Below are 56,446 nucleotides of genomic sequence, written 5' to 3' on the forward strand. Positions count from 1 at the left end.
TCCGTCCAGCGGGCGCCTCGACGCATGTCGGATTCCGCGGTGTCAGGGATCACCCCGTGATCGACGAGGTGACGCAGGACGGCCTGGTACGACAGTGGTTGCGCCATTTGCGTGCTCCTAGCAGTCGCACCGCTCCCGGTGCTACACGGGCTCGGCCCAGACGACGACGTCGCTGCTGACCGGGCTGACCGGGCCGGCGATGGCGGTGCCGGTGACCTCGACAGTGTATCCGCCCTGGCCAGGCAGATCGGAGGTCACGCCCGGCGGGTGAGACATCCGCACCGTCCGCCCGCCAGCGGCGGGCGCGGCGGCCCGTCCGTTCGTGACCCACCACAAAGCGCGGACGAGGGTATCGGCATCGACCGATTCATCGCCCTGCTCACCGACTCGCCGAACCTGCGCGATGTGGTGCTGTTCCCGTCGATGCGCCGGGACGCCGGCGGAGCGGCCGCTCAGTCCTGATGCCGGCGGCGCCGGGACGGCCCGGCTATACTTGCCCACCGCGAGGCGCTGATGGGGACACGCTCCGCCGCACGCAGCCACGAGAGACCCGGGGACGGTGGAAGCCCGGGGGTGTGCGCGACGTGGGCATCACCCCGGAGCCGCCGGAGGAAAGGCCGCAAGGCCGAGTAGAACCGGCCGCACACCGAATGAGGGGGCCGCACTGCGGCCAAGGAGGGTGGTACCGCGGGGCTCTGTGCCTCGTCCCTCCGTTACGACGAATTGATTCGCGTACGGAGGTCCGATGTACCGCCCAGTGCCCGCGCAGGTCGACCTGCCCGACCTCGAGCGCCGCGTGCTCGCGTTCTGGCGCGACGAGGACGTTTTCCACCGCAGCCTGCGGCAGTCGGCCGGACGCCCGGAGTGGGTGTTCTACGAGGGGCCACCGACGGCCAACGGGATGCCCGGCGCGCATCACATCGAGGCGCGCGTGTTCAAGGACGTTTTCCCGCGGTACCGCACGATGAAGGGCTTCCACGTGGCCCGCAAGGCCGGCTGGGACTGCCACGGCCTGCCGGTCGAGCTGGCCGTCGAGAAGGAGCTCGGCTTCTCCGGCAAGCCGGACATCGAGGCGTATGGGATCGCCGCCTTCAACGAGAAGTGCCGCGAGTCGGTGACCCGGCACACGGACGCGTTCGCCCGGCTCACCGAGCGCATGGGCTATTGGGTCGACATGGACGACGCCTACCGCACCATGGACCCGCAGTACATCGAGTCGGTGTGGTGGTCGCTGCGGCAGATCTTCGACAAGGGCCTGCTGGTCGAGGACTTCCGGGTGGCGCCGTGGTGCCCGCGGTGCGGCACCGGCCTGTCCGATCACGAGCTGGCCCAGGGCTACGAGACGGTCGTCGATCCGTCGGTGTACGTCCGGTTCCCGCTGCGCTCCGGCCCGCTCGCCGGCAACGCGTCGCTGCTGGTCTGGACGACCACGCCGTGGACGCTGGTGTCCAACCTCGCCGTCGCCGCGCACCCCGACGTCACCTACGTGGTGGCCACCGACGGCGAGGAGCGCCTCGTGGTCGCCGAACCGCTGCTCGCCAAGGCGCTCGGCGAGGGCTGGACGCCGACCGGCGAGACGTTCTCCGGCAAGGAGATGGAGCGGTGGGCCTACGAGCCGCCGTTCGACCTGGTCCGCACCGAGGGCGCGCACTTCGTGGTCAACGCCGGGTACGTCACCACCGAGGACGGCACCGGCCTGGTGCACCAGGCACCGGCGTTCGGCGCCGACGACCTCGCCACCTGCCGGGCGTACGACCTGCCGATGGTCAACCCCGTGCGGCCGGACGGCACGTTCGAGCCGGACCTGCCGCTGGTCGGCGGGGTGTTCTTCAAGACCGCCGACCAGCGCCTGGTCGCCGACCTGCGGGAGCGCGGCCTGCTGTTCCGGCACGTGCCGTATCAGCACTCGTATCCGCACTGCTGGCGCTGCCACACCGCGCTGCTGTACTACGCGCAGCCGTCCTGGTACATCCGCACGACGGCGGTCAAGGACGCGATGCTGCGCGAGAACGCGGCGACGAACTGGCAGCCGGCCTCGGTGCAGGACGGCCGCTACGGTGACTGGCTCAAGAACAACGTCGACTGGGCGCTGTCGCGCAACCGGTACTGGGGCACGCCGCTGCCGATCTGGCGGTGCGCGGAGGGCCACGCGGTCTGCGTCGGCTCGCTCGCGGAGCTCGGCAAGCTGGCCGGCCGTGACCTCGCCGGCCTCGACCCGCACCGGCCGTTCATCGACGAGGTGACGTTCCCGTGCCACTGCGGCGCGGAGGCGACCCGCGTTGCGGAGGTCATCGACGCCTGGTACGACTCGGGCGCGATGCCGTTCGCGCAGTACGGCTACCCGCACCGCAACCAGGAGCTGTTCGCCGAGCGCTACCCGGCGCAGTTCATCTCCGAGGCGATCGACCAGACCCGCGGCTGGTTCTACACGCTGATGGCCGTGGGCACGCTGGTCTTCGACCGCTCGGCGTACGAGAACGTGGTCTGCCTCGGCCACATCCTCGCCGAGGACGGCCGCAAGATGTCCAAGCACCTGGGCAACATCCTGGAGCCCATGGCGCTCATGGAGCAGCACGGCGCCGACGCGGTGCGCTGGTTCATGGCCGCCGTCGGCTCGCCGTGGTCGGCCCGGCGCGTCGGGCACGTCGCGATCCAGGAGGTCGTACGCAAGACGCTGCTGACCTACTGGAACACGGTGGCGTTCCAGTCGCTGTACGCGCGGACCGCCGGATGGTCGCCGTCGGCCGCCGACCCCGCCGCGGCCGATCGGCCGCTGCTGGACCGGTGGCTGCTGTCGGAGCTCAACATGCTGGTCGCCGAGGTCGATGCGGCGCTGTCCGCCTTCGACACGCAGCGGGCCGGCCGACTGCTGGCCGGCTTCGTCGACGACCTGTCCAACTGGTACGTGCGCCGCAGCCGCCGCCGGTTCTGGCGCGGCGACCCCGAGGCGCTCGCCACGCTGCACGAGGCGATCACCACGGTCACCACGCTCATGGCGCCGATCACGCCCTTCGTCACCGAGCGGGTCTGGCAGGACCTCGTGGTGCCGGTGCGCCCGGACGCCCCCGCCTCGGTCCATCTGGCGGAGTATCCGGTGCCGGACGAGGACCTGATCGACCGGTCGCTGTCGGCCCGCATGGCGCTGGTGCGCAGGCTCGCCGAGCTGGGCCGCTCGGCGCGCCAGGACGCCAACGTGAAGACCCGCCAGCCGCTGTCGCGCGTGCTCGTCGCCGGCCCGGGCGTCGACCGGCTGGGTGCGGAGCTGGTCGAGGTGCTGTCGGACGAGCTGAACGTGACGATGGTCGAGGCGCTGCAGCGCGCCGACGCCTCGCTGATCGACACCACGGCGAAGGCCAACTTCCGGGCGCTGGGCAAGCGCTTCGGCAAGGCGGTGCAGCAGGTCGCGGCCGCGATCGCGGCGGCCGACGCCGCGGCCCTGGCCGCCGCGCTGCGCGAGTCGGGCGAGGCCACCGTCATTGTCGGCGGCGAGCCGGTGCTCCTGGCTCCCGACGAGGTGTTCATCACCGAGAAGCCGCGCGAGGGCTGGTCCGTCGCCAGTGACAGCGGCCTCACCCTCGCCCTGGACCTGCACATCACGGAGGAGCTGCGCCGGGCCGGCCTCGCCCGCGAGCTGATCCGGCAGGTGCAGGAGGCCCGCAAGTCCAGCGGCCTGGAGGTGGCCGACCGCATCGCGCTGCACTACGAGGCGCCGGACGAGCAGGTCCGGGCGGCGCTTGCGGAGCACGCCGCCCTCATCGCCGACGAGGTGCTCGCGGTGCGGTTCGCGGCGGGCCGGCCGGCCTGGCCGGACCCGGTGGCCGAGACCGACGACGCGATCGGCGTGACCTTCTGGCTGCGCAAGGCCTGAGCCCCGGCACCACGAGCGGCCGGCCGCCCCGCACGGGACGGCCGGCCGTCGCGGTCATTTGCTGGATGATCAGGAGTCTGCGGGCGGCGGCATCCGGCGACTACCCTTGGTTGCAGGAGGTGATCTCCATGTCCAGATATCTCATCGAGGCGACCTACACGCTCGACGGACTCCGCGGTCTGCTCGCCGAGGGCGGCAGCGGTCGGGTCGACGCGGTCCGGAAGATGGCCGAGAGTGTCGGCGGACACCTTGAGTCCTTCGACTTCTCATTCGGCGAGCAAGACACGCATGTGATTTGCGAACTGCCCGACAACAGGGCCGCCGCCGCCGTCGCGTTCACGATTGGCACATCCGGCGGAGCCACCACCAGGACCGTGCCGCTGATGACGCCGGCGGAGGTGGACCAGGCCGTTCGGCAGAAGGTCGACTACCGCGCCCCCGGTGGCTGACCGGGGCCGTCGCGCGTGCTGATCGACCCACTCGGCACAGGGTTGGCGGCGCCGGGTGGCGCCGCCAACCCGCTCAGCCGATCCTGGTGAACTTCTCCCAGTCGCCGATCGTGGTGCGGTTGGCGATCAGGGGCAGTGCGCCGCCGTTCTCCGCGGTGACATACAAGCCGTTGACGTTCGCGCGCAGGCTGATGCTGCCGTCGTCGTTCTTGACGATGCTGAACCGCTCCCAGGCGCCGGCCGCGGGGCGGTTAGCCACCAGGGACGACTTGCCGGCGTTCTCGGCGGTGACATACAAGCCGTTGGCGTGCGAGCGCAGGGCCACGTTGCCGTCGCCGAGGTCGACCAGATCGTACTGCTCCCAGGCGCCGACCGCGGTGCGGTTGGCCGCCAGCGGGGACTTGCCGCCGTTGTCGGCGGTGACATACCGGCCGTTGGTGTTGGCGCGCAGGCTCACGACGGCCGGGACCGGCACCTTGGCGAACTTCTCCCACGGGCCGACCGCGGTGCGGTTGGCGATGAGGGGCTTGTTCCCGCCGCTCTCCGCGGTGACGTACCGGTGATTGATGTTGGCATACAGGCTGATGCTGCCGTCGTCGTTCTCGGCGAGGGTGAACTTCTCCCACGCGCCGACCGCGGTGCGGTTGGCCACCAGCGGGGCATTGCCGGCGTTCTCGGCGGTGACGTAGAGGCCGTTGGCGTGCGAGCGCAGGGCGACGTCGCCGTTGCCGGCGTCGACCAGGTCGTAGGTCTCCCAGACGCCGATCGACGTGCGGTTGGGGATCAGGGGCGCCTTGCCGGCGTTGTCGGCGCTGACGTAGTGGTCGTTGGCGTAGGCGCGCAGCTCGAACGGCTCGTCGGTGGCGGGTGAGCCGCCGGCCAGCCGGGTGAGGGCGGCGTAGTCGCCGTTGAACGCGTTCTTGTCGTAGTTGCCCGCGAGGGAGTTGTTGCCGCCGGCGTACTGCCAGATGGCGAACGTGCTCCACCCGCTGGGCAGGTTGGTGGTGGGTGGGTTGCCCGACCAGTTCGCGATGTCGAGCGGGTTGCTGGCGAACGAGGTGTCATTGCCCGTGCACGGGTTCCACCAGTTCAAGTTCGTGTAGATCATCATGGCCCGGCCGGTGCGGGCCCGGACCCGGTCGGCGTAGGCGTGGATCCAGGCGACCATCTCGGCCGGGGTCAGGCCGTAGCAGTCGGGGAGTTTCAGCGACGAATACGGCCATTCCAGATCGAGGAACGGGACGAGTGTCTGCGCGTCGTTGCGCCACTCCGCGTGGTCGATGAAGAAGTTGGCCTCCCCCACCGGGTCGCGCAGATCCGGCCGGCCGAACGCATAGGCACCGGTCAGCAGGCCCGCGGCCTTTGCCGCGACGTTGTCGTCGTGGAAGTACGGATTCGTGTAGAACTGCCCCTCGCTCGCCTTCACGTAGGCGAACTTGACGCCGCTCGCGGCGACGCCGGGCCAGTCGATCGGGAATTGCGAATGGTCGTGGCTGGACACATCGACGCCGAGCACCGAATACCCGGCCGGCGCGCCGGGCACGCCCGGGGCGACGGCGCTCGCGCGGAGGCCGGACGAGCGCGAGCCGGCCTGGGCGTGCCCGCCGGTGTCGTCGGGCGACTGGGCCGACGCCGTGCCGATCGCGGCGACCGCGCACAAACCACTGACGATCGCGACAATACGGACCAACCTGCGAGACGGCGTCTGTTTCAGCCGGCCGGGCCGGACATGGCGACCACGCCGAGAATCGGCGCCGTCACGCAGCGGCATTTTCACATCAACCCCCATGATTGCGTTGACTATGAGCCGTCGGACAACACAATGTACGCAACGGCCGCGCATTCATGGGACCCCCACCCCGGCTTTTATTCAGTGCCATTTCGCATAGGCGCCGGCGGCAACCCCCGGGCCGGGGTCGCCGCCGGCGCGACGCGCGTGGAGAGCTAGCAGCTGAGCGAGCCGCCGCCGACGCCCACGCCGAGGATCGACACGAACCGCTGGTAGGCCGACACGCGGCTCTGGACCTGGGCCGGGTTGCGGCCGCCGCACTCCAGGCTGCCGTTGATGCTGCGGATCGTCTCGCCGAAGCCGGCGCCGTTGACCATCGCGTTGTGCGGGGTCATTGTGCCGGGGCCGCTCTGGGTGTTCCAGTACCACAGCGCGGTCTTCCAGGCGACGGCCGGATCGGTCTGCACCAGGTTCGGGTTGTGCAGCAGGTCGATGCCCAGCGCGTCACCCGCGGCCTTGTAGTTGAAGTTCCAGCTCAGCTGGATCGGGCCGCGGCCGTAGTAGGCGGCCTGGCCGGCCGGGCAGCCGTAGGACTGGCTCGCATCGCAGTACGCCGGGTAGTTGGCCGTGTTCTGCTCGACGACGTAGACCAGGCCGCCGGTCTCGTGGTTGACGTTGGCCAGGAAGGCGGCGGCCTCCTGCTTGCGCTGCTCGTCGGAGCCGGTACCGGCGAAGGCGGGGTAGGCGGAGAGCGCGGCGACCAGGCCCGAGTACGTGTAGAAGGAGTTCCGGCTCGGGAACATCTGGTTGAACTGCGCTTCGCTGACGACGAAGGACCCACCGGACGAAGGCGGGGCCGTGGAGCCGCCGCCGGAGCCGGAGCCGCCGCCGGAGCCCGAGCAGGAGTACGGGTCCCAGTACCAGGTCGAGATGACCGGGCTGTACCCCGGATTGTCGTGCTCGGCGATGTAGAACTGCCCGTCGGTGAACTTCACGATGTCACCGGCGGCGTAGTTCTGGCCCTGCGCCCAGGCCGGGAAGCTGCACCCGCCCGCCGTGCCGGTCTGCGCCGGCGGGTTCGGCTGCTGGCCGCCGCCGCCGCACGCGCCCTGGTCCTGCCACACGCCGCTGCTACCGGGCGGCGCCTCGTTCTGCGTCCACCACTTCGCCTGATAGTTGTGGCCGTCGTGGGACACCGTGGCGCCGTTGGTGTAGACCGCCGTCGCCTGCCACGCGGCGGCGCACGAGGCGGCCGAGGCGGGCATGATGTTGAACACCGCGACGATGCCGCTCACCACGGCCATGACGGCGATCATCGCCAGCCCGTGCACTCTCGACACGCTTGATCACTCCCTTGGATCCGTTTGTGACAAACACATCCGACCAGGAGTTGGCGATAAAGGCAGTGAACATCATCGGTTTATGAAGAAGATTTACGGAAGGCTTGAACCGGCCCGGCGGGAGCGCAGGTAGGACGGGATCGCGATGCCGAGGCCGACGCCCAGCGTCACCAGCAGCTCGGGCCAGGCCAGACCGTCGGAGGAGAACAGCCTCCAGTAGGGCATGGTCAGCGTGTAGATCGTCCCGGGGCGGAGGATCTCGAGGAGCATCAGCAGCAGCGCGAGCGCACCGGCCGCGACCGCCAGCGCCCGGGCGGCCAGGCGCAGGCGGGCCCGGCCGGCCACCCAGCCGCGCAGCGCGGCGCCGGCGAGCAGCCACGGGCCGACCGACAGCAGCAGGCCCAGGGTGAAGGCGGCGTACCACGACATCGCCCCGCCGTAGAAGGCGACGCCGCTGATCGGGCTCACCAGATAGATACGGTCGTGGATGAAGTCGTGCTGGCGGTAGATCTGCCTCGTGTCCGTGGCGAGCAGGAGCGCGGCGCCGGCCGCCGCCCACAGCACCGCCCAGATCCAGCGAGGCCGTCCGGCCGGCGGGTCGATGGCGTCGCGCCGGGGCGGGCGCACCAGGAGCACGGCGGCGCCGGCGACGAGCGCGACCGCGAAGACGACGAAGGTCCACGCCACGCCCTCCGAAAAGAGGACGTAGGAGTCCGCCAGCCGGAAGGGGGTGCCGTCGGCGAACCGCAGCGCGGGGCCGGGAAGGGTCACCGTCCCCCCGGCGACCAGGACGGCCAGCCCGCCGCCGATGGCGATCAGGGCCGGGATCAGCGCGCGGTAGGCGGGCAGCGCCGAGCGGCCGGCCGCCGCCACCGTGAGCGTCATGGCGAGCAGCACCAGCAGCGGCTTCGGGGTGAAGGGCGCGAAGAAACCCGTCTGGATGGGCGGGTAGTTGATGTGGTCGAGGACCCGGGTGCCGAGCAGCCCCAGGACGACGATCGCGCCGATCACGGCGAGCAGCCAGTTCACCCTGCGCCGCCGCGGCGCGACCGGCGCTTCCGCGACAACGACGACGGGTTCGTCCGCTACGACAACGGGCTCTTCCGCGACAACAACGGGCGCTGCCGCGACGACAACGGGCGCTTCCGCGACGACAACGACGGGCGCTTCGGCAACAACGTCGGCGACGACAACGGGAGCAGTAGGGGCGGCCAGCAGGCTGCCCAGGGCCACCACCAGCTCGGGCTGCTCCAGGACCACCGGCGCCACGCCGAGCGCGCGGTGCAGCAGCGTGGCCACGAGCGGCACCCGGCTGGCCCCGCCGACCAGGAACACGCCGGCCAGCCGGTCCGCGCTCACGCCGCTGGTGAACATCGTCGCGGTGGTGAGCGTGACCGTGCGGTCCAGCCAGGGGCGGGCCAGGATCTCGAACTCCGTGCGGGTCAGGTGCAGGTCGACGTCGAACAGCGGCACCGCGATCCCGCCCGCGGTGGCCCGGCTGAGCAGCTCCTTCACCGCGCGGGCGTCCTCCCACAGGGCCCGGCGGTGGCGGCGGTCGGGGGTGCTCTGCGGCGCCTCCAGGCGCTTCCAGAGCTCCGCGTCGCCACCCGTGACCTGCCGGCCGACCCAGTCCACGATCGTCGCGTCGAGGTCGACGCCGCCGACGTCGTCCAGGCCCTGGGCGGCCACGACCTCCCAGTCCGTGCCCGAGCGGCGGACCACGCTGATGTCGAAGGTGCCGCCGCCGAAGTCGTACACCACGATGGCGTGGCCGTCCGGCACGTGGTGACCGAGGACGGTCGTGAAGTACATCGCGGCGGCGACCGGCTCGGCGACCAGCGCGACGGCGGGCAGGCCGGCCCGTGCGGCCGCGTCGAGCAGCAGCGAGCGCCGCTGCGGGCCCCAGCCGGTGGGGTGGGTCAGCACGGTGGCCTCGATCGGGCGGCCGGCGGCGCGCGTGGCCTCGTCGGCGACCCGGCGCAGCACCGCCGCGACGAGCTCGACCACCCGCACGTCGCGGCCGCCGAGGAAGAGCGCGACGTCGTCGATGCGGCGCTTCGGGTGCGGCTCATAGGCGGCCGGGTCGAGCCGGGCGCTGCGCTCGGCGTCACGCCCCGTGAGCAGCGCGCCACCCGGGTCCGCGAAGACGGCCGAGGGCAGCAGCGGGGAGGCGTCGAACAGCAGCGCGTCGCTGCGGCCGTCGGGCCGTGACAGAACCGCGACGGTGTGCGAGGTACCGAAGTCGACGCCCAGCCTCATGGCCGTGGACGTTACGGCGCACGGAAGCGCAGCAGCAGCGACCGTTCGGACGTGATGTGAGTCACTATCGGCGACCACCGGCGAGGTTGCGGGAATGTCCGCCCAAACGGTGCGGTGCGCAATTTCGATGCCCTGGGTACAGTGACGGACGGTCACGTCCATGCGGGCACCGCCCCCGGTGCCGGGCGTGGCTGCCGCCTAATCGCCGCACCGTGGCGAGCCGGGGACCCACCGTAATGTTGGGGTGAATCTACCCTCCTCGCGAGGGTGGTAGGGGTCGTTCCGTCCCGAACCCGTCAGCTAACTCGGTCGGCGGCCGACGGAAGGAACAACGACCCAGATGTCATCGCGACATCCCTACCGGCGCGTCATCGTCGCGCTGCTGGCCGCTTGTGTGCTCGCGGGGCTGACCGCCACGCCCGCCTCCGCCGAGCCGGGCGGCGACACCGGGGACGAGGGCGCCGGCGCCAATCCGACGCTGGGCTCCGTCCTGGAGGACACCACCCGCGCCTGGACCGACGCCAAGGCCCGCTTCGACGCCTCCGTGCAGCACCAGGCGCAGCTCACCCAGCAGCTGCAGGCGACCGAGGCCCAGCTGGCGAACATCCAGGAGCAGGTGTCCGCGATCGCCGTCGCGGCCTACCGCACCGGTCCCCTGTCCACGTTCGCCGCGCTGATGGACTCCGGCAGCCCGGACAGCTTCGCCGAGCGGGCCGGCTCCATCAACGAGATCGCCCACCACAACGACAACCTGCTGCACCAGCTCAAGCTGCTCAAGGAGAACCAGGCGGCGCAGAAGCAGGCCCTCGACGACGAGGTCGCCACGCAGCAGCAACAGGTCCAGACCATGGAGCAGCAGAAGAAGGAGGCGGAGAAGGCGCTCGCCCTGGCCGGCGGCCCGAGTAAGGGCTTCGTCAGCGCCAACCTACCGCTCGCCGAGCCGACGCCGCGCAACGCCAACGGCTCGCTGCCCAAGGAGTCGTGCAGCGTCAACGACCCCACCACCACCGGCTGCATCACGCCGCGCATGCTGCACGCCATGCAGCAGGCACAGGCGGCGGGCTTCAAGCGGTTCGTGTCGTGCTTCCGCCCCAGCGGGCCGTATGAGCACCCGAAGGGCCGCGCGTGCGACTTCTCGGTGCAGACCAAGTCCGGCTTCGGCGGGGTCGCCTCGGGCGACGACTTCGTCTACGGCAGCACGCTCGCGGCCTACTTCGTGAAGAACGCCGACCGCCTCGGCGTCATGTACGTCATCTGGTTCAAACAGATCTGGACCCCGGCGGCCGGCTGGCACCACTACAGCGGCGTGGCCGGCGACCCGTCCAGCGATCACACGAACCACGTTCACCTGTCGATCCTGTAATCCTCACGTAGTCGGGCGGCCGGTCGATAAGGCTCTTGTCGACCGGCCGTCGCGCGCTTGGGGGATTCACCGTGAAGTACCGTCTCGTGACCCGCAGCGACTTCGACGGACTGGTCTGCGCCGTGCTGCTGCGCCACCTGGGCCTCATCGGCGACATCACGTTCGTGCACCCCAAGGACGTTCAGGACGGCGCCGTCGACGTGGGCCCGACGGACATCCTGACGAACCTGCCGTATGCCCCCGGCGCGCACCTGGTCTTCGACCACCACCACTCGGAGACCCTGCGGACCGGCGGCACCGCCACCAACCACGTGATCGACCCGGCGGCCCCGTCGGCGGCCCGGGTGATCTACGACCACTTCGGCGGCGGGGAGCGCTTCCCGCACGTCTCGGACGAGCTGATGGAGGCGGTGGACCAGGCCGACTCGGCGCAGTACCACATCGACGACATCCTGCACCCGAAGGGCTGGACGCTGCTGAACTTCCTGATGGACAGCCGCACCGGGCTGGGCCGGTTCCGTCAGTTCCGCATCTCCAACTACCAGCTGATGATGCAGCTCATCGACGCGTGCATCGACCACCAGGACGTGCAGGAGATCCTGGCGCTGCCCGACGTGGCCGAGCGGGCGGAGCTCTTCCGCGAGCAGCAGGAGCTCTTCGTCGACCAGGTGCGCCGGGTGTCCCGTATGCACGGCGACGTGGTCGTGGTCGACCTGCGCGCGGAGGAGGTCATCTTCGCCGGCAACCGGTTCATGGTCTACGCCCTGTTCCCCGAGGCCCGGGTGTCGATCCACGTGATCTGGGGCAAGCAGAAGCTCAACACCGTCTTCGCGGTGGGCAGATCCATCCTGGACCGCAGCTCGCCCACCGATATCGGGTCGGTGATGCTGCGGTACGGCGGGGGCGGCCACCTCGCGGCCGGCACCTGCCAGGTCTCGCACGACGCCGCCGAGCGCGTGCTGGCCGAGCTCATCGACCAGGTCGGCGCCCCGATGACCTCCGCCGCCCGCCGCGGCGGGGCGTGATCGAGGCGGCGACCACACCCCACCGCGGAGCGGTGGTTACGGCAGAGTCCAGCGCTGGTTGGCGCCGGCGAAGCAGTCCCAGATCTGCAGGCGCGCGCCGTCGGCCGAGCTGTTGTCGGTGACGTCGAGGCACTTGTTCGACACGGGGTTGCGCAAGGTGCTGTTCGAGGTGTTGTACTGCCAGACCTGCGCACCGGAGCCGTTGCAGTCCCAGAGCTGGATCTTCGTGCCGTTCGCCGTGCCGGCGGAGGTCACGTCCATGCACTTGCCCAGGGCGCGCAGCGTGCCGTCGGCGGCCACCGTCCAGTTCTGCGCGGTGGTGCCGTTGCAGGTGTAGAGCTGGATCGCCGTGCCGTTGGCGGTCGACGCGGCGGCCACGTCGGCGCACTTGCCGGCCAGGCCGGTGATCCGGCCCGTGCGGCCCGACGGCGGGGTGGTCGGCGGGGTGCCGCCGCCGGTGGCCGTCTCGTAGATCGCGTTCACCAGCGAGTTGGCGCCGGTGGCGTCCTGGGACATCTCCCAGAACATGATCCCGCCGCCGTTGGCCATGGCCCACTGCGTCTTGCGCTTGACCGTCGGGATGCCGTTGTAGCACTCGTTGGAGCCGTTGACCGTGGTGCAGTCCCGGTTGGCGTTGGCCGGGTCGCGGGAGACGAGGTCAGCGAAGGTGTAGTACCCGGGCCGGGAGTAGAACGGCACGCCGATGACGGCCTTGCCGGCCGGCAGGCCGCGGCTCTTCCAGCCGTTGACCGCGTTGACCGACCAGTCGTAGTTCGCGTGCGGGCTGCCGCCGTCGTAGGTCATGATGTTGAGCCAGTCGACGTAGCCGAACACGGCCGGCTGCACGCCGCCGGTGGTGCCGCCCTCCGACACCACGGCCGCGGTCAGCAGCTTGCCCCGGCTGTGCATGGCGGTGCTGAGCTGGGACATGAGCGCGGTGTAGTTGTTGGCGGAGGTACCCGGGTCCGGGTACTCCCAGTCGATGTCAACGCCGTCGAGGCTGTACTGGTTGACGAAGTTGACGACGTTGTTGACGAACGCGGTCCGCGCGGTGGCGTTGCCGGCGAGGGCCTCGAAGGCGGAGTCGTTGCCGTCGTTCCAGCCGCCGATCGAGATCGACACCTTCACCCCGGCGGCGTGGCCCTGGGACACGATCGACTGCAGTTTCGACGGGTTGTCCAGCCCCTGCAGGCTGCCGTTGCTGTTGGGCAGGATGAACGCGTAGTTGATGTGGGTCAGCTTGGTGTACTGGATGGCGTTGGCGCTGCCGGCCCAGGACGGCATGTAGCCGATGCTCTTGAAGCCGTTGGGCAGCGTGGCCGCGTTCGCGGCGGGCTGGGCGGCGAGGACGACCGCCACGCCGGCCGCGGCGGTGGCGGCGGCGACGGCCGCCGCGGTGAAGGCCGATCGGCGCGTCCGGCGAGGTCCGGAGCGGGCGGTCCCGGACTCCGAGTGGGAGGACATCGGTGCTCCTTCGGGTGGTGGACCGGCGCGGAGCACGGTGGGACGGCTCGTGGTCGGCCCGGCGCACGTCCGGTGGGATCGGACGGGGTGGGGGTGCCGGGGTCGTCCAGGTGCGCCGGTACAGTGACAGGTGCCGATACAATAGGAAAGTTAACTATTAGTTGTCAATATTTCGGCACCGGTCCGTACACACGAAGAGGCCGCCACCCCCGGGCGGGGATGGCGGCCTCGTGAAGCCGTCGGGTCAGCTGGAGACCGCGGAGATGCCGGCGGCACCGCCCTCGCCGTGGAACTCGGTGCCCGAGGCGAAGTCGCTGTCGAACCGCTCGCGCAGGGCGTCGAGGTCGGAGAACTCGGCCTGGTGCGACGACTCGCTGCCCTCGGCGGCGAAGACGTGGTCGTCGACCTCGGCGTTGTGGCTGTAGTTGGTGAAGTCGTCCGACTCGTAGTGGACCGCGGCGGGCTGGTCGTACTCCACGTGGTGGCCCTGCGAGAAGGCGGTGGACTCGGCCGCGTGGTGGTCCTGCTCGAAGGTGTTGAACTGGCTGTCGTGGTCCGCCTCGCTGCCGGCGGCGTGGTGGAGCTGGTCGAGCGAGCCGTGCTCCTGACCGGCCTCGTACTGGCCGTAGTCCACGTCGTGGCCACCGTACACGTCGGGCTGGTCGTTGCCGGTGTAGCCCGGGTCGAGCGTCTCCGGCTGGTCGTTGCCGGTGTAGCCCGGGTCCAGCTGCTCGCCGCCGTCGTAGTCGCTCATTGCGTTTCGGCCCCTTGAGAAGTCGTTGTGGTTGCCGAGAAGAACGGTAAGCGACCCGTCAAACCCGGCAATCCCCGAAACGTGCCACCACTCAGCGGGCCGGGCGGGACGGCGGCGTGCAGGGCACCCAGAAGACGTAGTCGGCGGTGTATGCGACCGACCGGGGCGCGTCGGTGCTCGGCGTGCAGGCGCCGGTCGGGCCCACGCCGCCGGTGGTGTTGACCCGGCTGATGAACGCCACCTTGTCCAGCTCGCCCGGCGTGGTGTTCTCGTGGGCGACCACGTGCAGCAGCAGCCACGGGATGGTGCCGTCCTTCGGCGTGGTCTGGTCGACCGCGCCGAGGATGATCGAGTGGTCCACATTGGATTCCCAGCGCGGCCCGGCGTAGTGGTGGATCGTGGTCGCCGGCCGGCCGTAGCGCTTGAGCTGGGCCTCGGGCGTGGATTTCGTCGCCCACGTGCCGGTGCCGTCGGCGTTGGCGGTGCAGGCGTAGGTCTGCGTCCCGGCCGTGACGTGGTAGGCCGAGCCGATGCGGAATCCGCTGCCCGGCGTCGGCGCCCCGGCCGGCAGCCGGAAGTGGCTGCCCGCGGTCGCGTCGAGGGTCGTGTCGGTCGCCTGGGCGGCGTCGGTCGCGGCCGATGCCGTGCCGGTGCCGACGGCGACCAGCGCCGCCGCGGCGATCGCGGTCGTCGCCAGCTTGTGCCGGCCGACCCACTTTCCGAGTGCTGAGCGCATGGCGGATCGTTCCCCCTTTACGGATTTCGGACTGAGTTTTCCGCCCTATTGACGCACTCACCCATTCCGGGGGATACACCGATCGGCGGTGACAAATATCAACGAGATCCGTTTGATCCGGGCGTACCAGGAATTCCGTACACCAAAGACAGACCTACGGCTGAACGGTTGGCGGGGTTCGCCAGAGGAAGACGGACATCGCGATGAGCCACAGGCACCAGGCGACGTATCCGGCGAAGTTGCTGAGGCCGGCGGCGGCGAGGCCGAGCGGGATGAGCACGCCGGTGGCGATCAGCGCCGCCGACAGGTAGCCGAGGTAGCTCATCCAGCGCGGGGCGACGGCCCGGGTCACGGCGCGCACCACCAGGACGGTGAAGGCCGCGGTGAGGGCGTAGCCGATGGTCTCGCCGACGATCTCGCCGAGCCAGGTGTGCAGCCGCTCGAACGTCCGGAAGGCGCCGGCGGTCCGCGCCGGGTCGGCGGCGTCGGCGCTGATGCCCGGCACGAACAGGACCCAGCGGGACAGGCCGGCGACCTGCACGGCCGCGGCGGCGATGCCGGCACCGGCGGTCCACCGGCCGAGCCGGGCGGCGCCGATCCGCCCGAGCAGGACGCCGACCGGGGCGAGCAGCGCGGCGCCGACGACCAGGACGGCGAACCAGCCGGTGACGGCGCCCTGGTGCGCGCGGTAGCGGGCCAGGATGTCGGCGGTCGGGGCCTTCAGAATCTGGGGGTAGTCGAAGACGGAGCCGAGCGCGGTGAAGCCGGCGATGGCGAGCACGGCCGCCCCGGCCATCAGCACGGCGGCGAGGCGGCGGGTCGTGCGGGCGTTCACGAGGGTCGTCTGCGCGGTCATGGGATGTCCTTCCGGGTGCGGTACCAGGCGAGCGTCGCGGCCAGGGCGTCGTCGAGCGGGGTGGAGAGGTCGCCGAAGGCGGCGCGGAACTTGCCGTCGTCGACGACCCAGCGGCCGGTGAACTGGTAGAGCGTGTGGAGGTACTCGCGCATCTCGGGCCGGACCAGCCCGAGCAGGCGCAGGGTGGTCCGGCCGGCGGCGAGCGTGCGCGGCCGGTGGCCGGCGCGGGCGTAGACGTGGTCGATGATCTGCCGGGTGGTGCGCGTCTCGGCGACGGGCAGGTGCCACACCGCCCCCGTCGCGCCGGGCCGGGTGCCGAGGGCGACGAGCGCGGCGGCGACGTCCGGCGTGTACGAGTAGCTGTGCGGCTGGTCGGGGTCGCCCATGACCTGGGCGGTACGGCCGGCCAGCGCGGTGGCGAAGACGGTCTCGCCCAAGGCGGAGCGGGTGGTGCCGGGGCCGAAGTAGTCCGAGGCGCGGCCGATGGCGACCGCGACGCGGCCGGCCCGATGCGCCTCGAGGAGCTCGGCGGTCATGGCGGCCCGGGTCGCCGCCTTGCGCGAGGTGGGTCGTGCCTCGAGCGTCTCGACGAGGTCGCGGCCGCCGACCGGGCCGTAGGCGTAGAGGTTGTCGAGCACGACCAGGCGGGCGCCGGCCGCCTCGGCGCCGGCGAGCACCCCGCGCTGCAACGGCGGGAACTCCTCGGCCCAGCGGGCGTAGTGCACCGCGTTGAGGCAGCAGTAGACGGCGGCGGCGCCGGCCGCGACGCGGGTGGTGAACGCCGGGTCGGTGGCGTCCCCGCCGACGACCTCGGCCCCGGGCAGGTCGGCGCGCCCGGTGCGGTTCACCGCCACGACGTCATTGCCCTCGCGCAGGAGCCGGGCCGCCACGAGGCGGCCGACCTGGCCGGTGCCGAACACGACGTGGCGGGTCACGAGAGGCTCGGCCCGGTCGAGGCGCGGCCGACCGCCAGCGGGAGGACGGCGGTGAGCGCGGTGACGACGAGGGCGCCGCTGGAACCGAACACGGTGAACTGCTCGTCGACTCGCACGCCGATGGCGGCGGTGACGGCCCATCCGGCCGCCCAGCAAGCGGCGAGCGCGGGCGGCCAGGCCAGGGCGAGGCGGCGCAGCCGGGCCCGGAGCACGGCCGCCTGGGCGGCGCCGACGGCGAGCCCGCAGACGGCTCCCTGCACCAGCAGCGCGCCGAGCCCGGTGGCATAGCCGACCGCCGCGGCGCCGATGCCGAGCCCCACCATGAGCCCGATCGCGGTCGCGGCGAGCCACGGCACGGCGGGCGGGCGGTTGCCGCCGATGCCGGCCAGCTGCACGGCCCCGAGGATCAGGCCGGTGATCAGTCCGCCCAGCAGGGCGGCGGGCAGGGTGTCGACGGGGCCGACGAGCAGCGTGGCGGCGAGCCCACCGAGGGGGAAACCGGCGAACGTCACCATCCACCGGGCGGTGCCGCGCAGCACCGTTGCGGTATCGGACATGGCTTACTCCTGAGGGTTGCGGGTGTGGTGGGTGGCGATCCACGCGACGAGCAGGTTGTCGGGGTGCTCGGCCAGGTGGTCGCGGACGAAGGCGTCGAGGCGGTCCTCGTCGCCGTCGAGGTGTGCCCGGGCGATCGCGACGAGCTGCCGGTCGCGGGTCGTGGCGGCGCTGCGGGCCGCCCGGGCCAGCAGATCGGCGGGCTCGTCGGTGAGCAGAGCCGCGGCCACCAGCAGCAGCGGCGAGCCGGCCGTCGCGGCCCGGTCGAGCAGCTCGGCGCGGGCCTGCTCGTCGCCGCCGATCAGCCGGCGGATCAGGTGGTCGATGTCGTCGGGCATGGGCACACCGTGCCGGGGCGCGCTGACGATGCGCTGACGGCGATCTGATGGACGTACGCTCGCGCAATGCTCACTGTCGCGGTGCTCGGACCGGTCGAGGTCCGCCGCGACGGGGTGTTGCTGGCGCTGCCGTCGGGCAAGACCACCGAGGTGCTCGTCCGGCTCGCGCTCGATGCCGGGCGGCCGGTGCGCGCCGAGCGGATCATCGACGACCTCTGGGGCGGCGCCGCCACGGCCCGCAACACGCTGCAGTCGAAGGTGTCCCAGCTGCGCCGGGCGCTGGGCGATCCGGCTTTGATCGCGGGCGGCGGCGCCGGCTACACGCTGCGGGTCGACCCCGGCCGCGTCGACGCGCTGCGGGTCGCGGGGCTGGCCGCGGCGGCGGCCGACGCCCGGCGGACCGGCGACCCGGCCGCCGCCCTCGACCTGGCGGTGGAGGGGCTGGCGCTGTTCCGGGGTGAGGTACTGCTCGACGCGGGCGACGGCGACTGGCTGCACGCCCACCGGACGCGCCTGGAGGAGGTCCGGCTCGGCCTGCTCGAGGACCGGTTCGCCGCGCGGGTCGACGCCGGAGCCAGCGGCGACGTGATCGGCGAGCTGGAGGCGCTCGTGCGGCAGTACCCCTTGCGGGAAGGCCTCTGGCACTCGCTGATCACGGCGCTCTATCGGGCCGGCCGGCAGGCCGAGGCGCTGGCGGCCGGCGCGCGGGTGCGGGAGGCGCTCGCCGCCGACCTCGGCATCGACCCGGGCCCGGCGCTGCGGGCGCTGGAGGGCCAGATCCTGCGGCAGAGCCCGGCCCTGGGCGCCGAGCGGGCGACCGGCCCCGCGCCGCGGGTGGGCAACCTCCCGGCGCTCTCGTCACCGCTGGTCGGGCGGGCCGGCGAACTCGCGGACCTCGACCGGCTGGTGCGCGAGCGGCGGCTGGTGACGCTGGTCGGGCCGGCGGGCGTCGGCAAGACCCGGCTGGCGATCGAGCTGGCCCGCCGGCTCGACGTCCCCGGCGGAGTGTGGCTGGTGCGGCTCGACGCGGCCGACGTCACGACATCGCTCCCCCAGGCGGTGGCCGAGGCGCTGCACCTCGCCGGCGGCGAGCCCGCGCTGCTCGAGCGCCTCGCCGCGGCCGAGACCGTGCTGGTGCTCGACAACTGCGAGCACGTCGTCGACGCCGCGGCGGACCTGGCCGGGCGCCTGCTCGACGCCTCGGCGCGCCTGCGGGTGCTGGCCACGAGCCAGCTCGCGCTCGCCCTCGACGGCGAGGCGGTCTACCCGCTCGAGCCGTTCCCGCTCGCCGACTCGGTCGCGCTGTTCGCCGCCCGCGCCGCGCAGATCCGCCGGCAGTTCGTGCTCGACGCCGGCACCGCCGCCACCGTCGAGGCGCTCTGCCGGTCGCTCGACGGGCTGCCCCTGGCCATCGAGCTGGCCGCGGCCCGGGTCCGGTCGCTGTCGGTGCGGGAGATCGCCCGGCGCCTCGACGACCGGTTCACGCTGCTGCGCGACCCGACCAGCCGGCGCCCGGCCCGGCGGCGGGCGCTCGCCGCCGCCATCGGGTGGAGCTACGACCTGCTGTTCCCCGACGACCAGCGGGGGCTGTGGGCGCTGTCCTGCTTCGCCGGCGGTGCGCCGCTCGCCGCGGCCGAGCACGTGCTCGGCGCGCTCGGCGTGCCCGGGGAGTCGGTCCTCGACGTGGTCGGCCGGCTCGTCGACCGCTCGCTCGTCAGCGTGGAGATCGGCGACGCGGGCGCGGTGCGGTACCGGCTGCTCGACAGCATCCGCACCTTCGCGCTCGACCGGCTGCGGGAGTCCGGCCGCCTGGACGACGCCGGCGCGGCACACGCCGCGTGGTTCGCCGGGACGGCGCAGGAGTGTGCCGCGACGGTACGGGGCGAAGCCCAGCCGGAGTGCCTGGCCGTCGCCCGGGCCGAACGCGCCGACATCGACGCCGCCCTCGCCTGGTGCGCCCGGCACGATCCGGCGCTCGGCGTGCGCATCGCGAACGGGTTCGGCTGGACGTGGGTGGTGCTCGGCGACGGGGTGGCCGGCGCCGACCGGGTCCGCAGCGCGCTCACCGCCGCCGGATCCCTCGTCGCACCGCGCGACCGGGCCGCCGGCCTGCTGCTGGCCGGCTGGCTCGAGGCGTCCGCCGGCGACGTGGAGCGCGCCGACCGCGACCTCGCCGCCGCCCTCGCCGTGGCCGGGGAGCTGTCCGACAACCGCCTGCGCGCCGACGCCCGGCGGCACCTGGCCTTCCTGCGCATCCAGCAGGGCCGCCCGCACGACGTGATCGAGCTGGCCACCGCCGCGCTGGACGTGTACCGGGCGCTGGAGCTGCCCTGGGAGACGGCCGCCGGCCTGCTGCTGGCCGCCTACGGGTCGATCATGCTCGGCGACACCGCCGGCGCCGCCCGGGCGGCGGACGAGGCGGTGCGGATCCTGACCCCGATCGGCGACGCGTGGGGGATGGTCCACGCCGAGGCGATGCTCGGCGCCATCGCCCAGGCCGAGCACCGCTTCGCCGCGGCCGCGCGGTCGCTGTCCCGGGCCGCCGGGGCCGCCGAGCGGCTCGGGTTCCTCGGTCAGGCCGCCCTGCACCTGACCACGCTCGGCCGCGTCGAGCAGCGCGGCGGCGACACCGCGGCGGCGATCGCCACCCTGCACCGCGCCATCGCCGCCGCCGACACCGGTGGCGACCTGCGCATCACGGCCACCGCGCGAGCGCACCTGGCCCGGATCCTGCGGGCGACGGGCGCGCACGACGCCGCGCGCACGCTGCTCGAGCAGAACGAGCGGTGGTACACCGCGGCCGGCGGCGACGGCGCCCTGCTCACCCGGTGCCTGCTGGCCGCGGGCGGCGGGCCCGGCGCCGCCGAGCGGCTGGCGGCGGTGCTCGACGAGGCCCGCGCGGCCGGCGACCGGGAGGTCGAGGTCCTTGCCACGGACGCGCTCGCCCGGATGGCGGCCGAGCGCGGCGACGCCGACGCGGGGCGGCGCCTGCTGGCGTCCGCGGACGAACTGGCCGCGGCGATCCGGCACGTCCTCGACGACGCCGACCGGATGGACGCCGACATCGCCCGCGCCCTCATCCGCGGCGCGGCGGGTCCCGGCGGCTCAGAGGATCTCGGTGTCGCGTAGCAGGCGCCACAGGCCGGCGCCGTCGGGGGCGCTCAGCCAGCGGCGGTCGTTGGACGGGAAGCGCTTGGAGCTGCCGGCCACGCCCGGGAAGGTGCCGGCCAGCACCGCCTGCGTCGGGGAGAGGTGGCGGATCGCGACCGCGGCCACGCTGTCGGGGTGCTCGGCGGCGAACTCGGCGTAGATCTCCGGGTCGTGCTGGCCGTCGTCGCCGATGAGCAGCCAGCGGATGTTCGGGAACTCCTCCGCCAGCCGGGTGAGCGAGGCCCGCTTGTGCGCCTGGCCGCTGCGGAAGAACCGGTCCGGCTGCGGGCCCCAGTCGGTGAGCAGCAGGGGGCCGGCCGGGTACAGGTGGCGGGAGAGGAAGCGGGTCAGGGTCGCGGCCACGTTCCAGGCGCCGGTCGACAGGTAGAAGACCGGGGCGCCCGGGTTCGCGGTGGCCAGCCGCTCGTAGAGCACCGCCATGCCCGGCACGGAGGCGCGGGCGTGCTCGTCGAGGACGAACGTGTTCCAGGCGGCGAGCAGGGGCCGCGGCAGGGTGGTGATCATGACGGTGTCGTCGACGTCGGAGACGATGCCGAGCCGGGTGGCCGGGTCGATGACCCGGATCGGGGCCTCGACCGGGGCGCTGTCCTCGGTCTGCAGGGTGACCGTGGCCCACCCGGGCGGCAGGTCGGCCTCCACGACCACGTCGACGAAGCCGCCGCGGTCGCAGCGCACCTCGCAGGTCGCCCCGCCCGCCTCGATGCGCACCAGCGCGTCCTTGACCGACACGGCGGTGAAGGAGCGCCAGCCGCGCAGCTTTTTCGCCCGCTTCGCCGGCTTCGGGTCGATCCGGGCCAGCAGGACCCGGCCCAGCACGCGCACCCAGCCGGGCCGCTCCGGGGTCGCCGACGCTCCGTAGCCGGTGTAGGCGGTGACCGCCACCGTCCACCCCCGCCGCCGCAGCCGGCGCTCGATGAGGTTGTGGATCGCGTCCTCGATGCGGGCCGCACGGTGCAGCGGCAGCGGTGCGCTGCCGGGCGGCTGGCTGGGGATCAACGACACCGGCCCACCCTGTCACAGCCCGCCGACGACCGCACCTCGCATCCCCGTCAACGGTGAGTGACCGGGATTTGACGCTGGCATGAATCCGGGAGCCCGAACTCCACGCTCGCTTCTAGCGTGATTGTCATTAGGAACAAGCGCACAGGAGGTGCGAGATGGCTACCACATTCGAGGCCGTTCGGGCCGAGGCGCTGTTCGCCTCGGACCTGCAGTCGTCGCAGTCGCCGGTCGGCGGGGAGATCCGCGCCGCGGTGGCCTCGACGCTGCGGCGGATGGGCGTTCAGGGCTGCGCCGCCCGGGTCGCGAGCGAGTACGGCGACCACCCGGAGATCGCGGTCGCCCGCATGGCGTGGGCGCTGGCCCAGGTCCGCGCGACCTACCCGGCCGGCGGCTCGCGGACGCTGCGCGCGATCCGGTCCCTGCGCCGCCCCGGCGCGGTGATCCGCCCGATCGCCGCATAAACGGGCGGTCGGTGCGTGAAAGCCGGCCGCCGCACGGACAAGGCGCGAGGGATTTTCACCGATTGCCCCGATCGCGCAACCCGTCCGCTCCACACTGAGACCCGACGCCGCACAACCGGGAGGCCAGCGTGGAGCAGCACAAACTCACGATCGACATGAACGACGCCACGGTCGAGCAGCTGCGCGATCACCACTTCGCGCTCTTCGGCCTCCACGCGATCGCCACCTCGGCGAGCGGCGCACCGACGATCTGGCTCTCCGTGCACTACCTCGAACGCCACCTCGAGGTGACGTGGAACGAGACCTACTCGATGTACACCACCCGGCGCACGACGCATGCCCCCAGCACCAAGGTCGTGGCCACGCACAACTACCCCGCGCCGCTGGGCAGCGTGCTCACCGTGGCCGGGAACGACGGCGCCGGCATCGTGACGCCGGGCGGGCCGCCCGGGCACATGGAGATCGACAACACCGGCCGGGTCGAGCTCGGCGCCGGCCTGTGCCTGCACGACATCCACGGCATGTATCAGCCGATGGGCGTGTTCGACCTGGTCGACGTGGACCTTTTTCAGCCGGTGCCCAAGGTCGCCTTCTTCTTCTCGCCGATCCCCCACATGGCCGGCGAGATCGCCACGCGGTCGCTCGGCCCCGGGGTACTGCTGGATTATCAGCTGGCCGCCAACCGGTCACTGTCCATCGAGTACGACATCCACGACGGCTGGGCCGCGGCGAACCGGCCCTACGCGCGGACGATCGCGGCCAACGAGCCGCTCGCCCCGCTGCTGCTCATCCGCTCCTCCGCGCTGCAGGCCCTGGCCATGCAGCGCCAGCGCACCACCACCCGCTAGACATTCAGCACCCACCGCACCGCGTGCGCCTCCGTCGGGTCGGGCGGCTCCCAGCGCTCGACCATCCGCTCGATGATCGCGTTCGGCACCGGGCGGGTGCGGGCCCCGTTGCGCCGGTGCACCACGTCCGGCGGCGCCTCCACGCTCACCACCTCGACCCGCGCGCCGTAGTCGGCGGCCAGCGCGATGCAGCGGGAACGGATCGCCCGGGTGACGTTCGTGGCGTTCCATACATAAGAGGTGGCGGCGCGCAGGTGGCCGCGGGCGCGTTCGTACGCCGCCGCGACCACCGGGCCCTGGTCGCCGGTCGGCGGCTTGCCGAGCTCGTCGCGCAGGTTGTCGAGACTGATCACCGGCACGCCCGGACGGTTGGCGGCGATCCAGTGGTCCTTGCCGGCGCCCGGCAGCCCGGACATGACGGTCACGGTGCAGCGGGTGTCGTCGTACGCCGCGTAGTCGGGATCCCGGCCGGGCGTCCGGAAATACTGGAACCGCGCGTGGTCGGACGGAAACGGGCGGGGCCGGTCGCGACAGCCGATTTCCGAGGTGTACTCACCGAAGAGCGCGATCTCGGCGAGCAGCTCCGGATCGCCGCCGCCGGCCAGCGTGTCCGCCGTGGCCAGCAGGGCCAGGTCGTCGTTGCGGGCCAGCAGGCTGACCCGGAACGCGACCCGGTCCAGGTCGGGATGCTGCAGCGCGGCGGAGGGCAGCCACCGGTGCTGCAACAGCGCGCACACGTGCTCGCGCCAGGCGATCGGCGCGCCCATCTCCCACAGCACCCGCCGGGGCCGGTCCTCCTCGATCAGCAGCGCGGCCGCGAACAGCCGCACCCGCTCGTCCTCCGGCCGGTCGCGCCACTCCTCGAGCCCGGTCAGCGCCTGCACGATCCGGCGGGTGTACCCGCCGCCCGGAAGATCGTCGCCGCCGAGCGACCAGGCCGGCGGCGCGGGGCAGAGGCGCCGGAAGAGGTTCATCCGCGCACCCGGTTGGCCACGATCGGGCGGTCCAGCCAGTGGCTGCCGGAGTCGAGGATCGCGGTGTGGAAGCTCGGCCGCACCCACTTGTAGCGGCCGAGCACCCGCTCGTCGTCCTCGAGCTTGAGGTACAGCCCCTCCATGTCCTCCGACATGTCCGTCTCGCGGATCACCTGGTCCGGGTCGGCCCCGCCGGCCAGCGCCGCCTCGCGCAGCGCCTCCCGCCAGCGGCCGGTGCGGCAGGTCGACGGTGCGACGAGCTTGGTGAGCGCGGCCAGGTCGGGCAGCGGGCCCTCGTAGAGCACCGGCACCGGCGCGACCCCGAACCCGTCGAGCAGCTCCCGGCGCCGCGGCGTGGACAGAAAGCCCTCGGATTGGCGATCGTAGACGTCGAACTCGCAGAAATGATGCGGCAGGGCGTCGTAGAAGACGGTGTGCTTGGCGTAGAGCCACTCGCCGTAGAGGATGAACCGGTCGCGCAGCACCGGCCACAGCGAATACCGCACGCCCGCCGCCCACGCCTTGAACGGGCCGAACTGCTTCTCCCGCGGCCCGCCGGTCAGGTAATGGCCGCGCGACTGCAGCAGCAGTTCACCGCCGGCATCGAAGCTGATCGCGGCGTTGGCGCCGTCGAGCTTCTCCTCCACCACCAGCGGGCGGCCGGCCAGCTCGGCGAACGGGACCTGCGCCAGGTCGTGGTCCCCCGGTTGGAGGCGGGAGCCCTGCAGGTGCGGCGTCCGGGGGTATTTGCGCAGCATCACACCGTTGTACCGGAGTCGATTCGATCCGCGACACGGGTTTTCTCGGGTGAGGGAAAGGGTGTTACGGCTTCCGCGCGGCACCCAGGGCCGAAACCATCGGCGTGACATTGTTTGACCCGAATCACTTGCCCAGAGTCCCCCTTTTGGGCAAATTTGGGAGGGTTGTCTTGGAAAACAGAACCGTGAAGGGGCTGGTTCTCTTCACCGCTGCGGCCACGCTCGCGGCCGTCGCGCCGGCCTCGAGCGCACTGGCCGCGCCCGCCAACGGGGGCGGCGACGGCTACGGTGCCGCCTCGATCCCGTGGGGCCAGTGCGCGAGCCCTGGACTGCAGCGCCGCGGCGCGGAGTGTGGCCTGCTGGACGTCCCGCTGGACTACAGCAAGCCCAACGGCAAGAAGATCCAGATCGCGGTCTCGCGCATCAAGCACAAGGTCGCCGACAAGGACTACCAGGGCGTCATGCTGGTCAACCCGGGCGGCCCCGGCGGCTCCGGGCTGACGCTGTCGGTGCTGGGCGAGTACGTGCCCAACGGCGCCGGCGACGCCTACGACTGGATCGGCTTCGACCCGCGCGGCGTCGGCTCCAGCGTTCCGGCGCTGCACTGCGACGACGACTACTTCAACGGCCCGCGCCCGGAGTACATCCCGTGGAACCAGGGCATCGAGCAGACCTGGCTCAACCTCTCCAAGGGCTACGCCAAGGACTGCGGCAAGGCCGGCGGTGAGCTGCTCAACCACCTGACCACGGTCGACTCGGTCAACGACATGGAGTCGATCCGCAAGTCGCTGGGCGCGAAGCAGATCAACTACTACGGCTTCTCGTACGGCACCTACCTCGGCCAGGTCTACGGCACCCTGTACCCGGACAAGGTCCGCCGCATGGTGCTCGACGGCAACGTCGACGTGCGCAACGTGTGGTACCAGGCCAACCTGGACCAGGACGTGAACTTCGAGCGCAACGAGAAGATCTGGTGGGGCTGGCTGGCCAAGTACGACAGCGTCTACCACCTCGGCAAGACCGAGCAGCAGGTCGAGGCGCGCTGGTACAGCGAGCAGAACAAGCTGCGCGGCAAGCCGGCCGGCGGCGTGGTCGGCGGCGACGAGTGGACCGACATCTTCCTGTACGCCGGCTACTACCAGTCGACGTGGCTCGACCTGGCCAACGCCTTCTCGGCCTGGGCCAACGACCGCGACACCGACACGATCGTGGCCGCGTACGAGGACTACATCGCCCCCGGCGACGACAACGGCTTCGCGGTCTACAACGCGGTGCAGTGCACCGACGTGCAGTGGCCGCAGAGCTGGAGCACCTGGGAGCGCGACAACTGGCGGACGTTCCTCAAGGCGCCGTACATGACCTGGGACAACGCCTGGTACAACGCGCCGTGCCTCTACTGGCCCGGCAAGGCCCGCAAGCCGGTCAAGGTCGACGGCTCGAAGGTCAAGAGCGTCCTGTTCGTCGGCACCACCCTCGACGCGGCCACGCCGTTCGAGGGCAGCCTGGAGGCCCGCCGGCTCTTCCCGCACGGCAGCCTGCTCGCCGAGGTCGGCCAGACCACGCACGCGAACTCGCTCAACGGCAACGAGTGCATCGACAACACGATCGCCGACTACCTCGCGACCGGCAAGCTGCCGGCCCGCAAGCGCGGCGACCAGCCCGACAAGAACTGCGACGCCCTGCCGCAGCCGGACCCGACCGAGGTCTCGCTGCAGGCCAAGTCGCTCACCGCGACCGGCACCACCTCCGGCCGCCCGGCGCTCTACCCCGTGCACCACTAGCAAGTCGCGTGCGAAAGGGCCCGGCCGTGGTCATTGGCCGGGCCCCTTCATTTTCATGACTCGGACCGCGTCACCTGCGGACCGTTCCTCCCGTGCGACTCGGGCCGGGGCCTGCCTAAAGGGCGGCCCCGGCCCTGCGACTCCGCGGTGCCAAGAACAATTACCGCTGCACGATGAATTCGACCCGGCGGTTGACCGCGTTCGCCGCGTCGTCGCTGCCCTGGACCTTGGGCCGGCTCTCGCCGAAGCCCCGGGAGGTCAGCCGGTCCGGCGCGATGCCCAGCGACACCAGCGTGTCGAGCACCGTCTTGGCCCGCGCCTCGCTCAGCGTCTGGTTGTGCTCGGCGGTACCCCGCAGGTCGGTGTGTCCCTCGATGCTCACCTTGATGTTCGGGTTGGCCTTGAGGATCGAGGCCGCGTTCTCCACCACGGCCCGGCCCTGGGGCGTCAGCGTGGCGCTGTTGTTCTCGAACTCGACCGTCGGCAGCGCGACCAGCTGGGTCTGCACCTGCTCGGGCGCGGCGGCCTGGCCGACGACGAGCTCGTCGCGGACCGTGCCGCTCTTCACCGCCGCCTTCGCCGCCGCCTCGGCCTTGTCCTTGACCTCCTGCGAGGGCACCGTGCCGGTCAGCGTGACGACGTGGTCGGTCAGGTCGACGACGCCGGCCTTGGTGTCCTTGCCCAGCGCGGCGACGACGGCGCCCAGCCCGGCCAGGTCGGTGTCGTCGGCGACCCGCTTGGCGTCGACGGTGAGCTCGTCCTGCACGTTCTCCGCGCCGAACGCCTGCTTGGCCGCCTCGGCCAGCTTGCCGCGCGCGTCCTCGGCCGGCACCGTGCCGGTCAGCGTCACCTTGCCGCTGTCGACCAGCAGCTTGACCGCGAGCGGCTCGGTGGCGGCCGGCGGCTGCTCGACCTTCGGCGGCGCCTGGACGTCGACCACGCGCACGCCCTCCACGCCCAGCGCGATCTCGCGGGCCTTGTCCTTCTCGTCGGCCGAGCCGACCTTCACGGTCCCGTCCCGCCCGGCGAAGCGGACCTCCGCGTCGATGCCGGCGCCGGTCAGCGCGGCCTTGGTCCGACCGGCGAGGCTGTCCTCGACCGCATGCCGATGTGGCACCTCGAAGGCGAACACCAGCGCCGCGAGCCCGACGACGGCCGCGCCGATGGGGATCAGCGGGTGCCGGCGGCGCACCTCCCACCGCGCGGCGCTGCTGCTGGTGGTGCGGGTCGCGCCGGCCATCAGGCCCGCCCGGTGTCGCGGCCGGCGACCAGGCGCCGGGTCAGGTCGGCGAAGCCCTCCTCGTCCCCGTCGGCGAGCAGCCTCGACTGCCGCGCCCAGGTGACGATGCTGGGCGCGAAGCGCAGCCCCGCCGCCTCGATCGCCGCCCGCAGGGTGTCGACGTCGGCCTCGGCCAGCTGCACGTACGTCCGGATGCCGGCGGCGATCAGCGCGGCGGACATCTTCGGGCCGATGCCCTCGATCCGCTGCAGGTCGTCGACCGGCCCGTCCTCCACCGCCGCGGCCTGCGCCGGCACCACGACCGGCTCCGGCTCGACCGCTTCCTCCGCCTCAGGCTCCGGCGCTTCCGCGACCGGCTCTTCCACCACCGGCTCGGGCTCCGGCTCCTCCGCCACCGGCTCGGGCTCGGGTTCTGGTTCCTCCGCCACCGCCACCGGCTCGGGCTCCGGTTCCTCCGCCACCGGCGCAGGCTCGGGCTCGGGCTCCTCCGCGGCCGGCTCTTCCGCGGTCACGGGCTCGGCCTTTTCGGTGACCTCGCGGCCGGCGATCAGGCGGTCGGTGAGCTCCTTGAAGGCGGCCTCGTCGCCGTCGGCGAGCAGCCGGGCCTGCTGCGACCACGTCCCGATGCTCGGCGCGAAGCGCAGGTTGGCGGCCTCCAGCGCGTTCTCCACAGTGGACCGCTCGGCGTCGGCCAGCGCGGCGAACGTGGTGATCCCCGCCGCCCGCAGCGCCGCGGCGATCTTCGGGCCGATGCCCTCGATCCGCTCCAGCTCGTCGCTCGCCGGCTCGGCCTCGAACGCCGACTCGACCTCCGCCACCAGGGCGGCGTCCACATCGGCCGGTTCGGCCGCTTTGACGGCGACCGGCTCCGGCTCCAACTCTTGCTGTGCGACCGGCTCGGGCTCCACGATCGGCTCGGGTTCGGGCTCAGGCTCCGCGATGGGCTCGGCCTCGGTCTCGGCGACCGGCTCAAGCTCCGCGACCGGCTCGGGTTCGGGCTCCGCGACGGGCTCGGGCTCGGGCTCGGGCTCGGCGACCGGCTCAGGCTCCGCGATCGGCGAAGGTTCGACGGGGGGTGCGGGGGTCTCGACCGCGGTGATCGCCGTTTCGGCGGGCGCGGGAGACTCGGCCGGGGCAGACTCGGTGACGGACTCGGACGAGCGGACCCGGCGCAGTTGCAGGCCCCACCAGAGGTAGCCGACGAGCAGGCCGAGCAGGAACGCGAGCAGGATCAACAAGAGTGACTGGTTGGTATACCAGACCACGACAGGCCTCCGGGGGAAATGTGACCTACGCGATGGGCAAGCGCGCGAAAGAGGGAGTTCGCCGGGCAGCCTCGCACACCTCGATGCCCAGCAACAGGGCCTGCCCGGTGCCGTCGACCGGCCGTTTCGGCCGGATTGGGTCGCCCTGCCGGAGCGTTTGCGCAGATCGGACGCCCTCGAAGCGGGTTTGCCGGTGTCGGGCTGCCCGGAGTACCGAGAGAAAATCAAAACGGACGGGTGCTGAACCTCACCACAACTGGAGGCGACAGAGCTATGGGGAAGACGACTCGGGTGCTCGCCGTGGCCGCGGTGGCCGCTGCCGCCGGCGGGGTCGCGTGGGCACTGCGTGACCTTCCGGCACAGCTGGGAGCGGTACCGGCGGGGGCGCGGGCCGAGCGCATGCGCCGATCGCAGCAGTTCGGCGAGGGCCGCTTCCGCAACGCCGTGCCGGCCGACATCCTGCCGCCGCACGCGATGCGCGACGCGTTCCGCGAGCTGGCGTTCGGCAAGCAGCGGCGCCGGCCGCTGGGCTCGATCCCGGTGTCCAGCCCGGACCTCGGCGGCCGGCTCGCCGCCGACGGGCTGCACGTGACCTGGCTCGGGCACTCGACGGCGCTGGTGGAGATCGAGGGCGTGCGGGTGCTGTTCGACCCGGTGTGGAGCGAGCGCTGCTCGCCGACGTCGTTCATCGGCCCGAAGCGGATGCACCCGATGCCGGTGCCGATCGAGCAGCTGCCGCGCATCGACGCCGTGGTGATCTCGCACGACCACTACGACCACCTCGACCTCGCCTCGATCCGGGCGCTGCTGCGCACCCAGCAGGCGCCGTTCCTGGTGCCGCTGGGCGTGGGCGCGCACCTGGAGCGCTGGGGCGTGCCGGCGGACCGGCTGATCGAGCTGGACTGGGAGGAGGAGGCGACGGTGCGCGGCATCACGCTGACCGCGACCGCCGCCCGGCACTTCTCCGGCCGCCGGTTCGCCCGCGACGGCACCCTGTGGGCGTCCTGGGTGGTCAAGGGGGCGAGCCGGAGCGTGTTCTACACCGGCGACTCCGGCTACTTCGCGGGGTACAAGCAGATCGGCGACCAGTTCGGCCCCTTCGACGTGTCGATGATCCAGGTCGGCGCCTACAACGACGCGTGGCCGGACATCCACATGAAGCCCGAGGACGGCGCCCGCGCACACCTCGACGTCGGGGCGCGGGTGCTCATCCCGCTGCACTGGTGCACCTTCAACCTGGCGTTGCACGCGTGGTCCGAGCCGGTCGAGCGGCTGCTGGCGGAGGCGCGGGCGCGGGACATCACCCTCATCGTGCCGCGCCCCGGTGACCGGGTGAACATCGATGTGTTGCCGGAAGTTGAACCCTGGTGGCGCCCTATTGCGTGACGTTTAAAAGCGCAGGTCAGGGCACGTGTTGCGACACACATGCCAGGACCTGGCAAACGACTGGCGACCCGGGTCCCACCCGACGTACTGTATCGATACAGAAGGTTCTGGATCGATGCAGACGAGAGGAGGATCCGGGCGCCATGGCCGCGACACTGCAGACCATCGCCGACGAGCTGGGCGTGTCACGGAGCACCGTCTCCAATGCCTACAGCCGGCCGGATCAGCTCTCCCCCGAGCTGCGCGCCAGGATCCTCGCCGCGGCCGAGCGGCTGGGCTATTCGGGCCCCAACCCGACCGCCCGATCGCTGCGCCGCGGCAAGGTCAACGCGATCGGGGTCCTGCTCACCGACAACCTGTCGATGGCGTTCACCGACCCCTACGCGGTGGCCTACCTGCGCGGCCTGGCCGAGGCGGCCTCGGCCCGGGAGACCTCCCTGCTGCTGATCAACCTGCCCCGGGACGACGAGGCCGGCCGCCGGGTGATCAGCAACGCCGCGGTCGACGCGTTCTGTCTCTACTGCGTGCCCGACTGGCACGCCGGCCTCGATCTGATCCGCGCCCGCGGGGTGCCGATCGTGATCGGCGAGGACCCGGAGGCCTTCGGCCCCGACGCGAGTTACGTCGGCATCGACGAGCGCGCCGCGGCCCGCCGGCTCGGCGACCACATCGCCACCCTGGGCCACCGCGACATCGCGGTCGTCGCGCACTGGATCGTCGACGGCGGCGTCACCGGCCCGGTCGACGCCGACCCGGACGCGCTGCGCTACTACGTGACCGGCGAGCGGGTGCGCGGCTTCCGCGACGCGTTCGCCGCGGCCGGATTGCCCTGGGACCGCGTGCTGCTCGTCAACGCGGCCGACAACAGCCGCGAAGAGGGCGCCGCCGCGGCCGCGCACGCCCTGGACCGCCTCGGCCGCGCGACGGCGATCCTCAGCACGTCCGACGTCCTGGCCCTCGGCGTGCTCGACGCGCTGCGGGTGCGGGGCCTGCAGCCCGGCCGCGACGTCTCGGTCACCGGCTTCGACGACATCGGTGAGGCCGAGCCGGCCGGCCTCACCACCATCCGCCAGCCCAGCGTCGAGCGCGGGCGGCTCGCGGGCGAGCTCCTGCTCGACCCGCCCGAGGACCCGGCGCGGCGTCGCCTGACGCTGCCCGTCTCGCTGGTGGTCAGGGCGACCACCGGCCCCAACCCAGCCAAGGAGAAGTGATGACCCCGATCGCGCTCATCGTCTCGCTCGAGGCGGTCCGCGCCGAGGCCCACTCGGCCATGCCGAACGCCCCGGTCGTCGACGACCGCCGCCCGGAGTCGGCCACCATGATCAAGGTCCGCGGCTTCGCGGCCCGCGCACTGCGCCGCGCGGCCGACCGAGTCGAACCCACGCCGGCCCTCACCTACGGGTAACCACCGGCCGCGAGCGACACGGGGGAGGCAGGCGATCGCCTGCCTCCCCCGGCTCCGTTTCTCCCGCGGACCGGTCATGCCGCGGCCGGGGCGCCGGCCCCGCGGCCGGGGCGGGCGATGATCCGCCCGTCGCGGCGGGCTCGGCGGTAGAGCAGCCCGGCGACGGTCAGGCAGGTGAGCACGGTGATCAGCGACGCTTCGACGCCGAACGCGCCGCCGGTGAACACCGACGGCCCGACCAGGTGCGAGCGCATCCAGCCGTTGACGGTCTCGCTGGACACCGGCGTGCCGAAGATGCCGGCCTCGGTGAAGTTCCAGGCCAGGTGGATGCCGATGCCCAGCCACAACTTGCGGGTCACGACGTAGGCCAGGGCGAGCATGACCCCCGCCTCCACCCCGATGGCCAGCACACCGACCACGGTGGCGCCGGGGTTGACCAGGTGCAGCAGCCCGAACACCAGGGCGCTGACGCCCAGCGCCCACCACGTGCCCAGCTTCTGCTCCAGGGTACGGAACAGGATGCCGCGGATCACCAGCTCCTCGATGACGGCGGCCATCGCCGCCAGGCCCAGGGCGGACAGCATGCCGGTGAAGCTGCCGGCGCCGTCGATGCGCCACATGCCGAACATCGCGATCAGGGCCAGCGTGCCGGTGAACAACGCGAAGCCGATGAGCAGGCCCTGGCCGAGCTGCTGGTACCCGCCGATGAGCTCCTCGGGCCGGCGGCCGATCAGCTTCCGGGACAGCCAGACATAAACGCCGAGGACCGCGGCGGCGGTCAGCAGACCGGAGACCAGGCCCGGCGCGCCGATCGCGTCGAGCGGGGCGGAGACGGCGAACCGGGTGGCGATCAGCGCGGCGACGAGGGCGGCGTAACGCAGTGCGGTCTTCATGGCGAGAACGCTATTCATCGAGGCCGGTCGCCATCATCACCCCACGGAAGACAAAACCGGGTAGCTCGCACGGGGGACTCGCACGGGGACCGGCCGGGGTCCGCGGGGCCGGGCGGCCCCGCGGACCGGGGCGCTACCGGACCTCGGCCGCCTCCGCCGCCTCGAGGCGGGCGGTGTTGGCGCGGGCGCCGAGGCCGATGGCGTCGTAGTCCGGGCGGCTGATGCCGCGCAGGATCAGGGCCCACACGATGCCGACGACCGCGAAGGCGCCGTAGGCGATCGGGAAGCCGTACACCGCCGTCTTGTCCTCCGTCCCCAGCAGCAGCGACAGGTTGTCGAAGACCTGCCACATGACGTAGCCGAGGGCGATCGTGGCCAGGATCGGGGCGATCAGCCGGACCCAGGCGCCCTCGCCGCGGGCGTCGCGCAGGAAGTAGAAGATCACCGACAGGGACGTCGCGGTGACCAGCAGCAGCACGCCGATGCCGCCCGAGGTGCCGAGCCAGAAGAACAGGTGCACCAGCGGGTTCCAGCCCTCGACGGCGAACAGCACGATCACCGCCAGGCCGATGACGGTCTGGAAGATCGAGCCGGAGGCGGGGGCGCCGGAGCAGGGGAGGGTGCGGCCGAAGAACGACGGCAGGACCCGCTCGCGGCCCAGGGCGAAGGCGTAGCGGGCGGTCGTGTTGTGGTAGCTCAGCGCGGCGGCCGCGACGCTGGTGATGAGCAGCACGTTGCCGACATCGCCGGCCCAGGCGCCGCCCTTCTCGGCGACGGTCGGGAAGAACGGGCCGCCGGTGTCGAGCATCTGCTGGGCGAGCTTCACGGTCTGGTCGACGCCCATGCTCACCGACGCCGCCCAGCTGGTGAGCGCGTAGGACACGAGCATCACGGCGAGGCCGAGGAAGGTGGCCGCGGCGACGGTCCGGTTCTTGCTCCGGGCCTCCTCCGAGAACACCGGGGCGGCCTCGAAGCCGACGAACGCGGTGACCGCGACGGCGAACGCCGGGCCGGCCGAGTCCTTGAGCGCGCCCCAGGTCCACGGCTCGAGGCTGACCGAGCCGCCGGCCGGGTGGCTCAGGAAGATCACGTCGAAGATGGTCACCACGATGAGCTCGGCGCCGAGCAGCACCATGAGGACCTTGCTGTTGACGTCGACCCGCAGCAGGCCGAGCACCGCGACGAAGAGCCACAGCACCAGGGAGAGGATCCACCACTTGATGTCCCAGCCGGCCTTGTCCGCCAGGAACTGCGACAGGAACGCGCCAAACGCGCCGTACAGGCCGACCTGGAGCAGGTTGTAGGCGACCAGGGCGACCAGCGCGCCGCCCACGCCGAGCGGCTTGCCGATGCCCTGCGCGATGTAGGAGTAGAACGCGCCGGCGTTGGTGATGTGGCGGGACATCGCCACGTAGCCGAAGCTGAACAGGGCCAGGACGATCGCGATGATCACGAAGGCGAGGGGGAAGCCGGTCGTGCCGACGATGCCCCAGCCGGTCGAGACGAGGGCGCCGACGACCATCAGCGGAGCGGCGGCGGTCAGGGCGAACATGATGACGGACGGCACGCCCAGCCGGTCGCGGGCCAGCGCCTGGGATACCACGCTCGGTCGCACGGGCGACGCTGCGGACATCGGTCCTCCAGGGGTTGAGGGGAAGAGGGGTAGGTCAACCGCGCTGCGACAGCACCGCGTCGCCGACGGCCTGCTCGACCTGCAGGATGAGGTCGCGCAGCGGGGGCGGCAGGGTGGTGATCGCCTGGCGAAGCCGTTTGAGACCGATGGGGTCGCGGTCCCACATGACGTGGCGGCTCAGCCCGGTCGCGTCGGTGAGGCCGGCCAGCGTGGTGTCGGCGACGCGCATCGGCTCGCCGACGGTCAGCAGGCGGCGCAGTCGCTCCACCCGCCCGGCCGGCAGGTTCATGTCCACGGCGAGCCAGCGGGTCGAGGAGACGAGCAGCCGCCGGACCCTGGCCTGCTCGACCAGCCCGGCCCGGGCCAGCCGCTGCCCGACCGCGTCCACCGCGGTCTGGCCGAGGAACAGCAGCCAGGTGCGCACCTCGCGGTGCTGGGGCTCGGCGATCATCGTGGCGAGGTTGGTGTGCGCGAGGGGGTCGGGCGGGGGTTCGTGGCCGATCACCCGCAGGCGCGCGCCCTCGATCATGATGCGCTGCTCGAGGATCAGCTCGCCGAGCATGGCGCCGGCCAGCCCGAGCTCCACCGCGCGCTGGGACAGCCGCGACCGGCCGGTGCGGTCGTCGTGCGCGATCAGAAAGAAGTCATCGGCCAGTAGCATCGGCCCGCGCTTTCTTCGACCGGTCCGCTCGACCGCGCACCGCCACCGCACCTTCGTCTGTCGGCCGGGCCCCCATGGACCGGCGATTCCTCCCGAGGTTCGGGCCCGAATAACCTTGCGGCCCAACGCAAGAGCATGCACTGCGTGTAGGTGGGCGCGCAACTCTTGCTGCACAAATTCGGGTTAAGCCAGCTCAGCGCCGAGAATTGACGGTAATCGTAAAGAAACACAACTACCGAGGGTTAAGGTAAGACCTTTTTACGTTCGGTGACAGTGGCCGGCGGAACAAATCGGCGAATCGGCGGGCGATAATGGCACCGCTCACCGATCCGGCCGAGAATGTTTCACATGCAGATAACCCAGAGTGATGTCGGGCCCCCGCGAGCGTCGCCCGATTCCGGCACGCTCAGTAGCTGTCGGTTCGCTCTCCCGTCTCCACCGCCTCGGCGGCCTCGTCGACGGCCTCGAGCAGCTCGTCGAGGGAGTATCCGGCCTCGTGCCGGATGCCGTTGACGAAGAACGTCGGGGTGCCGTTGACGCCGCTGCGCACGCCGCCGACCAGGTCGCGGCGGACCCGGTCGAGGTAGAGGTGCGCGCCCACCTCGTCGCCGATCTCGGCGGAGGGCAGGCCGAGCCGCTCGACGCCGACCATGAGCTGGCGGGGATTGATACTGCGCTGGTTGTCGAACAGCCAGTCGTGCATCGGCCAGAATGCACCGCGCACACCGGCCGCCTCGGAAACCTCGGCGGCGAGGTCGGCATACGGGTGCACATTCGTCAGCGGAAAATGCCGATAGGTGAAGCGGATCGTCTCGCGGCGCAGCCGGAGCAGGTCCTGCATGATCGCGTGGGCCATGGCGCAGTAGGGGCACTGGAAGTCGCCGTACTCGACCAGGGAGACGGGGGCGGTCTGCGGCCCGATGGTGTGGTCGTCAGGGCCCACCGGCACCGTCAACCGGGGGACCGTGACCTGGAAGGGCGTGGTCATTCTTCAACGGTTCGCCGCCGCGGCGGGGGTGACCTGCTTACGCGGGGGTGACCTGGGAGACCAGCAGGGGGCTGCCGGTGCAGCCGGTCTCCCGGTTCGGGTCGGGCACGCCGGTGACCTTCGCCTGCTGGCCGTCGCGCAGCCCGGACGCCGCCGGGCCGATCAGCGTCCAGGTCAGCCGGTCGGTGACGAGCTCGACGCACTGCCCGGCGACGCGCACCCGGCCCTGGGTGACCACCTGCTGGAAGTCGTCCACCGGCGGCTCGGCCTTGGTGGTCTTGGGCAGCCGGGTGGGCGGCAGGCTGACCACCGATTCCGGTGGATCTGACATTCCTGATTTATCAGAAACGGGGGCACCGGCCGGGGAGGCGCAGCCGGCGAGCACCGCAACGGCGAGGAGGAGGCCCAGGGGCGCTTTCATACCCACTTGGACCTCCTCCCGCCGCGATCGGTTCCGAAACCCTTAGAAGACGAGCACCGTCATCGAGGTACCGTTCTCGAACAGCGTCAGGATCTGCACGCCGTTCTTCGGGACCTTGACGCCGTAGTAGGTCCCCGTCGCCGGGTCCTCACGGTAGTAGTTCTGGCCGTCGTCGAAGAGCGGGTTGCCCCACTGCCCACCGAGCCGGCTCGCCGCGCTGTTCGCCCCCGAGTGCAGGGTGAACGAGTCCGTCTTCCGCATCGAGAACGGCGCGTCGAAGCCCTGCACCCGCGGCCGCCACGGCGTCCCGTCGGCCTTGAGGGCCAGGTCGGGGTGCGAGTCGATCGGCAGGATCAGGCCCGCGCCGTGGTGCTGGCTGGTGTTGTTGTCGCTGTACGAGGTGTCCCAGTAGGTGACCAGCAGGCCGGTCTCGTAGGGGAAGTGCTCGACGTACTGCGGCTTGTCCGCGAACCCGAAGTTGTACGGCCCGGTCTTCAGGTACTTGTCGAACGACTCGTACGTGCGGTGCGAGGCGATGTAGTAGTTGTCGTACTGCGTGACGAGCTGGCTGCCGACGGCGGTGAAGCCGGCCGCGGTCCAGCCGTTGGCGCCCGACTCCGCCCCGTCGGCGAACACGGTCGTGCCGCCGTTGGTGATGGCGATGTCGTCGGCGAAGAAGCCCAGGCCGCCGGCGGCCGGGTCGGTGAAGTAGCGGAACCGCAGGCCGACCGTCTTGCCCGCGTAGGCGGACAGGTCGAAGGTGGCCGGGACCCACCCGCCGCTGGTGCCGTCGATGCCGTTGCCCTCGGCCGCGGTGGTGATCGAGCCGGGAATGGCCTTGAAGCCGGTACCGTCGTCGACCTCGACGTAGGCGTAGTCACACGCGTCGAGGCCGCAGTCCTCGATGTCCCAATCGGCCTTGAACGACAGCGTCGTGGTGCCGGCCGGGATCGACACGGTGCGGCTCAGCGAGTTGTCCAGGTCGTTGCCCGAGCCGCTCCACCACGACTTGCTGCCCTGCGGCGGGGCCGGCAGCGGCGTGCTGACCTGCTTCTTGGGCAGCACGACGACGACCGCCTGGGATTTCTTGCTGTTGTACTCGTGCGGGCCCAGGTCCACGAGCTTGGTCTGCCCGGCCTTCACCGTCGTGTAGTCCAGCCAGCCCAGCTGCAGCTTGTCCCACGCGCCGAGGTCGGCGGCGCGGGCCGCGATGCCGTTGTCGGTGGGCAGGCTGACCCGGCTCTGCGCCATGATGGTCCACCAGTTCACCGGGTTCTCGCCGTTGCCGCTGGCGCCCGCGGTGTCGTAGTGGTCGGGCAGTCCGAGGTCGTGGGCGTACTCGTGGGCGAACACGCTCAGCCCGCCGTTCTCCGGCTGGATCGTGTAGTCGCGCACCCACAGGCCGGTGGTCCCGATCTGGGTACCACCGAGCTTGTTGAAGACCGGCCCGCTGGTGAAGTTCTGGAACGCCGCCCAGCGGTGGCTCCAGATGGCGTCCTCGCCCTGGATCGGATCCGCGTCGGCCTGGTCGCCGCCCGCGTGCACGATCTGGAAGTGGTCGATGTAGCCGTCGGGCTCGTTGAAGTTGCCGTCGCCGTCGTAGTCGTAGCGGTCCCACTGGTCGTACGAGGCGAGCGTGGCCTTGATGTCGGCGTCGGACCTGCCCTGGGCGTGCTGCCCGTCGACCCACGCGGTGATCGCGTCCTGGATGAGGTACCACGTGTTGCTGCAGACGTTGCTGGCGCACGGGTACCCGTTGCTGCGCCCGTAGCGGGCCTCGTTGTAGGGCACCTTCACCCAGTCGGTGACCATGCCGTCGACGCTGTACCGGCCGGAGGACTGCTTCTCGTAGTACGTCTTGAGCGACTCCGCGCCGTTGCCGGTCGCGAAGTACATGTTCTCGAAGTACTGCTTGCTGAAGTCCTGCTTCCAGATGGTCGAGTTGTCCTTGGTCCGGTCCGGCTGCGGGATCTGGTTGCGCAGCGGGCCGTCGAAGCGGGCCGGGCCGGGCACCGACGGGGCCGTGTCCTGGTCCGGGTAGCTCGGGTGACGCTGGTCGCCGAACTCGGCCAGCACGACGAAGATCTTGTCCGTCTTCTCCCGGCTGAGCTCGACGTACTTGTCGACGTGACCCTTGCCCTTGTTGCCGTTACCGATCTTGACGACCGTGCTCGCTCCGCGCTTCTCCGGTGCTGCCTGGCCCGTCAGGACCTGGGAGAGGGCGACCTCACGAGAATCGCGCCGCTTGTCCTCCAACGGGTTGGGCAGCTCGTCGGAGGGTGACGCGGCGTCGATGGATGGTGACTGTTGGGCCGGCACGGCGTGGGCCGCGCCGCCGCCGGCAAGCACCCCCATCCCCGACGCAAGCGTGAGACTCAGCAGTCCCACGGTCAACTTACGCACAGGTACCTCCCTGGTGGGGCGTGTTAGCACCGAGGCACCGCGTTCGATGCCCCGATGCACCTGTGGCGAGAGAGTAGGGGCAGCGAGCGCCCTACGAAGATCAACAAAGCGGTATGCGCATACTTGCAAGGGTCAAATCGAGGGTGCGCGCACCTATTGAGCGCGGTCTCTCAACGCGGCCAGGTCACGGACGACCACGTGCAGCCGCCCGGTGGAGATCAGGCCCTCCTCGCGCAGCGTGCGCAGCGCCTTCGTGACCGCCTCGCGGGACGCCCCGGTCCAGCCGGCGAGCTCGTCCTGCGACAGCGGCAGGCCGATCCGCACGCCTTCCGCGGACCGCTCGCCGAACCGCTCGGCGAGCTCCACCAGCCGGGCCGCGACCCGGCCGGTGGTGTCGTAGGCGCCGAACTCGATGCGCTTGCGGTCGGCGTCGCGCAGCCGCCGGGTCAGCTCGCGCATGAGCAGGAAGCTGACCCGGGCGTGCCCGAGCAGGTACCGCTCGAAGTCCGGCGACGGCACGGACAGCGCGGTGACCGGCTCGAGCGCGGTGACGGTCGCCGACAGCGTGCCGCCGTCGATCGCGGACAGCTCGCCCAGCAGCGCCCCCGGCCCCCGCACGGCGAGCACCACCTCGGTGCCCGACGCGGTGTCGGAGGAGACCTTGACCCGCCCGGAGCGCAGGATGATCACCGCCTCGGAGCGGCTGGCCTCCCGGAAGATGACCGAGCCGCGCTTCCACTGCCGGCGGTGCCCGGCCGCCTCCAGGGCGGCTTGCTCGTCGGGGTGCAGGAGGTCGAAGAACTCGGTCACACCAAAGTCTCCACCGCGTAGGCGCGAACTGTCTGTCGGCGACCTTTCACTTCCAGGTCCCCCAGCGGCGTGGCGACGACCCGGTCGGCGACCGCGTCGTAGGTGGCTCCGCCGATCACCACCTGCCCGGGCTCGGCGATCGTCTGCAGCCGGGCGGCGACGTTCACCGCGTCGCCCATCGCGTTGAAGCCGCGCAGCAGCTCGCTGCCGATGTTGCCGACCAGTGCCGGCCCGGTGTTGGCGCCGACCCGGAACCGGGGCCAGTCGGGCCGGTCCTCGGCGATGCCGCGCACCGCCTCCTGCATCTGCAGCGCCGCGCGCACCGCGCGGGCCTCGTGGTCGTCCTGCCGGGCCGGCGCGTTGAACAGCGCGAGCAGGGCGTCGCCGACGAACTGCACGATCGTGCCGCCGTTGTCGAGGATACAGGGGACCGCGACGCCGTGGTACCGATTCAGCATCTCGACGATGTCGCCGGGCTCGACCGCCTCCGAGAAGGTGGTGAACCCGCGCAGGTCGGCGAAGAGCGCGGTGACGTCGACCAGCCGCCCGCCGAGCGCGGCCTGGTCGGGGTCGGCCAGCAGCGCGGCCGCGACGTCCGGCGACATGTACTGGCGGAACAGCGTCGCCAGCTCCCCGTAGAGCCGGGCGTTCTCCAGGCCGATCGACAGCTGGTGGGCCAGCGTCTGGCGCAGCTCGGGCCGGGCCGTGGCCGGGATCGTCACCGCCCCCGCGAGGCGGCCCTTCACGGTGAGCGGGAGCGCGTCCTCGCCCTGGTCCAACCGTCCATCGTGGACCAGTGTGATCTCGACGGTACCGAACGAATCCCGGACGGCCTCCTGGGCACTGCGGAGGAACTCGTCCTCCCCGGCGCCGACCCGCGCCTGCTCGCCCACCGCCACGAGGGCGCCCAGCCGCTGCGACAGCTCCCGCTCGGCCACCAGCGCCGCCGCCGCGCGGTCGAGCACCTCGGCCTGCTTCTCGGTCAGCCCGAACCGCTCCGCCATCCGGGCCGCCAGCCGCTGCGGCGCCTCGCCCTGCTCCGACGCCCGCAGCTGCGCGACCAGTTCCTCCAAGGCGTCGGTGTACTGCTGGCGGATCCGCCGCGTGGTCTCGGCCATCGCGATGCCGGCGAAGAGCCCGGTGGTGCTGCCCTCGGCGCGGTACCGCACGTAGGCCGAGTAGCCGACGAACAGGAACGCGGCGGTCAGGATCAGGTGCCACTCCCACCACGACAGCCGCCACTTGTCGGCCAGCGTCACCGCCACCATCGCCTCCGCCAGCAGCGCGAACGCCGTCACCACGGAGATCAGCACGGCGCCGGGCGCGCGGCGGTAGAGCAGGAAGAACCGCACCGCGGCCACCGCGTAGAGCGCCACCGCCACCCACGCCGCCCAGGTCAGCGGCCCCTCGACGTCGCGGATCTGGTCCTGGCGCGACAGCGGCGGCAGGTCGAGCAGCGTGACCACGATCCACGCGAACAGCAGCAGCGCCAGCGCGATGCGCAGCCCCAGCTGCCAGCGGGTGATCCGCCCCGGCAGCGGCAGCGCCGAGAGCATCGCCAGCACCGAGCCGACGATCAGCCCGACCGCCATCGACTGGTCGAACCCGGCGTTGGAGTGCCCGATCAGCACCCCCGGCGTGGCCAGCGCGTGCGCGAGCAGGAACCCGGCCGTGGCCAGGAACACCAGCGACACCAGGAAGAGCCGCCCGTCGCCGTGCCGGCGTGCCGCGACGCTCATCGCCGCACCGACCGCGACGTTGACCGCCGCGACCGCGAGCACGAGCCAGAAGTGCGCCTCGTTGTGTTGCCAGATGAGGTCCGCGCCCGGCCGGCTGAGCAGCAGCCAGAGCCCGGCGAGCGGCAGCGCGAGGTGCGTTGCCCAGACGACGACGCGTGGCATCTGCGTCCCTGTCCCTTCCTGGCTTCGTCGATGGGGTCCCGTTGGCGACATTGCAGCAGATGGGTTGTGCGTCTTTGGACGCAGACACGGTACGCCAGCGTCGGTCTCATAGTCGCGAAGCACCTCAGCGGGGTGCGACCAACCTGTGGGAGATCACCGATGAGATTCAAGGCACCGATCATCACGCTCGGCGCCGGCCTGGTTGCCGCCGGCGTGCTGTACGCCCTCAACGTCAACCTGAGCAACGACGTGGCGCGCGACAAGACCGCCGCCACCCCGACGGCGGCCGCGACGACCGCCCGGCCCCCGGCCGCGTCCTCCGCCCCGCCGCCCGCCGCCTCCTCGGCCCCCGCGGCCGTCGGCGACGGCTCGGGCAACGCGGCCCAGCGGGGCACGGTCACCTACGCCGGCGCCGTGGACGGCGGCGCCGCCTCGCTCGGCATCGTCGTCAACAACGGCAAGGCGATCGCCTACGTCTGCGACGGCAAGGCGGCCGAGGCATGGATGGACGGCAACATGGCCAACGGTCAGGCCACGCTGCAGGGCGCCAAGGGCGGCGCGCTGACCGCCACCTACACCAACGGCCAGGTCAAGGGCACCGTCGCCATCGGCGCGAAGTCCTGGACCTTCACGCTCAAGGCCGTCTCGCCGCCCTCGGGGCTGTACCGCTCGCAGGCGTCCCTGCGCAAGAAGCTCGACGCGAGCTGGGTGGTCCTCCCCGACGGCAACCAGATCGGCGTGCAGACCGAGGACGGCACGGCGCGGCCCGCGCCGAACTTCGACCTGAGCACGAAGACCGTGGTGGTCGACGGCACCCCGGTCGCGATCGAGTCCAGCACCCCGGCCACCGGTTACTGAGTCAGGAGCCCTCGCCATGTCCGCACCGTCCGAACCGCCCGTTCCCCGCGTGGAGTTCCCCCCGATCCCGCAGCCGGGTCCCCTGCCGCCCACCGACACCTTCGTGGCTCAGCCGCAGTCCTATCACCTGGACCCCGCGTTCGCGGCCTCGGTCGTGGGTGTGGCCGCCGTGCCCCCGTCAGCGCCGGTGGAGCCGCCGCCGAACCGCAAGACCCTGGCCGCCCTGCTCGTGCCGCTCCTGGTGGCCTGCCTGGTCGCGGCCGGTCTCGGCGTCTACGGCAAGGTCCACGAGCCGACCGGCATCGCGGTGAACCTCGCGGGCTTCTCCGGCCCGCAGACGGTCAAGGTCTGGCTGGCCACCGTGGCGTTCCTGCTGGCGCTGGTCCAGCTGTTCACCGCGCTGGTGATGTACGGCCGGATCCCGCTCTTCCGCGGCGCCGGCTGGCTGGGCCCGGTGCACCGCTGGTCCGGCCGCCTGGCCTTCCTGGTCTCCATCCCGGTGGCCATGCACTGCCTGTACGCGCTGGGCTTCGCCGACTACGACGCCCGCGTGCTGGTCCACTCCCTGCTGGGCTGCTTCTTCTACGGCGCCTTCGCCGCCAAGATGCTGATCCTCACCCGCAAGGGCGTGCCGAACTGGGCGCTGCCCGTCTTCGGCGGCCTCGTCTTCACCGCGCTGTCCGGCCTCTTCGTCACCTCGGCCCTGTGGTTCTTCACCACGGTCGGCGTCAAGCTCTGAGAGGGCATCATGACCGACACGACCCGACGGACATTCCTGGCCGGCGCCGGCGCGATCGGCCTGACCACGGCCCTGGCCGGCTGCGCCGCCTACGGCGAGACCGGCGCCGACGCCGCCGCACCGGGCGGCGCGCCCGGCGCCCTGGCCAAGACCGGTGACATCCCGGTCGGCGGCGGCAAGGTCCTGGGCGATGAGAAGCTCGTCGTGACCCAGCCGGCCGCGGGCACCTTCAAGTGCTTCACCGCCGTGTGCACCCACGCCGGCTGCGTCGTGAGCGAGGTCGCCGGCGGCACCATCAACTGCCCGTGCCACGGCAGCAAGTTCAAGCTGGACGACGGCGCCGTCGCCGCCGGCCCGGCCAAGAAGCCGCTGGCCGAGGTCCCCATCACGGTCACCGGCGACGCGATCGCCAAGGCCTGACGGTCCCCGGTCCCCGGGCGGATCCGGGGACCGGGCCCGGCCGGGTCAGGCGGCGGCGAGGGTGAACCGTTCCCACGGGCCGATGGCGGTGCGGTTGGCGATCAGCGGCGACTTCCCGCCGTTCTCCGCCGTGACGTACCGCCCGTTCGCCCTGGCCCGCAGGCTGATCGTGCCGTCGGCGTTGGTGAGGACCTGGAACTGCTCCCAGTCGCCGATCGAGGCCCGGTTGGCGATCAGCGACGCGTTGCCGGCGTTCTCCGCGGTGACGTACCGGCCGTTGGCCCGGGCGAGCAGCACCACATACCCGCCGCCGATGTCGATCAGGTCGAACTGCTCCCAGGGGCCGACGACGTTCCGGTTGGCGATCAGCGGCGACTTCCCGCCGTTGTCCGCGGTGACCACGCCGTTGTTGATCTGGGCGGTCAGGCTGACCGTGGCCGGGGCCTTGACCTTGGTGAACTTCTCCCACGGGCCGATGGTGGTGCGGTTGGCGATCAGCGCCGCCGCGCCGCCGTTCTCCGCCGTGACGTACCGCCCGTTGGCCTTGGCCTTCAGGCTGACCGTGCCGTCGCCGTTGTCGACGAACTGGAACCTCTCCGAGTCGCCGACCGACGTCCGGCTCGCGATCAACGGGGACGCGCCGGCGCTGTCCGCCGTGACGTAGCGCAGGTTGGCGCAGGCGCGCAGGGCGACGTAACCGCCGCCCGCGTCCGTCACGTCGAACTGCTCCCACGCGCCGACGACGCTGCGGTTGGCGATCAGCGGCGAGTTGCCGCCGTTGTCCGCGGTCACGAAGGCGCCGTTGGCGGAGGCGCGCAGCTCGATCGGCGCGATGCCGGTGTAGGTCGCGGTGTAGACGGCCGGCGCCGCCGGCGCGGTGATCGTGTGGGTCTGCGCGCCGCCGTCCGCCCAGCTGCCGAAGTAGTACGTCATGCCCGGCACGGTTTGCGGCGTCGCGGCGCTGATCGTGTTGGTGGAGCCGGCGATGACCCGCCGGGTGAACGGCGTGGCCTGGCTGGAGGAGCCGACGGCGAGCAGCAGCCCGGAGGGCTTGGTCGCGAACGACAGGTCAACGGTCTTGGGCTGCAGGTCGACCGTGGCGACGCTGGTCAGCCCGCCGGCATCGGTCGCGGTCAGCCGCAGTTGGAGATAGGAGGGGTACTCGTGGTCGGGCGCGGTGAACGAGCCGCTCGCCGCGCCGTTGAGGGTCTGCAGGTAGTGCGTGTGGCAGCTGTCCGGGGACGAGCAGTGCTGCAGCAGCACCTCCCACTTCAGCGCCGACGCGGGCAGCGTGCCCTGCTGCGGGTCGGTGGCGTGGCCGGAGAAGCTGATCGTCGAGCCGACCGCCCAGGTGAACGTCGCCGCCGGCGTGTCGATGAACGCGGTCGGCGACGAGTTGCCGGCGGTGATCGTGCTGGACGAGGTGCCGCTCGCGCCGAGCGGATCGGTGACCTTGAGCCGCGCGGTGTAGCTGCCGTCGGCGGTGTAGGTGTGGCTCGCGGTGACCCCGGTCGCGTCCACCGTGCCGTTGTCGTCGAAGTCCCACTGGTAGGTCAGCTGGTTCTGGTCGGCCACGTCCGGATCGGCCGACCGCGAGGCGTCGAAGGTGACCTTGAGCGGTGTCGTGCCGGCGGTGGGCGTGGCGGTGAACGACGCCACCGGCGGGCGGTTGGCCGGGAAGTACCGGATCCGGCGGATGGTGCCACCGCCGAGGTCGACGTAGTAGAGATCGTTGCCCGGGCCGACGGTCAGGTAGACCGGGTTGGCGGCGCCGGCCGCGAAGGTCTGGATCTGCGCCGGGTCGGGCAGCCCGTTGCTGCCCTTGAGCATGGCCCAGATGCAGCCGCGGGGGTAGTCGGCGAAGAACAGCGCGCCGTTGTACGCCGCCGGGTAGGAGCCGCCGCTGCCGGGGTAGAAGGCCAGCCCGGAGACCGCGGAGCTGCCGCTCGGACAGGCCTCGCCCGGCACGACCTTGGTGCTGTGGTTGTAGGTGAAGTACGGCGCGCTCTGCCCCGGCCCGTTGTAAAGGCCCTGGCACAGCGGCAGGTTGGCGCTGCTGTAGCCCGGCTGCGCGGCGTTGCCCTCGTAACAGGGCCAGCCGAAGTTGGCCGGCGTGGCGGTCGGGTCGGCGATCCGGTCGATCTCCTCCCACGTATCCCACCCGACGTCGCCGGCCCACACCTCACTGGTGCCGGGGCGAATCGCGAACCGGAACGGGTTGCGCAGGCCGTAGCCGACGATCCGCCGCGCGTTGGCGTCGGCCGAGCCGGACAGCGGGTTGCCGGACATCGCCGCGCCGGTGGCCGGGTCGATGCGCAGCACCGCGCCGTTGAGCCCGGCCGGGTCGCCGGTCGAGCGGACGTCCTGGGAGCGCAGCGCCCCGCCCTCGTTGGCCGGGTCCCCGCACGGGTTGACCGGATTGCCGAACTGGCCGAAGTCGGCCGCGGAGAAGCTCGCCCCGTCGCCGCCGGACACGTAGAGTGCCCCGTCGGCGCCGAAGTGCAGGTCGCCGATGGAGTGGCTGGGGAACTGCTGGCACCAGTCGTTGATCAGCGGCTGCTCCGTGCCGGTCCACACGTCACCGTTGGCGGTCAGCCGGGACAGCCGCCCGGTGATCACGCAGTTGCCGCCGTTGCCGCCGCCCTCGACGCCGTCGCACACGTCGTTGTAGACGGGAGCGGTGCCGCCCCGCGGCGCGTCGTAGCTGTAGAGCACGTAGACCGACGGGTCGGACGGAAAGTTCGGCGCCAGCGCCAGCCCGAGCAGCCCGCGATCCCAGTAGTCGTGGACCCGCGGGGAAAGATCGGCGAAAACGGCCGGCGTCGAATCCGAAAGGCTGTCGAACACGTCGATGACGCCGTTCTTCTGGGCCACGAACACCCGCCCGTCGGCGGCGAACTGGATGCTGGTCGGCTGGTTCAGCCCGCTGAAGACGACCTGTTCGGAGAACCCGGGCGGCAGGGTCGCGGCCGCCGCGGCGGAACGCTCGAGCCCGAGCCCGACGGCCGCCCCGCCACCCACCACGGCGACGGCCGCGATCAATGACAAACCACGACGCAGCGACATCATGCGCCCCCTGCCACGGTCCGAAAGTGGCGATAGCGTAGCGCCAATGTCGAAAGGGGTTACACAGCCGAAAAGACGAGGTGTAGAACGCGGATGATTGTCCATATTGGACGCACGTGAACCGATTGCCGACCAATTGCGCCCCGGCGACGGTCCACTATTCCGCGCCGGGGTCGACGCCGGTGACCCGGCCGGCGGATCGGCTCCGCCGGCGGGTCACGTGCCGGCGAGGGTGAACCGCTCCCACGGACCGATGGCGGTGCGGTTGGCGATCAGCGGGGAGTTGCCACCATTCTCCGCCGTCACATACCGCCCGTTGGCCTTCGCCTTCAGGCCGATCGTGCCGTCGCCGTTGTCGACGATCTGGAACTTCTCCCAGTCCCCGATCGACGTCCGGTTGGCGATCAGCGAAGAGTTGCCGCCGTTCTCCGCCGTCACGTAGCGCCCGTTGGCCTTGGCCAGCAGCGCCACGTATCCACCGCCGATGTCGACCAGGTCGAACTGCTCCCAGGGGCCGACCGCGGTGCGGTTGGCGATCAGCGGCAGGTTGCCGCCGTTGTCCGCCGTGATCACGCGGCTGTTCACCTGGGCGGTCAGGCTGACCCTGGACGGCGGCTTGATCTTGGTGAACTTCTCCCAGGCGCCGATGCTGGTGCGGTTGGCGATCAGCGGCGAGTTGCCACCGTTGTCCGCGGTCACATACCGCCCGTTGGCCTTGGCCTTCAGGCTGATCGTGCCGTCGCCGTTGTCGATCATCTGGAACTTCTCCCAGTCCCCGATCGACGTCCGGTTGGCGATCAGCGGCGAATTGCCGCCGGCCTCCGCCGTCACGTAGCGCAGGTTGGCCCGAGCCCGCAGGGCGACATACCCGTCACCGGCGTCCGCCACGTCGAACTGCTCCCAGTCGCCGATGACGCTGCGGTTGGCGATCAGCGGCGAGTTGCCGCCGTTCTCCGCGGTCACGAAGCTGCCGTTGGCGGAGGCGCGCAGCTCGATCGGCGCGACGCTCGTGTAGGTCGCGGTGTAGGTCGCCGGCGTTGCCGGCGCGGTGATCGTGTGGGTCTGCGCGCCGCCGTCAGCCCAGCCGCCGAAGTTGTAGGTCACTCCGGGCGCGGTCTGCGGCGTCGGGGCGCTGACCGTGGTGGTGGAGCCGGCGATGACCCGCCGGGTGAACGGCGTGGCCTGGCTGTCGGACCCGACGGCGATCTGCAGCCCGGAGGGCTTGCTGGTGAAGGACAGGTCGACGGTCTTGGGCTGCAGGTCGACGGTGGCGACGCTGGTGAGCCCGCCGGAGTCCGTCGCGGTGAGCCGCAGGCGGAGATATGAAGGGTACTCGTGGTCGGGTGCGGTGAACGAGCCGCTCGCCACTCCGTCGAAGGTCTGCAGGTAGTGCGTGTGGCAGGTGTCCAGCGACGAGCAGTGCTCGAGCAGGACCTCCCACTTGAGCGCCGACGCGGGCAGCGTGCCCTGCTGCGGGTCGGTGGCGTGGCCGGAGAAACTGATCTTGTTGCCGACCGCCCACGTGAGCGAGGCGGCCGGAGAGTCGATCGTCGCGGTCGGTGACGAGTTGCCGGCGGTGATCGTGGTGGTCGAGGTGCCGCTCGCCCCGAGCGGGTCGGTGACCTTGAGCAGCGCCGTATAGGTGCCGTTGGCGGTATAGCTGTGGCTCGCGGTGATCCCGGTCGCGTCGAACGTGCCGTTGTTGTCGAAGTCCCACTGGTAGGTCAGCTGGCTCTGGTCGCCCGTGTCCTGATCCATCGAGCTCGACGCGTCGAAGGTGACGTTGAGCGGTGCCGTGCCGCTCGCCGGCGTGGCGGTGAACGACGCCACCGGCGGCCGGTTGTTCGGGAAGTACCGAATCCGGCGGACGGTGCCGCCGCTGAGGTCGGCGTAGTAGAGGTCGTTGCCCGGCCCGATGGTCAGGTAGACCGGGGTCGCCGCGCCGATCACGAAGTTCTGGATCTTCGTCGGGTCGGGCAGCCCGTTGCTGCCCTTCGGCATGGCCCAGATGCAGTTGCGGGAGTAGTCGGCGAAGAACAGCGCGCCGTTGTACGCGGCCGGGTAGTCGCCGCCGCTGGTGGGGTAGAAGGCGAGCCCGGAGACCGAGGAGCTTCCGGTCGGGCAGTTCTCCCCCGGCACGACCTTGGCGCTGTGGTTGTAGGCGTAATACGGCGCGGCCTGCCCCGACCCGTTGTAGGCGCTCTGGCACAGCGGGAGGTTGGCGGCGCCGAAGCTCGGCTGCAGGGTGCTGCCCTCGTAGCAGGGCCAGCCGAAGTTGCTCGGCGTCGCGGTCGGGTCGGCGATCCGGTTGATCTCCTCCCACGCGTTCCACCCGACGTCGCCGGCCCAGACCTCGTTGGTGCCGGGCCGGATCGTGAACCGGAACGGGTTGCGCAGGCCGTAGCCGACGATCCGCCGCGCGTTGGCGTCGGCCGAGCCGGACAGCGGGTTGCCGGGCATCGCCGCGCCGGTGGCCGGATCCAGCCGCAGCACCGCGCCGCTGAGCCCGGTCGGATCGCCGGTGGAGCGGACGTCCTGGGAGCGCAGCGAGCCGCCCTCCTGGGCCGGGTCGCCGCACGGGTTGACCGGGTTGCCGAACTGGCCGTAGTCGATCATGTTGAAGTTGGCGCCGTCGCCGCCGGAGACATAGAGCGCGCCGTCGGCGCCGAAGTGCAGGTCGCCGATGGAGTGGCTGGGATACTGCTGGCACCAGTCGTTGATCAGCGGCTGCTCGGTGCCGGTCCACGCGTTGCCGTTGGCCGTCAGCCGGGACAGCCGCCCGGTGATGATGCAGTTGCCGCCGTTGCCGCCGCCTTCGACGCTGTCACAGACGTCGTTGTAGACCGGGGCGGTGCCGCCCGGCGGCGCGTCGTAGCTGTAGAGCACGTAGACCGACGGGTCGGTGGGGAAGTTCGGCGCCAGCGCGAAGCCGAGCAGCCCGCGATCCCAGTAGTCGTGGACCCGCGAGGACAGGTCGGCGAAGACGGTCGGCGTCGGGTCCGACATGCTGGCGAACACCTTGATGACGCCGTTCTTCTGGGCCACGAACACCCGCCCGTCGGCGGCGAACTGGATGCTGGTCGGCTGCGTCAGGCCGCTGAACACGACCTGCTCCTGGAAGCCGACGGGCAGCGTCGCGGCGCCCGCGGTGGACCGCTCGGCGGTGAGGCCGATGGCGATCCCGCCGGCCAGCACGGCGGCGGCGGCCACCCATGACAAACCACGACGCAGCGACATATCGCGCTCCCCAGGGGCCGGAAACCGGCATAGCCTAGCGCCCGTCAGCCAGGTGGTCGAATCATCCGGACAGCCAGGACCGAAACGCGCGCCGATGTCCACATTGGACGCTGGCGGTCCGGTCGCTCAACGTGTCCGGGTGCGAACCGCCCGTCGCGCAAACGGCTACTCGGCCAGGGGGATGCGAACACGGAACGTCGCACCGTGACCCAGGGCTGTGTGCAGGGTCACCTTGCCGCCGTGGGCGGCGACCAGCGCGGCCACGATCGACAGGCCCAGGCCGGAGCCGCCCAGGGCCCGGGTGCGGCTCGGATCGGTGCGGTAGAAGCGCTCGAAGACGCGGGCGGCGTCCTGCTCGGACATACCCGGGCCGTTGTCGCTCACCTCGAGGATCGCGTCGCGGCCCTCCGTGCCCACATAGACGGTGACCTCGGTGCCGGCCGGCGTGTGGCCGATGGCGTTGGAGAGCAGGTTCTGCACCACCTGGCGGAGCCGGGCCTCGTCGCCCAGCACGATGGCCGGCTCCACGTCGGCCTCCTCGCCGGCCTCCTCGTCGGCGCCGCCCTGGGTGCGCAGCCGCAGGTGATGATCGGTGGCCGAGACGCGGGCGTCGATCAGGGCATCGGTGACCAGGGCCAGCAGGTCGACGGGCTTGCGCTCCAGCGGGCGCTGCTGGTCCATGCGGGCCAGCAGCAGCAGGTCGTCGACGAGCAGGCCCATGCGGGTGGCGTGGTGCTCGATGCGCCCGATGTTCTCGTCGCCGCGGCCGGACTGGCGGTGCAGCTCGGCGAAGCCGCGGATCGTGGTGAGCGGGGTGCGCAGCTCGTGGGAGGCGTCGGCGACGAAACGGCGCATGCGCTGCTCCGAGGCCAGGGCGGCCTCTTCGGAGGCCCGGCGCTCGTCGAAGGCGGTCTCGATCTGGCCGAGCATCGTGTTGAGGGCCTGCGACAGCCCCCCGACCTCGGTGCGCGGGTCGGCCTCGGGCACGCGGCGGCTCAGGTCGCCGGCCGCGATGGCCTCCGCGGTCCGCTCCACCTCGACGAGCGGGCGCAGGCTGGAGCGGACCAGCAGGTAGGCGACCACGGCCAGGACCAGCAGCACGGAGCCGCCGATGGCCGCGCTGGTGACGAGCTGCCGGTTGACGCTCGCGTCGACCTCGTCGAGGCTGATGGCGACCACCACGGCGCTGGCCGGGCGGGGTGGCCCATTGCGCGGGTGGGCGAGCTGCTGAGCGAAGAGCACGCGCCACTGGTGCCCCTTGCCGCCGATCGGGTCCACGGTGGCGTAGGAGCCCCAGGTGTCGTCGTTGAGCCGGTGGCCCTCCATGCCGGCGATGCTCGCCGGCAGCTTCGGGCGGGTCTGCGTGGCATAGACCTGGGTGAACACCCGCTCCTCCAGGGTCAGGTCCGAGGCACAGGCCACGTAGTATCCCGAAGGCTGGACGGGGGCGCCCGGGCCGAAGACGCCGTGCGGGTTCTCGCACTCGGCCGTCTCCTTGTCGACGCTCTGCAGGAGCTGATCGTCGACACGCTGCGTCAGGTAGTCGCGGGTGCTGTAGACGCCGGCCGCGCCGCTGATGACCAGGGCCGCCGCGAGCAGGACGAGCATCAGCACGACGAGCCTGACGCGCAGCGGCCAGGACTTCATGTGCGTGGCAGACGCAGCGAGTAGCCGACGCCGCGCAGGGTCTGCAGCAGGCGCGGCTCGGTGGTGTCGATCTTCTTGCGCAGGTACGACACGTAGGACTCCACGACGCCGGCGTCGCCGCCGAAGTCGTACTGCCACACGTGGTCGAGGATCTGCGCCTTCGACAGCACGCGGCCGGAGTTCGTCATGAAGTACCGCAGCAGCTTGAACTCGGTCGGCGAGAGCTGGACCTCCTGGCCCGCCTTGAACACCTCGTGAGTGTCCTCGTCCAGCTCGATGTCGGCGAAGTTCAGCCGCGACGTCTGCGCCGCCGCGCCGCCCGCGGGGTCGGCGACCCGGCGCAGCACGGCCTGGATGCGGGCCAGGATCTCGGACAGGCTGAACGGCTTGGTGACGTAGTCGTCGCCGCCCAGGGTGAGGCCCTTGATCTTGTCCTCGGTGGCGTCGCGCGCGGTCAGGAACAGCACGGGCACGCGGGTGCCCTCGCCGCGCAGCTTGCGCAGCACCTCGAAGCCGTCGAGCTCGGGCATCATGACGTCGAGCAGGATCATGTCCGGCCGGAAGCGGCGGGCCTCCTCCATCGCCTGGCGGCCGCTGGTGGCGCTGGCGACGTCGTAGCCGTGGTACTTCAGGCTCGCGGAGAGCAGTTCGACGATGTCGGGCTCGTCGTCGACCACAAGCAGCCGCGTCATGATTCGCTCCAAGTAGCGTCAAAGTTCCCTTTGTCACCTAGAGACTGCCGCCGGTTCCTGACGCTCGGATGCGGTTTGCCTGAAAACCAGCTGTGAACCCGCTGCGCCACCCGCCTTCGCGCTCAGCACGAGGGCGAGCAGCACGGGAAACTCCAGGTAGGCGTGGTAGGACGCGAAGGCGCCGTAGAGCGCGCGGCCGGACGCGTAGTCGATCACGAACAGCACCGACAGCGCGGCGCCGAGGCCGCCACCGAGCGCCCAGGCCCGCCATCCGCGCAGCCACGGGGCGCGGGACTCGAACGCGCGGGCCGCGTCCGGGGCGTGCCGGGGCAGGAAGTACACCCAGACGAAATAGTGCATCGTCTGCAGAAAGGCGAAGACCACCAGGAACCGGGCGCCGATCAGGGTGGAGGCGCCGGGCGGCGCGCTGACCGCGACGATCTGGCGCGGGTCGCCGGCGAAGGCGGCGACGGTGGACGCGGGCACGCCGCCGAGCGCGAAGTCGGCGGCGCCGGCCAGGATCAGCAGCGGCACGCCGAGCACCCAAGCGATCTGCGTGCAGCGGAACAGCCCCGGCCGCCGCAGCCGGCCGCTCCACTCCCACAGGAAGAACAGCGGCACGACGTTGTGCAGATGAGCCAGGACCACGAAGTGGTACCCCGGGAAGCGCAGCGACACCGCGGCCGCCACGCTCAGCAGGGCGGCCGCGCCGGCCAGCCGCCGGCCGCGCAGCGCGTGGGCACAGCCGGCCGCGAGCACGCCGTAGCCGACGAGGATCTCGGCGTAGCGGGCCGGGGTGCCGACGTAGAGCGCGGCGAGCCGGCACAGCACGATCGCGCTGATCAGGCCGACCAGCACGGCGAGGAACCGCCCGCTGAGCACCGGCGCGAACCGCCCGGCGACGTAGCGCAGCTCCAGCACGTTGTGCAGCACGCCGAAGGCGATGAGCCCGAGCACGGCGGTGGCCAGCGGCGCCTCCAGCGCGATCGCGAGCGCGGCCGCGGCGGCCAGGGCGAACGGCAGGCTTATCTTCATCGTGTGCTCCGCGCGCTGCTGCTGACCCTGGCGGTCGAGGTGCCGCTGTACACGGCGGCGCTGGTCGCGCTGCGGCTGGCGACATTACGGCGGGCGGTGCTGCTCGGGGCGGTGGTCAACCTGGTCACCCACCCGGCGCTGTGGCTGTTCCTCGCCCCGCACCCGGATGCGCTGCGGCTGTGGACCGCCGAGGGACTGGCCACCGGAATAGAGGCTCTTATCCTGATAAAAGCGATAAATCGGGATAAAGCGCTGCTGGCGGTCGTCGCCGTGGGCGCGAACGCGAGCTCCCTGCTCATCGGCCTCATCGCGGGCTAGCGCCCACGGTTGCGGCGCACCAGCCACACGATCAGCACCACGAGCCCCGCCACGATGGCCAGGCAGGCCAGGATCAGCACGATCCCGGCCCCCGCCACGACCGACGGCTGGGGCGCCACATCCGCCAGCACATTGTTCATGCGCAGAGTCTGCGGCGCCCGCGCCGATTTGGATATCTACTCCCGGACGTGATCGCCCGCCGGAATGTCCGATGGCTCCGGCGGCTCGGCCGGGCGTACCCACTGCCAGAGCAGGAACAGCAGGCCCAGCGCGAGCATGCCGAGCCCGATCCACAGGTTGATCCGCACGCCGCCGGCCTTGTCGATCTCGGCCCGCGAGTCGAAGATGCCGAGGATCGTGACGATCACGCCGTACACGGTGAACAGGCCGCCGATGACCCGGCGGACGTCGAAGAGCCGCGCCGCCCGGGCGGTGTCGACCTTGTCCTGGTCGCTCATCTGCGTCTCCCCCTCGGTCTACAGGAACGGTAGGTAGAACACGACGGCCAGCACCAGGGCGGCGCTGCCGAGCAGGACCGGCGAGCGGTACCACGCGGCGTCGCCGGCGATCGCGTCGGCGCGCAGGTCGTGGCGGCCGACGCCGTAGACCAGCCCGTCGAGCTCGGCGTCGGTCTTGGCCCGGGTCAGCGGGGTGACGATCAGGGCCACCACGGTGACGACCACGAAGGCGATGCCGGCGCCCCAGAACGACTCGTCGAGGTCGGAGCCGAAGGAGAACCAGCCGAACCACTTGTAGCCGGCGTAGACGATGAACGCGGCGAGGGTGCCGGCGGCCAGCCCCCAGAAGCCGGCCCAGGCGCTCATCCGCTTCCAGAACATGCCGATGATGAAGGCCGCGAACAGCGGGGCGTTGAACAGCGAGAACAGCGCCTGGATGTAGTCCATGATGTTGCTGTAGCCGGACGCGATGAACGCGGTGCCGATGCCGATGAGCACCCCGACGACGGTGATCAGCCGCCCGGTCCGCAGGTAGTAGCCGTCGGGGCGGTCCCGGGCCACGTACTCCTGCCAGATGTCGTAGGTGAACACGGTGTTGAAGCCGGACACGTTGGCGGCCATGCCGGCCATGAACGACGCGAGCAGGCCGGTGACGGCGATGCCGAGCACGCCGCTGGGCAGGAAGTCGCGCATCAGCAGCGGGATGGCGTTGTTGTACTGCAGGTCGCCGGTGCCGGCGCCGAGCCCCTTCACGGTCACCAGGGCGACCAGGCCCGGGATGACGGTGACGAACGGGATCACCAGCTTGGGATAGGCGGCGATGATGGGGGTACGCCGGGCCGCGCTCATGTTGCGCGCCGACAGCGCCCGCTGGACCTCGGCGAAGTTCGTCGTCCAGTAGCCGAACGACAGCACGAACCCGAGGCCGAACACGATGCCCCACCAGGGCGCGCCGAGCGGGTTGTCGGTGCCGCCGGTGTTGGACCAGGTGTGCAGGCCCGCGTCGCCGAGCTTGCTGGCCCGCACCGCCTCGAACAGGCCGTGGAACCCGCCGACCTTGACCAGGCCGATGATGGCGATCGGCAGCAGGCCCGCGATGATCACGAAGAACTGCAGCACCTCGTTGTAGATGGCGCTGGAGAGGCCGCCGAGGGTGATGTAGGCGAGCACGATCGCGGCGCCGACGACGATCGCCGTCCACAGTGGCCAGCCCAGCAGCGCCTGCATGATGAGCGCGAGCGCGTAGAGGTTGACGCCCGCGATCAGCACCTGGGCCAGCGCGAACGACAGGGCGTTGAGCAGATGGGCGGGCCGGTTGAAGCGCCGCCGCATGTACTCCGGGACGCTGCGCACCTTGGACCCGTAATAGAACGGCATCATGACGATGCCCAGGAACACCATGGCCGGGACGGCGCCGACCCAGTAGTAGTGGACCGTCATGATGCCGTACTTCGCGCCGTTGGCGGCCATGCCCAGGATCTCCAGGGCGCCGAGGTTGGCGGAGATGAACGCGAGGCCGGTCACCCAGGCCGGCAGTGAGCGGCCGGACAGGAAGAAATCGACGCTGTTGCGGATCGAGCGGCGGGCGGCGAGACCCACCCCCAGGACGGTGATGAAGTAGAGCGCCAGCAGGACGTAGTCGATGGCGTCCATCTGCAGGCGCAGCCCTTCGGCGACAGTCTGCACCCGTTCCTCCCCCTTTTGCCGGTACGAGTGGGGCAGAACGCCCCTACCCAGCAAGGGGTCGGGATGAAACGCGGCTGATCAGGTCAGGTGAGTTGCGATGATCGTGACCAGATCAGCGGCGGCATACGGTTTGTCGAGAAAGGCGTCGCAGCCGGCCGCCATCGCCGCCGCCCGCTCGTGCGGCAGGACGCTCGCGGTCAGCGCGATCACGGTCGGGCGGGTCGGCGCCTCGGCCAGCTCGGCGGCGAGGTCCAGGCCGTTGCCGTCGGGCAGGTTGACGTCGAGCAGGATCAGATCCACCGGCCCGGCGGCCAGCGAGTCGCGGGCCGCGGCCAGCGACCCGGCCTCGACCAGCTGCGCGTCGCGCACCGCGGGCTCCGCGGCCCGGGCCACGATGGCCCGCACCAGGACCCGGTTGAGCTCCTCGTCCTCCACCAGCAGCACCCGGCTCATCAGACGGCTCCTTCACGCCGGGCGTCGGTGAGCGAGTTCGCCACCGCCGCGAGATCGATCCACTCCCGCACGCCGTCGGCGGCGGCCGCGCTGCGCGGTACCGTGCCGATGACCTTGCCGGTCAGCCGCCGCCGCTCGGCGTCGGAGAGGTCCGGCGCGGTCAGC

50 protein-coding genes and 1 riboswitch (2 of these 51 cut by a window edge) are annotated in these 56,446 nt (G+C 71.6%); of the genes, 16 read left to right on the top strand and 34 right to left on the bottom strand.

Features of this window, described 5'->3' with window-relative positions:
* Positions 1-107 carry the 5' portion of a hypothetical protein gene (locus ACQPXD_RS55270; RefSeq protein WP_432833099.1) on the bottom strand. It extends 511 nt beyond the left edge of the window, so the window shows 107 of its 618 coding nt (coding positions 1-107); its start codon is at positions 105-107; the stop codon falls past the left edge of the window.
* Positions 108-267: 160 nt separating this feature from the next.
* Between ACQPXD_RS55270 and ACQPXD_RS55275 the strand changes: the two genes are divergently transcribed.
* The 3 genes from ACQPXD_RS55275 (at position 268) to ACQPXD_RS55285 (ending at position 4,317) form a co-directional block, all read left to right on the top strand.
* A complete protein-coding gene (locus ACQPXD_RS55275; RefSeq protein ID WP_432833101.1) occupies positions 268-462 on the top strand; it encodes an amino acid--tRNA ligase-related protein in 195 nt (64 codons plus the stop codon).
* Between the two features lie 283 nt (positions 463-745).
* A complete protein-coding gene (gene ileS, locus ACQPXD_RS55280; RefSeq protein ID WP_432833103.1) occupies positions 746-3,868 on the top strand; it encodes an isoleucine--tRNA ligase in 3,123 nt (1,040 codons plus the stop codon).
* 128 nt (positions 3,869-3,996) lie between these two features.
* Positions 3,997-4,317, top strand: a complete 321-nt coding sequence (locus ACQPXD_RS55285) for a GYD domain-containing protein (RefSeq protein WP_432833105.1) — start codon at positions 3,997-3,999, stop codon at positions 4,315-4,317.
* 73 nt (positions 4,318-4,390) lie between these two features.
* On the opposite strand, the gene ACQPXD_RS55290 is transcribed toward ACQPXD_RS55285, so the two are convergent.
* The 3 genes from ACQPXD_RS55290 to ACQPXD_RS55300 form a co-directional block, all read right to left on the bottom strand.
* The gene (locus tag ACQPXD_RS55290) at positions 4,391-5,977 is read right to left on the bottom strand and encodes a GH25 family lysozyme (RefSeq protein WP_432833107.1); all 1,587 of its coding nucleotides are present in this window, start codon (positions 5,975-5,977) and stop codon (positions 4,391-4,393) included.
* Positions 5,978-6,261: 284 nt separating this feature from the next.
* Positions 6,262-7,386 carry a glycoside hydrolase family 19 protein gene (locus tag ACQPXD_RS55295; protein ID WP_432833109.1) on the bottom strand — a complete coding sequence of 375 codons (1,125 nt, stop codon included), beginning with the start codon at positions 7,384-7,386 and terminating at the stop codon, positions 6,262-6,264.
* A 93-nt stretch (positions 7,387-7,479) separates the two neighbouring features.
* Positions 7,480-9,645 (bottom strand): Hsp70 family protein, encoded by a 2,166-nt coding sequence (locus ACQPXD_RS55300; protein WP_432833111.1) that lies wholly within the window; start codon positions 9,643-9,645, stop codon positions 7,480-7,482.
* 185 nt (positions 9,646-9,830) lie between these two features.
* A riboswitch (cyclic di-AMP (ydaO/yuaA leader) is annotated at positions 9,831-9,976 on the top strand.
* 9 nt (positions 9,977-9,985) lie between these two features.
* On the opposite strand from ACQPXD_RS55300, the gene ACQPXD_RS55305 reads away from it, so the two are divergent.
* Together ACQPXD_RS55305 and ACQPXD_RS55310 are read left to right on the top strand one after the other, a co-directional pair.
* Complete coding sequence (locus ACQPXD_RS55305; protein ID WP_432833113.1) at positions 9,986-11,008, top strand: coiled-coil domain-containing protein; 1,023 nt, start codon at positions 9,986-9,988, stop codon at positions 11,006-11,008.
* Positions 11,009-11,079: 71 nt separating this feature from the next.
* On the top strand, positions 11,080-12,033 hold the full coding sequence (locus tag ACQPXD_RS55310; RefSeq protein ID WP_432833115.1) for an exopolyphosphatase: 954 nt from the start codon (positions 11,080-11,082) through the stop codon (positions 12,031-12,033).
* 36 nt (positions 12,034-12,069) lie between these two features.
* On the opposite strand, the gene ACQPXD_RS55315 is transcribed toward ACQPXD_RS55310, so the two are convergent.
* From ACQPXD_RS55315 to ACQPXD_RS55345, 7 genes are all read right to left on the bottom strand, one after another.
* Positions 12,070-13,497: a glycosyl hydrolase family 18 protein gene (locus tag ACQPXD_RS55315; protein ID WP_432833117.1), complete on the bottom strand. Its 1,428-nt coding sequence runs from the start codon at positions 13,495-13,497 to the stop codon at positions 12,070-12,072.
* 244 nt (positions 13,498-13,741) lie between these two features.
* Positions 13,742-14,251 (bottom strand): hypothetical protein, encoded by a 510-nt coding sequence (locus ACQPXD_RS55320; RefSeq protein WP_432833119.1) that lies wholly within the window; start codon positions 14,249-14,251, stop codon positions 13,742-13,744.
* Between the two features lie 91 nt (positions 14,252-14,342).
* Positions 14,343-14,987, bottom strand: coding sequence for a DUF3455 domain-containing protein (locus ACQPXD_RS55325; protein WP_432833121.1), 645 nt, complete (start codon positions 14,985-14,987; stop codon positions 14,343-14,345).
* A gap of 154 nt (positions 14,988-15,141) precedes the next feature.
* Positions 15,142-15,843 carry a hypothetical protein gene (locus ACQPXD_RS55330; protein ID WP_432833123.1) on the bottom strand — a complete coding sequence of 234 codons (702 nt, stop codon included), beginning with the start codon at positions 15,841-15,843 and terminating at the stop codon, positions 15,142-15,144.
* Positions 15,840-16,778 carry an NAD-dependent epimerase/dehydratase family protein gene (locus ACQPXD_RS55335; protein WP_432833125.1) on the bottom strand — a complete coding sequence of 313 codons (939 nt, stop codon included), beginning with the start codon at positions 16,776-16,778 and terminating at the stop codon, positions 15,840-15,842. The genes ACQPXD_RS55330 and ACQPXD_RS55335 overlap by 4 nt, the downstream gene beginning before the upstream one ends.
* Positions 16,775-17,335, bottom strand: a complete 561-nt coding sequence (locus ACQPXD_RS55340; protein WP_432833127.1) for a hypothetical protein — start codon at positions 17,333-17,335, stop codon at positions 16,775-16,777. The genes ACQPXD_RS55335 and ACQPXD_RS55340 overlap by 4 nt, the downstream gene beginning before the upstream one ends.
* 3 nt (positions 17,336-17,338) lie before the next feature.
* Positions 17,339-17,671 (bottom strand): hypothetical protein, encoded by a 333-nt coding sequence (locus tag ACQPXD_RS55345; protein WP_432833128.1) that lies wholly within the window; start codon positions 17,669-17,671, stop codon positions 17,339-17,341.
* A 66-nt stretch (positions 17,672-17,737) separates the two neighbouring features.
* Between ACQPXD_RS55345 and ACQPXD_RS55350 the strand changes: the two genes are divergently transcribed.
* On the top strand, positions 17,738-20,800 hold the full coding sequence (locus ACQPXD_RS55350; RefSeq protein WP_432833130.1) for a BTAD domain-containing putative transcriptional regulator: 3,063 nt from the start codon (positions 17,738-17,740) through the stop codon (positions 20,798-20,800).
* Here the strand turns inward: ACQPXD_RS55350 and ACQPXD_RS55355 are convergent.
* On the bottom strand, positions 20,777-21,844 hold the full coding sequence (locus ACQPXD_RS55355) for an App1 family protein (RefSeq protein WP_432833132.1): 1,068 nt from the start codon (positions 21,842-21,844) through the stop codon (positions 20,777-20,779). The genes ACQPXD_RS55350 and ACQPXD_RS55355 overlap by 24 nt on opposite strands.
* A 155-nt stretch (positions 21,845-21,999) precedes the next feature.
* Here ACQPXD_RS55355 and ACQPXD_RS55360 point away from each other — a divergent pair, with 155 nt between their 5' ends.
* Positions 22,000-22,305, top strand: coding sequence for a hypothetical protein (locus ACQPXD_RS55360; RefSeq protein WP_432833134.1), 306 nt, complete (start codon positions 22,000-22,002; stop codon positions 22,303-22,305).
* A gap of 128 nt (positions 22,306-22,433) precedes the next feature.
* Positions 22,434-23,153, top strand: a complete 720-nt coding sequence (locus ACQPXD_RS55365) for a hypothetical protein (protein ID WP_432833136.1) — start codon at positions 22,434-22,436, stop codon at positions 23,151-23,153.
* Here ACQPXD_RS55365 and ACQPXD_RS55370 read toward each other — a convergent pair.
* Entirely contained in the window at positions 23,150-24,127 is a 978-nt protein-coding gene (locus tag ACQPXD_RS55370) for an AAA family ATPase (protein WP_432833138.1), read from the bottom strand. The genes ACQPXD_RS55365 and ACQPXD_RS55370 overlap by 4 nt on opposite strands.
* Positions 24,124-24,885 carry an RNA ligase family protein gene (locus ACQPXD_RS55375; RefSeq protein WP_432833140.1) on the bottom strand — a complete coding sequence of 254 codons (762 nt, stop codon included), beginning with the start codon at positions 24,883-24,885 and terminating at the stop codon, positions 24,124-24,126. The genes ACQPXD_RS55370 and ACQPXD_RS55375 overlap by 4 nt, the downstream gene beginning before the upstream one ends.
* Positions 24,886-25,070: 185 nt before the next feature.
* Here ACQPXD_RS55375 and ACQPXD_RS55380 point away from each other — a divergent pair, with 185 nt between their 5' ends.
* On the top strand, positions 25,071-26,666 hold the full coding sequence (locus tag ACQPXD_RS55380; RefSeq protein ID WP_432833142.1) for an alpha/beta hydrolase: 1,596 nt from the start codon (positions 25,071-25,073) through the stop codon (positions 26,664-26,666).
* A 160-nt stretch (positions 26,667-26,826) separates the two neighbouring features.
* Here ACQPXD_RS55380 and ACQPXD_RS55385 read toward each other — a convergent pair whose 3' ends face one another.
* Together ACQPXD_RS55385 and ACQPXD_RS55390 are read right to left on the bottom strand one after the other, a co-directional pair.
* Positions 26,827-27,906: an OmpA family protein gene (locus ACQPXD_RS55385; RefSeq protein ID WP_432833144.1), complete on the bottom strand. Its 1,080-nt coding sequence runs from the start codon at positions 27,904-27,906 to the stop codon at positions 26,827-26,829.
* Positions 27,906-29,171, bottom strand: a complete 1,266-nt coding sequence (locus ACQPXD_RS55390) for a helix-hairpin-helix domain-containing protein (protein ID WP_432833146.1) — start codon at positions 29,169-29,171, stop codon at positions 27,906-27,908. The genes ACQPXD_RS55385 and ACQPXD_RS55390 overlap by 1 nt, the downstream gene beginning before the upstream one ends.
* A 273-nt stretch (positions 29,172-29,444) precedes the next feature.
* Here ACQPXD_RS55390 and ACQPXD_RS55395 point away from each other — a divergent pair, with 273 nt between their 5' ends.
* From ACQPXD_RS55395 to ACQPXD_RS55405, 3 genes are all read left to right on the top strand, one after another.
* Complete coding sequence (locus ACQPXD_RS55395) at positions 29,445-30,557, top strand: MBL fold metallo-hydrolase (protein ID WP_432833148.1); 1,113 nt, start codon at positions 29,445-29,447, stop codon at positions 30,555-30,557.
* A gap of 143 nt (positions 30,558-30,700) precedes the next feature.
* Entirely contained in the window at positions 30,701-31,768 is a 1,068-nt protein-coding gene (locus ACQPXD_RS55400; protein WP_432833150.1) for a LacI family DNA-binding transcriptional regulator, read from the top strand.
* A complete protein-coding gene (locus tag ACQPXD_RS55405) occupies positions 31,768-31,962 on the top strand; it encodes a hypothetical protein (RefSeq protein WP_432833152.1) in 195 nt (64 codons plus the stop codon). The genes ACQPXD_RS55400 and ACQPXD_RS55405 overlap by 1 nt, the downstream gene beginning before the upstream one ends.
* Before the next feature lie 74 nt (positions 31,963-32,036).
* Here ACQPXD_RS55405 and ACQPXD_RS55410 read toward each other — a convergent pair whose 3' ends face one another.
* The 8 genes from ACQPXD_RS55410 to ACQPXD_RS55445 form a co-directional block, all read right to left on the bottom strand.
* Positions 32,037-32,855, bottom strand: coding sequence for a lysostaphin resistance A-like protein (locus tag ACQPXD_RS55410; RefSeq protein WP_432833154.1), 819 nt, complete (start codon positions 32,853-32,855; stop codon positions 32,037-32,039).
* 133 nt (positions 32,856-32,988) lie between these two features.
* Positions 32,989-34,488 carry an APC family permease gene (locus tag ACQPXD_RS55415; protein WP_432833156.1) on the bottom strand — a complete coding sequence of 500 codons (1,500 nt, stop codon included), beginning with the start codon at positions 34,486-34,488 and terminating at the stop codon, positions 32,989-32,991.
* Between the two features lie 34 nt (positions 34,489-34,522).
* On the bottom strand, positions 34,523-35,149 hold the full coding sequence (locus tag ACQPXD_RS55420; protein ID WP_432833158.1) for a GOLPH3/VPS74 family protein: 627 nt from the start codon (positions 35,147-35,149) through the stop codon (positions 34,523-34,525).
* Between the two features lie 406 nt (positions 35,150-35,555).
* Positions 35,556-36,137: a DsbA family protein gene (locus ACQPXD_RS55425; RefSeq protein ID WP_432833160.1), complete on the bottom strand. Its 582-nt coding sequence runs from the start codon at positions 36,135-36,137 to the stop codon at positions 35,556-35,558.
* Between the two features lie 37 nt (positions 36,138-36,174).
* The gene (locus ACQPXD_RS55430; protein WP_432833162.1) at positions 36,175-36,468 is read right to left on the bottom strand and encodes a hypothetical protein; all 294 of its coding nucleotides are present in this window, start codon (positions 36,466-36,468) and stop codon (positions 36,175-36,177) included.
* A 132-nt stretch (positions 36,469-36,600) separates the two neighbouring features.
* On the bottom strand, positions 36,601-38,961 hold the full coding sequence (locus ACQPXD_RS55435) for an immune inhibitor A domain-containing protein (RefSeq protein WP_432833164.1): 2,361 nt from the start codon (positions 38,959-38,961) through the stop codon (positions 36,601-36,603).
* Positions 38,962-39,114: 153 nt separating this feature from the next.
* The gene (locus tag ACQPXD_RS55440) at positions 39,115-39,771 is read right to left on the bottom strand and encodes a Crp/Fnr family transcriptional regulator (RefSeq protein WP_432833166.1); all 657 of its coding nucleotides are present in this window, start codon (positions 39,769-39,771) and stop codon (positions 39,115-39,117) included.
* Positions 39,768-41,672 (bottom strand): adenylate/guanylate cyclase domain-containing protein, encoded by a 1,905-nt coding sequence (locus ACQPXD_RS55445; RefSeq protein ID WP_432833168.1) that lies wholly within the window; start codon positions 41,670-41,672, stop codon positions 39,768-39,770. The genes ACQPXD_RS55440 and ACQPXD_RS55445 overlap by 4 nt, the downstream gene beginning before the upstream one ends.
* 159 nt (positions 41,673-41,831) lie before the next feature.
* Here ACQPXD_RS55445 and ACQPXD_RS55450 point away from each other — a divergent pair, with 159 nt between their 5' ends.
* From ACQPXD_RS55450 to ACQPXD_RS55460, 3 genes are all read left to right on the top strand, one after another.
* Positions 41,832-42,530, top strand: coding sequence for a hypothetical protein (locus tag ACQPXD_RS55450; protein WP_432833170.1), 699 nt, complete (start codon positions 41,832-41,834; stop codon positions 42,528-42,530).
* Between the two features lie 154 nt (positions 42,531-42,684).
* On the top strand, positions 42,685-43,269 hold the full coding sequence (locus ACQPXD_RS55455; protein ID WP_432844324.1) for a DUF6529 family protein: 585 nt from the start codon (positions 42,685-42,687) through the stop codon (positions 43,267-43,269).
* Between the two features lie 9 nt (positions 43,270-43,278).
* Positions 43,279-43,689, top strand: coding sequence for a Rieske (2Fe-2S) protein (locus ACQPXD_RS55460; RefSeq protein WP_432833172.1), 411 nt, complete (start codon positions 43,279-43,281; stop codon positions 43,687-43,689).
* A gap of 45 nt (positions 43,690-43,734) precedes the next feature.
* Here ACQPXD_RS55460 and ACQPXD_RS55465 read toward each other — a convergent pair whose 3' ends face one another.
* The 5 genes from ACQPXD_RS55465 to ACQPXD_RS55485 form a co-directional block, all read right to left on the bottom strand.
* Positions 43,735-46,755, bottom strand: coding sequence for a PQQ-dependent sugar dehydrogenase (locus ACQPXD_RS55465; RefSeq protein ID WP_432844326.1), 3,021 nt, complete (start codon positions 46,753-46,755; stop codon positions 43,735-43,737).
* A 216-nt stretch (positions 46,756-46,971) separates the two neighbouring features.
* Positions 46,972-49,992: a PQQ-dependent sugar dehydrogenase gene (locus ACQPXD_RS55470; protein ID WP_432833174.1), complete on the bottom strand. Its 3,021-nt coding sequence runs from the start codon at positions 49,990-49,992 to the stop codon at positions 46,972-46,974.
* Between the two features lie 165 nt (positions 49,993-50,157).
* The gene (locus ACQPXD_RS55475; protein ID WP_432833176.1) at positions 50,158-51,639 is read right to left on the bottom strand and encodes a sensor histidine kinase; all 1,482 of its coding nucleotides are present in this window, start codon (positions 51,637-51,639) and stop codon (positions 50,158-50,160) included.
* On the bottom strand, positions 51,636-52,331 hold the full coding sequence (locus ACQPXD_RS55480; protein ID WP_432833178.1) for a response regulator transcription factor: 696 nt from the start codon (positions 52,329-52,331) through the stop codon (positions 51,636-51,638). The genes ACQPXD_RS55475 and ACQPXD_RS55480 overlap by 4 nt, the downstream gene beginning before the upstream one ends.
* Positions 52,332-52,364: 33 nt before the next feature.
* Positions 52,365-53,366 carry a hypothetical protein gene (locus ACQPXD_RS55485; protein WP_432833180.1) on the bottom strand — a complete coding sequence of 334 codons (1,002 nt, stop codon included), beginning with the start codon at positions 53,364-53,366 and terminating at the stop codon, positions 52,365-52,367.
* Between the two features lie 3 nt (positions 53,367-53,369).
* Here ACQPXD_RS55485 and ACQPXD_RS55490 point away from each other — a divergent pair, with 3 nt between their 5' ends.
* Positions 53,370-53,684 (top strand): hypothetical protein, encoded by a 315-nt coding sequence (locus tag ACQPXD_RS55490; protein ID WP_432833182.1) that lies wholly within the window; start codon positions 53,370-53,372, stop codon positions 53,682-53,684.
* Here ACQPXD_RS55490 and ACQPXD_RS55495 read toward each other — a convergent pair.
* The 5 genes from ACQPXD_RS55495 to ACQPXD_RS55515 form a co-directional block, all read right to left on the bottom strand.
* Entirely contained in the window at positions 53,681-53,824 is a 144-nt protein-coding gene (locus ACQPXD_RS55495; protein WP_432833184.1) for a hypothetical protein, read from the bottom strand. The two genes, ACQPXD_RS55490 and ACQPXD_RS55495, sit on opposite strands and share 4 nt — an antisense overlap.
* A gap of 36 nt (positions 53,825-53,860) precedes the next feature.
* A complete protein-coding gene (locus ACQPXD_RS55500; protein WP_432833186.1) occupies positions 53,861-54,142 on the bottom strand; it encodes a hypothetical protein in 282 nt (93 codons plus the stop codon).
* 18 nt (positions 54,143-54,160) lie between these two features.
* Complete coding sequence (locus tag ACQPXD_RS55505; protein ID WP_432844328.1) at positions 54,161-55,795, bottom strand: sodium:solute symporter family protein; 1,635 nt, start codon at positions 55,793-55,795, stop codon at positions 54,161-54,163.
* Between the two features lie 111 nt (positions 55,796-55,906).
* Positions 55,907-56,281, bottom strand: a complete 375-nt coding sequence (locus tag ACQPXD_RS55510; protein WP_432833188.1) for a response regulator — start codon at positions 56,279-56,281, stop codon at positions 55,907-55,909.
* Positions 56,281-56,446, bottom strand: the final stretch of a protein-coding gene (locus ACQPXD_RS55515; protein WP_432833190.1) for a response regulator. 2,453 nt of this gene lie beyond the right edge of the window; 166 of the gene's 2,619 nt are visible here — the last part of the coding sequence; its start codon lies off the right edge, out of view — the gene reads right to left on this strand; it ends in the stop codon at positions 56,281-56,283. The genes ACQPXD_RS55510 and ACQPXD_RS55515 overlap by 1 nt, the downstream gene beginning before the upstream one ends.

The sequence above is a fragment of the Dactylosporangium sp. CA-092794 genome (assembly GCF_050948465.1).
Lineage (GTDB): Bacteria > Actinomycetota > Actinomycetes > Mycobacteriales > Micromonosporaceae > Dactylosporangium.

Excerpts from the sequence above, each read along its gene's own strand:
- ileS (WP_432833103.1), top strand. The coding sequence starts at position 746 with ATGTACCGCCCAGTGCCCGCGCAGGTCGACCTGCCCGACCTCGAGCGC.
- ACQPXD_RS55285 (WP_432833105.1), top strand. The coding sequence starts at position 3,997 with ATGTCCAGATATCTCATCGAGGCGACCTACACGCTCGACGGACTCCGC.
- ACQPXD_RS55300 (WP_432833111.1), bottom strand. The coding sequence starts at position 9,645 with ATGAGGCTGGGCGTCGACTTCGGTACCTCGCACACCGTCGCGGTTCTG.
- ACQPXD_RS55305 (WP_432833113.1), top strand. The coding sequence starts at position 9,986 with ATGTCATCGCGACATCCCTACCGGCGCGTCATCGTCGCGCTGCTGGCC.
- ACQPXD_RS55315 (WP_432833117.1), bottom strand. The coding sequence starts at position 13,497 with ATGTCCTCCCACTCGGAGTCCGGGACCGCCCGCTCCGGACCTCGCCGG.
- ACQPXD_RS55320 (WP_432833119.1), bottom strand. The coding sequence starts at position 14,251 with ATGAGCGACTACGACGGCGGCGAGCAGCTGGACCCGGGCTACACCGGC.
- ACQPXD_RS55325 (WP_432833121.1), bottom strand. The coding sequence starts at position 14,987 with ATGCGCTCAGCACTCGGAAAGTGGGTCGGCCGGCACAAGCTGGCGACG.
- ACQPXD_RS55330 (WP_432833123.1), bottom strand. The coding sequence starts at position 15,843 with ATGACCGCGCAGACGACCCTCGTGAACGCCCGCACGACCCGCCGCCTC.
- ACQPXD_RS55340 (WP_432833127.1), bottom strand. The coding sequence starts at position 17,335 with ATGTCCGATACCGCAACGGTGCTGCGCGGCACCGCCCGGTGGATGGTG.
- ACQPXD_RS55345 (WP_432833128.1), bottom strand. The coding sequence starts at position 17,671 with ATGCCCGACGACATCGACCACCTGATCCGCCGGCTGATCGGCGGCGAC.
- ACQPXD_RS55350 (WP_432833130.1), top strand. The coding sequence starts at position 17,738 with ATGCTCACTGTCGCGGTGCTCGGACCGGTCGAGGTCCGCCGCGACGGG.
- ACQPXD_RS55360 (WP_432833134.1), top strand. The coding sequence starts at position 22,000 with ATGGCTACCACATTCGAGGCCGTTCGGGCCGAGGCGCTGTTCGCCTCG.
- ACQPXD_RS55370 (WP_432833138.1), bottom strand. The coding sequence starts at position 24,127 with ATGAACCTCTTCCGGCGCCTCTGCCCCGCGCCGCCGGCCTGGTCGCTC.
- ACQPXD_RS55375 (WP_432833140.1), bottom strand. The coding sequence starts at position 24,885 with ATGCTGCGCAAATACCCCCGGACGCCGCACCTGCAGGGCTCCCGCCTC.
- ACQPXD_RS55385 (WP_432833144.1), bottom strand. The coding sequence starts at position 27,906 with ATGGCCGGCGCGACCCGCACCACCAGCAGCAGCGCCGCGCGGTGGGAG.
- ACQPXD_RS55395 (WP_432833148.1), top strand. The coding sequence starts at position 29,445 with ATGGGGAAGACGACTCGGGTGCTCGCCGTGGCCGCGGTGGCCGCTGCC.
- ACQPXD_RS55400 (WP_432833150.1), top strand. The coding sequence starts at position 30,701 with ATGGCCGCGACACTGCAGACCATCGCCGACGAGCTGGGCGTGTCACGG.
- ACQPXD_RS55405 (WP_432833152.1), top strand. The coding sequence starts at position 31,768 with ATGACCCCGATCGCGCTCATCGTCTCGCTCGAGGCGGTCCGCGCCGAG.
- ACQPXD_RS55410 (WP_432833154.1), bottom strand. The coding sequence starts at position 32,855 with ATGAAGACCGCACTGCGTTACGCCGCCCTCGTCGCCGCGCTGATCGCC.
- ACQPXD_RS55415 (WP_432833156.1), bottom strand. The coding sequence starts at position 34,488 with ATGTCCGCAGCGTCGCCCGTGCGACCGAGCGTGGTATCCCAGGCGCTG.
- ACQPXD_RS55420 (WP_432833158.1), bottom strand. The coding sequence starts at position 35,149 with ATGCTACTGGCCGATGACTTCTTTCTGATCGCGCACGACGACCGCACC.
- ACQPXD_RS55425 (WP_432833160.1), bottom strand. The coding sequence starts at position 36,137 with ATGACCACGCCCTTCCAGGTCACGGTCCCCCGGTTGACGGTGCCGGTG.
- ACQPXD_RS55430 (WP_432833162.1), bottom strand. The coding sequence starts at position 36,468 with ATGTCAGATCCACCGGAATCGGTGGTCAGCCTGCCGCCCACCCGGCTG.
- ACQPXD_RS55445 (WP_432833168.1), bottom strand. The coding sequence starts at position 41,672 with ATGCCACGCGTCGTCGTCTGGGCAACGCACCTCGCGCTGCCGCTCGCC.
- ACQPXD_RS55450 (WP_432833170.1), top strand. The coding sequence starts at position 41,832 with ATGAGATTCAAGGCACCGATCATCACGCTCGGCGCCGGCCTGGTTGCC.
- ACQPXD_RS55460 (WP_432833172.1), top strand. The coding sequence starts at position 43,279 with ATGACCGACACGACCCGACGGACATTCCTGGCCGGCGCCGGCGCGATC.
- ACQPXD_RS55465 (WP_432844326.1), bottom strand. The coding sequence starts at position 46,755 with ATGTCGCTGCGTCGTGGTTTGTCATTGATCGCGGCCGTCGCCGTGGTG.
- ACQPXD_RS55470 (WP_432833174.1), bottom strand. The coding sequence starts at position 49,992 with ATGTCGCTGCGTCGTGGTTTGTCATGGGTGGCCGCCGCCGCCGTGCTG.
- ACQPXD_RS55475 (WP_432833176.1), bottom strand. The coding sequence starts at position 51,639 with ATGAAGTCCTGGCCGCTGCGCGTCAGGCTCGTCGTGCTGATGCTCGTC.
- ACQPXD_RS55480 (WP_432833178.1), bottom strand. The coding sequence starts at position 52,331 with ATGACGCGGCTGCTTGTGGTCGACGACGAGCCCGACATCGTCGAACTG.
- ACQPXD_RS55485 (WP_432833180.1), bottom strand. The coding sequence starts at position 53,366 with ATGAAGATAAGCCTGCCGTTCGCCCTGGCCGCCGCGGCCGCGCTCGCG.
- ACQPXD_RS55495 (WP_432833184.1), bottom strand. The coding sequence starts at position 53,824 with ATGAACAATGTGCTGGCGGATGTGGCGCCCCAGCCGTCGGTCGTGGCG.
- ACQPXD_RS55500 (WP_432833186.1), bottom strand. The coding sequence starts at position 54,142 with ATGAGCGACCAGGACAAGGTCGACACCGCCCGGGCGGCGCGGCTCTTC.
- ACQPXD_RS55505 (WP_432844328.1), bottom strand. The coding sequence starts at position 55,795 with ATGGACGCCATCGACTACGTCCTGCTGGCGCTCTACTTCATCACCGTC.
- ACQPXD_RS55510 (WP_432833188.1), bottom strand. The coding sequence starts at position 56,281 with ATGAGCCGGGTGCTGCTGGTGGAGGACGAGGAGCTCAACCGGGTCCTG.